This window comes from Streptomyces cadmiisoli, assembly GCF_003261055.1.
Classification (GTDB): domain Bacteria; phylum Actinomycetota; class Actinomycetes; order Streptomycetales; family Streptomycetaceae; genus Streptomyces; species Streptomyces cadmiisoli.
In genome coordinates, this window is record NZ_CP030073.1 from 5,902,978 (window position 1) to 5,959,085 (window position 56,108).

The window sequence follows — 56,108 nt, forward strand, 5'->3', positions numbered from 1 at the left end:
CGGCGGCATCATGCGCGGCAGCCAGATCGCCGCCGCCCTGGCCGCGGGCGCGAGCGCCGCCCAGCTCGGCACCGCCTTCCTGGTCACGCCCGAGTCCGGCGCGCCCGCCGTGCACAAGGAGGCGCTGACCAACCCGCTGTTCGTCCGCACGGGGCTGACCCGCGCGTTCACCGGCCGGCCCGCCCGCGGCCTGGTCAACCGGTTCATGCGCGAGCACGGACCGTACGCCCCCGCCGCCTACCCCGAGATCAACCACCTCACCTCGCCGCTGCGCAAGGCGGCCGCCAAGGCCGGGGACGCGCAGGGCATGGCGCTGTGGGCCGGGCAGGGTCACCGGATGGCGCGCGAGCTGCCGGCCGGGCAGCTGGTGGAACTGCTGGCCGCCGAACTCGGCGCGGCCGGGACGGCGCTGTCCGGCGGCGGTGCTGGATGACCGCCCCGGTCTTCGTGGTCGACCGCTTCGGCCCCGGTCGGGGCGGGCGCTTCGTCCTGGACGGCCCCGAAGGGCGGCACGCCGTGTCCGTCAAACGGCTGCGGACGGGGGAGGGTGTCGTCCTCACGGACGGCGCCGGGCACTGGGCCGAGGGCGAGGTGACCGGCACCGAGGGCAAGGACCGGCTGCTGCTGGACCTGCGCGAGGTGCGCGAGGAGCCCATGCCGACCCCCCGTATCACCGTGGTCCAGGCCCTGCCCAAGGGCGACCGCGGTGAGCTGGCCGTGGAGACCATGACCGAGGTCGGCGTCGACGCGATCGTGCCGTGGGCCGCCGCCCGCTGCATCACCCAGTGGAAGGGCGAGCGCGGCGCCCGGGCGCTGGCCAAGTGGCGGGCCACCGCCCGTGAGGCCGGCAAGCAGTCCCGCCGAGTGCGCTTCCCGGAGGTCGACGAGCCGGCGACGGGCAAGCGGGTCGCCGCCCTGCTCGCCGAGGCCGACTTCGCCGCCGTGCTGCACGAGAGCGGCATGGCCCCCCTGGCCGCCGCCGACCTGCCCGCCGAGGGCGAGATCGTGCTGGTCGTCGGGCCCGAAGGAGGCGTCTCCCCGGAGGAACTGGCACTCTTCGAGGAGGCCGGCGCGAAGCCCTACCGGCTCGGGCCGAGCGTGCTGCGCACCTCGACCGCGGGCACCGCCGCGGCCGCCCTGCTGCTGGGCCGCACCGGACGCTGGTCCTGACCCCGGCCGAGGGAGGACGTGATGGAGCTCGCCCAGGTGAGACTGCTGGTCGGTGACTTCGCCGCCTGCTACCGCTTCTACACCGACGTCCTCGGCCTCAAGCCGCAGTCGGGCGCGGCCGAGGGGCCGTACGAGAAGTTCAGTCCCACCGCCGGGGCGGCCGGTATCGCCCTCCAGGACCGGGCGGTGATGGCCGACGTCCTCGGGGAGCTGGGCGACACGGCGGCCGGGCACCGCTCGCTGGTCGTGCTGCGCGTCGAGCACCTGGACGCCTACTGCGAGCGGATCACGTCGCGGGGCGCGACCCTGCTGCACGGACCCGCCGCGATGACGGACCGCATGCGGGCCGCCCACCTCAAGGACCCGGAGGGGAACCTGGTGGAGCTGCAGGAGTGGCTGCTGCTGAGCGGCTGACCGCGCCCCCCGTGCACCGCTCCAACCCGGCCGCCCACGACGAGCCCGCACGGTCCGCTGTCGCGCCGCACCCGGGTCCGCCGGCGCGGCGAGGGCGCGCGCCGGGCGGCGCGGGGCAGTCGGGAATGTGACGGCCCTAGGGCGCGGGGCACGTCCCCGGCGACCGGTTCTCCGTGGGCAGCAGCTGGACGTCCTCGCGGCGGACGGCGAAGGCCTCCGGGCCGGGTTCGTGCCTGCGGGCCGGATCCCACAGCCAGATCCAGTCGCCGGACGCCCCGAAGGACACCACCGGGTGGCCGGTGGGCAGCGGCCCGTTCTCCACCGGCACGGGCTTGCCGGCCTCCACGGGGCGTACGCAGACCAGGTGGCCCTTCAGCCCGTAGTAGTCCGGTGGATCCGTGCCCCGCTGCGCGACGGCCCCGGCCGCGCTGCCCGCCGAGCGCCCGGCGTGCTCGGCGCCCAGGGCGACGGCGGTCAGGGCGTAGGCGACGGACAGCAGGGTGGTGAGGACCGCCGCGTAGAGCCGGAAGCCGCCGTCCCGCGCCAGGACGTGGAAGTGGCGCAGCCAGCCGACGACCGCGACGAAGGCCAGCACGCTGCCCAGGGCGAGGGCCATGGGCCGGCCGGCCGCCAGATACGCGCCCAGCGCGGGGGCGGGCACGGTGGCGGCGGGGATGTCGAAGCGGTCCAGGTACTCGTCGTGCATCTGGCCGCCCAGCCACCGCACCATAGACCAGACCACCGGCACCGACAGCGGTACCAGCCAGGTCGCGTGCCGGGTGAACAGCGTCCGGCGCACCGCGAGGACCACCCCGGTGCCGACGAAGGCCACCGCCCCCAGCAGCAGCATCCCCGCCCACAGGCGGGCCGGGGACACGTCCCGCCCGGCCAGCGCGCCGAACGCGGCCAGCGTGCTGGTCCCTGCGACCCCGGCGGCCCACTGCGCGAGCCGCCCCCGGTCCCGGGTCTCCTTGGCCATCCGGCCCAGCGGCAGCGCGCCCGCCGCGCTCAGCACCAGCGGCGGCAGCTTCCAGGCGCCCTCCGCCCGTACCGCGTACATGCCGCAGACGACCGCGAGGACGATGCCCGCGGCGCCCGCCGTCATCCAGGCCAGCCGGGTCCGCCGGGCCCGCGGCGTCTCGTCGCGCGGCGGGTTTGCGTCCGAGTGGCCCGGGACGCGCAGTGCGTGCCGGCCGGGGACGAAGTCCCGTCCGCCCAGCGGGCGCGCGGTCACTTCCGCCTCCGCCGCGTCCCGCGAGCCGGGGCCGGCTGGCACCGTCACCGCCCGCTGTTCGTCCAGGAAGCCCAGCCAGGTCCACATCCGCGACGGCCGCCCGCCCCCGCCCGCCGTGCGGTGCACGTGGTACGTCGTACGCGCCGGGCGCTCGTGCTCGACCAGCGCGGCGTCGCGCACCCACGCCCCCAGCTCGGCCTGCCCGACCAGCCGCTCCACCTCCGCCACGGCCGTGCGCACCGCCCCGAGGCGCGCCCCGTGCAGCCGCACCTCGACGACCAGCGCCGTCCGCTGCCCCCGGGCGGCCCGCGGCCGCTCGTCGGCCTCCGCGGGCCGCACGGACCAGCCGCGCTCCTCGAACAGGCCGGTGGCGTAGTCGACCTCGTCGGGACGGTCGACGACATCGACGAGCATCCGCACCCGCCGGCGCCCCGGCGGCGCCGGCGGACCGACCGCCGGATCCGTCACGCCCGGCGCGTCCGCCCCGCCGTCGGGCACGCGCGGCGCGGGCAGAGCGACGTTCCTGCGGACACGGACGCGAGGGGGCAACGTTCCTCCGGGGGACGGGTGTTCGGCGGCCGGCACGTGGTGACGTGCGAGGGTACCGAGTGGCGTGGCACCGGTGGCCGTATGCGCCCTACCGCGACGGCCGGGACGGTGGCAGGCTGCCGTCCATGGGGGCGATGCGGTGGATTCGGGGCCGTTCGCGCGGCCGTCGGGTGGCGGTGGCCGCCGGGGTCGTGGTGGTCGGGGCGGTCGGCGCCGTCGGCTGCGAGCCGGGCGCGCTGAGCTCCGCGACCGTGGCCTACACGACCGACGAGCTGGCCACCCGGGAACTGGAGCGGCGGGAGGCCGACGTCCAGTGGCTCAGCTGCACAGCCGACTTCGCGGGCGGCGACCGGCCGAGCCCCACGGCGAGCGAGCGCACCGTCGCGGACGTCGACTGCGAAGGGGAGACCCGGGACGGCCGGGAGATCACGGTCACGGGCCGGGTGACGCGCGCGGTGAACGGCGCCTGTGTGCGCGGCGACCTGACCGCGACGGTGGGCGGCAAGCAGTGGTTCCGGGTCACCGGGCTCGGCGACTGCGACGCCACCGGAGCCCCGCCCGCCGGCGACCGGCCCGGCGCCGGCCCCACCACCACGGTGACGGTCACCCGCACCGTGTGGTGCCAGGACGATCCGAACTGCTGGCCGCAGGGCAAGTGAGGCGAGGGCGAAAGGTGATCGAAACCGCTGTGCGCGGGCGCCGCCGCTGCATAGGGTGACCGGGTGACTGAGTCCGCAGCGCCCGCCACGTCGGCGTATCTCCGGTTCCCGCACCCGCACGGTGAGTTGGTCGCCTTCACCGCCGAGGACGACGTCTGGATCGCCCCGCTCGACGGCGGCCGGGCCTGGCGGGTCAGCGCCGACAACGTTCCCGTGACGATGCCGCGCATCTCTCCCGACGGCACCACCGTCGCCTGGACCTCGACCCGTGACGGCGCCCCCGAGGTGCACGTCGCGCCGGTCGACGGCGGCCCGGCGAAGCGCCTGACGCACTGGGGCAGCCTGAAGACCCAGGTCCGCGGCTGGACCGAGGACGGACGGGTCCTCGCCCTGACCACGCACGGCCAGGCCAGTCTGCGCCGCACCTGGGCGCACGCCGTCCCGCTGGACGGCGGCCCGGCGACCCGGCTGGAGTACGGGCCCGTCGGGGAGGTCGCCCAGGGCCCGCACACCGTGCTGCTGTCCGCGCCGATGGGGCGCGAGGCCGCCTGGTGGAAGCGGTACCGCGGCGGTACGGCGGGCAAGCTGTGGATCGACCGCGGGGGCGACGGCGAGTTCGTCCGGCTGCACGAGGAGCTGGACGGGAACGTCGAGCACCCCGTGTGGGTGGGGGAGCGGCTGGCGTTCCTGTCCGACCACGAGGGCACCGGCGCGGTGTACTCCTCCCTCGCCGACGGCTCCGACCTGCGCCGGCACACCCCCCTCGGCGGCTTCTACGCCCGCCACCTGGCCGGTGACGGCACCCGCCTGGTCCACATGAGCGCCGGTGAGCTGTGGCTGCTGGACGACCTGGACGGGGCCGAGCCGCGCCGGCTCGACCTGCGCCTCGGCGGACAGGGCACCGACCGCCAGCCGTACCCGCTGAAGGCCGCCCGCTGGTTCGGGTCCGCCTCGCCGGACCACAGCGCGCGCGGCAGCGCCGTCTCCGTGCGCGGCGCCGTGCACTGGGTCACCCACCGGTCCGGCCCGGCCCGCGCGCTGGCCGCCGAACCCGGCGTGCGGGCCCGGCTGCCGCGCACCTTCCGCGCCGAGGGCGAGGAGTGGGTGGTGTGGGTGACCGACGCCGAGGGCGAGGACGCCCTGGAGTTCGCGCCCGCCACCGGACTGATCCCGGGCTCCATTCCGCGCCGCCTGGCCGCCGGCCAGCTCGGCCGGGTGCTGTCGCTGGCCATGGCGCCCGACGGCAGCCGGGCCGCGGTCGCCTCGCACGACGGGCGGCTGCTGCTCGTCGAACGGGAGACCGGCGAGGTGCGCGAGGTCGACCGCAGCGACAACGGCGACGTGTCCGGGCTGGTCTTCTCGCCCGACTCGTCCTGGCTCGCCTGGTCCCACCCCGGCCCGCGCCCGCTGTGCCAGCTGCGGCTCGCCAACACCACCGATCTGTCGGTCACCGAGGCGACCCCGCTGCGCTTCCAGGACTACGCGCCCGCGTTCACCACGGACGGCAAGCACCTCGCCTTCCTGTCGAACCGGTCCTTCGACCCGGTCTACGACGAGCACGTCTTCGACCTGGCGTTCGTCGTCGGCGACCGGCCGCACCTGATCACGCTGGCCGCGACCACGCCGTCGCCGTTCGGCCCGCAGCGGCACGGCCGCCCCTTCGAGACCCACGACAAGGGCGAGACGCCCGACAGCGAGGGCACGCCGACGACCCGGATCGACCTCGAAGGCCTCGCCGACCGGATCGTGCCGTTCCCGGTCGAGGCCGGCCGCTACTCCAACCTGCGCGCCGCGAAGGACGGCGTGCTGTGGCTGCGGCACCCCGTGCAGGGGGTCCTCGGCTCGTCCCGGGCCACTCCGGACGACCCCGACCCCAAGACCGAGCTGGAGCGCTACGACCTCGGCCAGCACCGGCTGGAGCACCTGGCCGCCGACGCCGACCACTTCGAGGTCAGCGGGGACGGCAAGCGTGTCCTGCTGTGGACCGACAGCCGCCTGAAGGTCGTGCCCAGCGACCGGCGCGCCTCCAACGACGACGACAGCGAGACCAACGTCACCGTCGACCTGGGCCGGGTGCGGCAGACCGTCGACCCGGCGGCCGAGTGGCGGCAGATGTACGAGGAGACCGGCCGCATCATGCGGGACCACTTCTGGCGGCCCGACATGAACGGCGTCGACTGGGACGGTGTGCTCGACCGCTACCGGCCCGTCCTGCGGCGGATCGCCACCCATGACGACCTGGTGGACCTGCTCTGGGAGGTCCAGGGCGAGCTGGGCACCTCGCACGCGTACGTCCTCCCGCGCGGCGGCCACGGCCACGGGGCCCGGCAGGGGCTGCTCGGCGCCGACATCTCCCGGCACGCCGACGGCAGTTGGCGCATCGACCGGATCCTGCCCTCGGAGACCTCCGACCCCGACGCCCGTTCCCCGCTCGCGGCGCCCGGCGTCGCGGTGCGCCCCGGGGACGCGATCGTGGCGGTGGCCGGGCGGGCGGTCGATCCGGTGACCGGCCCGGGGCCGCTGCTGGTCGGCACGGCCGGCAAGCCCGTGGAGCTGACCGTCTCCCCGTCCGGCGGGGGCGAGGTGCGGCACGCGGTGGTCGTGCCGATCGCGGACGAGGAGCCGCTGCGCTACCACGCCTGGGTCGCCGACCGGCGGGCCCACGTCCACGAGAGGTCCGGAGGCCGGCTCGGCTACCTCCACGTGCCCGACATGCAGGCCCCGGGCTGGGCGCAGATCCACCGTGACCTGCGGGTGGAGGTGGCCCGGGAGGGGCTCGTGGTGGACGTCCGGGAGAACCGGGGCGGCCACACCTCCCAGTTGGTGATCGAGAAGCTGGCCCGGCGGATCGTCGGCTGGGCCGTGCCGCGCGGGATGCGCCCGTACAGCTATCCGCAGGACGCGCCGCGCGGGCCGGTGGTGGCCGTCGCCAACGAGTTCTCCGGCTCGGACGGCGACATCGTCAACGCCGCGATCAAGGCGCTCGGCCTGGGTCCGGTGGTCGGCACCCGCACCTGGGGCGGCGTCGTGGGCATCGACAGCCGCTACCGGCTGGTCGACGGCACGCTGATCACCCAGCCGAAGTACGCGTTCTGGCTGGAGGGTTACGAGTGGCGGGTGGAGAACCACGGCGTGGACCCGGACGTGGAGGTGGCGCAGCGGCCGCAGGACCACGTGGCGGGGCGGGACCCGCAGCTGGACGAGGCGGTGCGGCTGGCGCTGGCGGCACTGGAGGAACGCCCGGCGAAGACGCCCCCGGACCTGCCCGCCTGACGGGCCGCGGGGCGACGCCGCCCCGAACGTCCGCCCGCCACGGATCACCCGCGGTCGGCGGCGATACGATGCCCTTCGTACCCGGCCCGAACCCCGGAGGGAGCCCGCATGGCAGGGGAGCCGCAGGACGACTGCCTGTTCTGCAAGATCGTCGCGGGGCATGTCCCGGCGACGATCGTCCGAGAGACGGAGACCACCGTCGCCTTCCGGGACATCAATCCCCAGGCGCCCACGCACGTCCTGGTGATCCCCAGGGCCCACCACCGGGACGTCGCCACGCTCGCCGCCGAGGCGCCGGAGCTGGCCGCCGACGTGCTGCGCGAGACACGGGCGGTGGCCGAGGAGGACAAGCTGGAGAGCTACCGCGTCGTCTTCAACACCGGCGCCGGCGCCGGCCAGACCGTCTGGCACGCGCACGCCCACGTGCTGGGCGGTCGCGGCCTCGAATGGCCCCCCGGGTAAGTCGCGGTGTCCGTACGTGAACTGGTGGTGCTCGGCACCGCCAGCCAGGTCCCGACCCGGCACCGCAACCACAACGGCTATCTGCTGCGGTGGGACGGCCAGGGCATCCTGTTCGACCCCGGCGAGGGGACCCAGCGCCAGATGCTGCGGGCCGGGGTCGCGGCGCACGACATCGACCGGATCTGCGTCACCCACTTCCACGGGGACCACTCGCTGGGGCTGGCCGGGGTGATCCAGCGGATCAACCTCGACCAGGTCCCGCACCCGGTCACCGCCCACTACCCGCGCTCCGGGCAGCGCTTCTTCGACCGGCTGCGGTACGCCACCGCCTACCGGGAGACCGTGCCGCTGGCCGAAGCGCCGGTCGACCGCGACGGGGACCTCGCGGTGACGCCGTCGTACACGCTCCGGGCCCACCGGCTGTCCCACCCCGTGGAGTCCTTCGGCTACGGGCTCGTCGAGCCCGACGGCCGCCGCATGCTGCCGGAGCGGCTCGCCGCGCACGGCATCGGCGGGCCGGACGTGGGGCGGATCCAGCGGGAGGGCGCGCTCGGGGACGTCCGTCTGGAGGACGTCAGCGAGGTGCGGCGCGGGCAGCGGTTCGCGTTCGTCATGGACACCCGGCTGTGCGACGGGGTGTACGCGCTCGCCGAGGGCTGCGACCTGCTCGTCATCGAGTCGACGTTCCTCGACGAGGACGCCTCGCTCGCCGTGGAGCACGGCCACCTGACGGCCGGTCAGGCGGCCCGGGTCGCCGCGGAGAGCGGCGTACGGCACCTCGTCCTGACCCACTTCAGCCAGCGCTACGCCGAACCCGAGGAGTTCGAGCGGCAGGCGCGGGCGGCCGGGTTCGAGGGCGAGCTGAGCGTGGCGCACGACCTGCAGAGAGTGCCGGTTCCGAAGCGACGGTGAAACGCCCGTACGATGCTTTGATGCCCCTCCCGAAAGCCGAACTGCACCTCCACATCGAAGGCACCCTGGAGCCGGAGCTGGCCTTCGAGCTCGCCGAGCGCAACGGGGTGCGGCTGCCGTACGCCGACACCGAAGCGCTGCGCGGGGCCTACCGGTTCGACGACCTCCGGTCCTTTCTGGACCTGTACTACGGGCTGATGGCCGTGCTGCGCACCGAGCGGGACTTCGAGGACCTGGCGAACGCCTACCTCGCCCGTGCCGCCGCGCAGGGCGTGCGGCACGCGGAGATCTTCTTCGACCCGCAGGCGCACCTCTCCCGGGGTGTCGCGTTGGGCACGGTGGTCGAAGGGCTGTGGCGGGCGCTGGAGCGCAGCGAGGCCGTCCACGGTGTCTCCACCCAGTTGATCATGTGCTTCCTGCGGGACGAGTCCGCGGCGTCGGCGCTGGAGACGCTGGACGCGGCGAAGCCCTATCTGCACCGGATCACCGGTGTCGGGCTGGACTCCGCCGAGGTCGGGCATCCGCCGGTGAAGTTCCGCGAGGTGTACGAGGCGGCCGCCGCCCTCGGGCTGCGGCGGGTGGCGCACGCCGGTGAGGAGGGGCCGCCGGAGTACATCACCGAGGCGCTGGACGTGCTCGGTGCCGAGCGGATCGACCACGGTCTGCGCTGCATGGAGGATCCGGCCCTGGTCGCCCGGCTGGTCCGCGAGCGGGTCCCGCTGACGCTGTGCCCGCTGTCCAACGTCCGGTTGCGTGCCGTCGACGCCCTGGCGGAGCACCCGCTGCCGGCGATGCTCGACGCGGGCCTGCTGTGCACGGTCAACTCCGACGACCCGGCCTACTTCGGCGGTTACGCCGGCGACAACTTCGACGCCGTGCGGACGGCGCTGGGGCTGGACGAGGACCGGCTGCGGGAACTGGCCCGCAACTCCTTCACCGCGTCCTTCCTGGAGCACGACGAGGAGCGGCGGGCACGGTACCTCGCCGAGGTGGAGGCCTACGAGTTCGGCTGACCGCCGCACGCCCGGCGCCGCGCGCCGGGTCGCACCGTCCGGCGCGGCCCGGTGCGCCCGGTCACCGGGACGCGGCGCGGCCGGCCGACAGGGGTCCCGCCGCGTCGTAGGCGGAGCGCCGGGCGGACAGCGGCGGGGCGTCCACCGGGATCTCCAGGACCTCCACGGCGACCGGCGCACGCCGGGTGGCGCGCATCGCCACGGCCGTCATGGGGACGGCGATCACCAGCAGTCCGGCGGCCAGTACCGCGCCCATCGCGGGGAAGCCGGCCTGCGCCGCCAGGACGCTGCCGGTGAGCGGGCCCGCCGCGGTGCCGAGCGAGGACGCCGAGCCGACGAGCACCGCCCAGCGGCCGTGCGGGTCGAGTGAGGCGGCCAGGCCGATGACGTACGACAGGACGATCGGGTAGCAGGCGTTCCAGGCGATCTCGCCCACCGCGAAGCCGGCGAGGCCGGTCGCCGAGGCGCTGACGGCGATGCAGACCGCGATCAGGCCGGTGCCGGCCCCGATGGGCAGGGCGTGCCCGAGCCGTGGGCCGAGCGCCCCGGCGCCGACCACCCCGAGCAGTCCGGCGCCGAGCCCGACGGCGAAGACGACGCCCACGGTCGCCTCCGTCAGATGCGCCTGGCTCAGCCCGATCCGGCCGCTGACGCCCCACAGCGAGTTCTGGGCCATCGACCAGCAGGGCATGGCCGCGGCCAGGACCAGCCCGGAGCGCAGATGGGGCAGACGGGGCCGGGCGTGCTCGCGGCCGGGCCGCGGAGCAGCCGCCGCGGCGGTCGCGAGCCGGCCGGTGAGCGGCCAGACCGCGAGGGCGGTCAGGGCGATCGCGGCCAGCGGCAGGCCGTGCCCGGGGCCGAGGTGCGGGACCGTCAGATAGACGGCGCCCGCCAGTGCGGAGACGCCGAGCAGCCCGGCGGTGGTGGCGCGGTGGGGTTCGCGCCGGGCGGCGATACCGGTGGCGGCGACCGCGGTGGCCGTGCCCGAGCCGAAACCGCCGATCACCGCGCCGGTGACGACGGCCCAGACGGTGGTGGTGAGGGCCGCGCCGCCGTAGCCGAGGACGGCGAGGGCGAGGCCGGCGCGGGCCAGGGTGCGGGGCCCGATCCGGGCGACCCGCGCGGCCAGCAGGAATCCGGCGGCCGCCGAACTCAGCAGCAGCGCGCTGCCGATGGCGCCCGCCTCGGTGGCGCTGACGGGCAGTCCGGAGTCGAGGCGGCCGACGACCGTCGGCAGCAGGTAAGGGGCGAGGTACCCGGCCGTGAAAAGGGCGACGAGGGGCCAGGGCGTGGTGGAGCGGGGGGCGGACACGGGCGTTCCCAGGGCATGCGGAAGGAGCGGTTCAGGAAATGAACACGGGGGGAGTGGGCGACGACCGTCGATGGACAGGAACGCGCGGGCAATTTGTATCAAGCGGGGGGAGGGCGCCGGGAGGCCGGGTTGCGTGATGTGGGCCACATCGGTGTTTGGGGTCCGCGAGGCCGGGTAAACGCGCGCCCCACAGCGGATGTCCGGCCGCCGGCGGGGTTTCTGACGTCGTCTAACGCCAGTCCACCGAGCCGGCTCCGACCGGCACCACCGTCTCGATCTTCGTCCGGATCTCCCGCATGACGGCGACGATGCGCTCCTCGTGACCGGGAGTCAGCCTGGCCACCGGCACCGAGCAGCTGATCGCGTCCTGGGCGGGCGAGTCGTACCGCAGCGCGAAGCCGAAGCCGACGATGCCCAGTACGCCTTCCTCGCGGTCGATCGAGTGGCCGCGGGCCCGCACCCGCGCGAGGTCGGCGGCGAGCGCCTCCCGGGTGGTGCGGGTGTGGGGGGTGAGCGCCTCGTACGGGCCGTCCGGGAGGTCGTCGTCGGGGCGTTCGGCCAGCAGCGCCTTGCCGAGCGCGCCGACGTGCGCGGGCAGCCGGCGCCCCACCCGGCTGATGGTCCGCAGGTATTCGTGCGACTCCCGCGTCGCGAGGTAGGCGACGTCGCGGCCGTCCAGCCGCCCCATGTGGATCGTCTCGCCGAGCGCCTCGGACGCCTCGTCCAGGTACGGCCGCACGGTGCGCACCCGCGGGTCGGAGTCCAGGTAGCCGGTGCCGGTGAGCAGGGCCCGGATGCCGATGCCGTACAGGGAGCCCGTGACGTCGGAGCGGACCCAGCCGCGCGCGGCGAGGGTCTGGAGCAGCGCGTACATCGAACTGCGCGGCACGCCCAGCTCGTCCGCCAGTTCCTGGAGCCGGGCCGGGCGGTCGCCCCGCGCGGCCAGCAGCTCCAGCAACTCGACGGTCCGCGCCGCCGACTTCACCTCGCGCACGCCCGCTGTCTCCGACATGTGCCGATCGTAATCACCGGCGGCCGGCCCATTGACGTCCGCTGTTCGCCTACCTAATCTCCATCTTTATACGTGGACGACGTCTACATAGGGAGATGGCGGTGGATCTCGACACCGACGACGCGGCACCGGCGGGCGTGGCACGGCGGCTGCGCGCGGGCATGGCGAGCGGGGTGCTGTCCTTCCCGCTCACCCCCTTCCACGACGACGGCTCCCTCGACCTCGACGGCTTCCGCGCGTACCTCGCGGCACAGCTCGACGCCGGGCCCGGCGCGGTCTTCCCCGCCTGCGGCACCGGTGAGTTCTTCTCGCTGGACGAGGACGACTACCGGCAGGTCGTCACCGCCGCCGTGGCGGAGGCGGCGGGCCGGACGCCGGTCGTGGCCGGCGTCGGACACGGCTGGGCGCAGGCCGCGCGGTTCGCGCGGATCGCCGAACGGGCGGGCGCGGACGCGCTGCTCGTCCTGCCGCACTACCTGGTCGCGGCCCCGCAGGCCGGTCTGGTCGCCCAACTGGAGGAGATCGCCGCCCGCACCCGGCTGCCGCTGATCGCCTACCAGCGCGACCAGGTCGCCTACGGCATCGAGGCGTTTTGCCGCCTCACCCGGATCCCCGGCGTCATCGGCCTCAAGGACGGACACAGCGACCTCGACCGGCTCCAGCGCCTGACCCTCGCCGCCCCCGAGGACTTCCTGTTCTTCAACGGGGCCGCCACCGCCGAGATCCAGGCCCGTGCCTACGCCGCGGTCGGCGTCCCCGCCTACTCCTCCGCCGTGCACGCCTTCGCCCCCGAGATCGCCCGCGCCTTCTTCGGCGCGCTGCGCGACGGCGACCGGGGCACCGTCGACGGACTGCTGCGCGACTTCTACGTCCCGTTCGTCGAACTGCGCGACCGGGTCCCCGGGTACGCCGTGTCCCTGGTCAAGGCGGCCGCCCGGCTGCGCGGGCTGCCGGTGGGACCGGTGCGGGCCCCGCTCACCGATCCGTCGGCCGGTGACCTCGCGGACCTCAAGACCCTGCTCGCCACCGGACTCGACCTCGTAGGAGCCGCCCTGTGACCCGCGACCTGACCATCACCGACGTCCGGTTGACGCCGATCCTGGTCGCCGACCCGCCGCTGCTGAACACACAGGGCGTGCACCAGCCGTACACCCCCCGGCTGATCGTCGAGATCGTCACGGCGGACGGGGTGACCGGTGTCGGCGAGACGTACGGCGACACCAAGTACCTGGAGCTGGCCCGGCCCTTCGCCGAGCGGCTGAGGGGGCGCCGGGCGGACGACCTGAACGGTCTGTTCACGCTCGCCGACGAGGTCGCCGTGGACGCCTCCCGGGTCGAGAACGCGGTGGACGTCGGCGGGCTGCGCGGCGTCCAGACCGCCGACAAACTGCGGCTGTCGGTCGTCTCCGCGTTCGAGGTCGCCTGCCTGGACGCCCTCGGCAAGGCGCTCGGGCTGCCCGTGCACGCCCTGCTCGGCGGCAAGGTGCGCGACGCGGTGGAGTACAGCGCGTACCTGTTCTACAAGTGGGCCGACCACCCCGAGGGCGTCGAGCGCGAGCCCGACGACTGGGGCGCCGCGCTCGACCCGGCCGGCGTCGTCGCCCAGGCCGCGCAGTTCAAGGAGCGGTACGGCTTCACCTCGTTCAAGCTCAAGGGCGGTGTCTTCCCGCCCGAGCAGGAGATCGCCGCCGTCCGGGCGCTGGCCGAGGCGTTCCCCGGGCACCCGCTGCGGCTCGACCCCAACGGGGCCTGGTCCGTGCCCACCTCGCTGGCGGTCGCCGAGGAACTCGCCGACGTCCTCGAGTACCTGGAGGACCCCGCGCTCGGCACCGCCGCCATGGCCGAGGTCGCCGCCGGCACCGAGGTGCCGCTGGCCACCAACATGTGCGTCACCACGTTCGCCGAGATCGAGGAGGCGTTCACCCGGGGCGCCGTCCAGGTCGTCCTGTCCGACCACCACTACTGGGGCGGGCTGCGCAACACGCAGCAGCTCGCCGCCGTCTGCCGCACCTTCGGCGTCGCGGTGTCCATGCACTCCAACACCCACCTCGGGATCTCGCTCGCCGCGATGACCCATGTCGCGGCCACCGTCCCCGACCTGCACCACGCCTGCGACTCCCACTACCCCTGGCAGTCGGAGGACGTCCTGACCGAGCGCCTGACCTTCACCGGCGGCAAGGTCACCGTCCCGGACGCCCCGGGGCTCGGCGTCGAACTCGACCGCGACCGGCTGGCGTTCCTGCACCGGCGCTGGCTCGACGACGACGGCGCGCTCAAGGACCGCGACGACGCGGCCGCGATGCGTGTCGCGGACCCCGGCTGGGTCACTCCGTCCGTGCCCCGCTGGTAACTCCCCCTCCCTGCCCGACGGCCCGCCATGCGCAGGACGACAGGTGTCCACGGCGGGACGACGGCTCCTTCGGCGGACCGCGACGACGGCCACGCCCTCGCGATGCGGCCGCGCTGTCGGTGACGTGGTGCACACTGGCCAGATCAGCACCACGTCAGGGAGCGCACCGTGACCGCGTCCACCGGAGAGGGGCCGTCGCCCACCGCACACGAACCGAACCGCCACGCGCACGTGGACCCCCTCGCGGCCGTGCGCGCGCCGGGCGACCCGCCCTGGGACGTCTATCTCACCGGCACCGTCTTCCTGGACATCGTCTTCACCGGGCTCGACTCGGCGCCGGTGCGCGGGACCGAGTCCTGGGCGCGCGGGATGGGGTCGAGCCCCGGCGGCGTGGCCAACATGGCGACCGCGCTGGCCCGCCTCGGCCTGCGGACGTCCCTCGCCGCCGCCTTCGGCGACGACCACTACGGCGACTACTGCTGGGACGCCCTGGCCAAGGGCGAGGGCATCGACCTCAGCGCGTCACGCACGGAGACCGGCTGGCACTCCCCGGTCACCGTCTCGATGGCGTACGAGGGCGAACGCACCATGGTCTCCCACGGCCACGAACCGCCCCCCGAGGAGCCCGGCCCCGACTGCCCTCCGCGCGCGCGTGCCGCCGTCGCCTCGCTCACCCCCGGCAAACGGGCTCCGTGGGTCGCCCAGGCCGCGGGCAAGGGCACCCGCATCTTCGCCGACGTCGGCTGGGACGACAGCGGCGCCTGGGACCTGGCCGGCCTCGCCGACCTCGAACACTGCGAGGCGTTCCTGCCCAACGCCGCGGAGGCCATGCGCTACACCGGCACCGGCTGCCCCCGGGCCGCCGCGCACGCCCTCACCGAACACGTACCGCTCGTCGTCGTCACCCTCGGCGCGGAGGGCGCGTACGCGGTCGACCGGCGCACCGGGGAGAGCGCCGAGGTCCCGGCCATCGCGGTGGAGGCGCTGGACCCCACCGGCGCGGGGGACGTCTTCGTGGCGGGCTTCGTCACCGGCACCCTGGCGGGCTGGCCGCTGGCCGACCGCGTCGCCTTCGCCGGTCTGACGGCGGCGCTGTCGGTCCAGGAGTTCGGCGGGTCGCTGTCCGCGCCCGGCTGGTCCGAGATCGCCGCCTGGTGGCGCCGCGTGCAGTCCTACGAGGACCAGGACCCGGCGGCGCTGCGCCGGTACGCGTTCCTGGAGGAGCTGATCCCGGCCACCGCCCGGCCGTGGCCGCTGCGCCGCGCGGTCCCGACGATCGGCTTCGGCCGGTCGGCCTGATCACGGGTGCGGCACGGCCTGGGGAAAAGCCCTACGGCGATGTCAGTCCTCCGGCGTACTCTTGAAATCGCCAGGCCGCCCCAGTGGCAGGCGAGTCGACCACAGGAGGACGTGCAGGCCTTAAGCGCCGGCCCATGACTCAGACACCCACAGCTCGCACCCCCGCGCAGGAGCAGGCGAGAGCACAGTTCACCGTCCCCGCCCAGCACCCCATGGTCACCGTCCTGGGGTCCGGCGACTCCCTTCTGCGCGTGATCGAGAAGGCCTTCCCGGCGGCCGACATCCACGTCCGGGGCAACGAGATCAGCGCGGTCGGGCCGGCGCCGGAAGTGGCCCTCGTCCAGCGCCTGTTCGACGAGATGATGCTGGTGCTCCGCACCGGACAGCCGATGACGGAGGACGCAGTGGAACGCTCGATCGCCATGCTCAGGGCAAGTGAGAACGGGGAAGGGCCCCAGGAGACCCCGGCCGAGGTGCTCACCCAGAACATCCTGTCCTCGCGCGGCCGCACGATCCGCCCCAAGACGCTCAACCAGAAGCGGTACGTCGACGCGATCGACAAGCACACGATCGTCTTCGGCATCGGCCCCGCCGGCACCGGCAAGACCTACCTGGCCATGGCCAAGGCCGTGCAGGCCCTCCAGTCCAAGCAGGTCAACCGCATCATCCTGACCAGACCGGCGGTGGAGGCGGGCGAGCGCCTCGGCTTCCTGCCCGGCACGCTCTACGAGAAGATCGACCCCTATCTGCGCCCGCTGTACGACGCGCTGCACGACATGCTCGACCCGGACTCCATCCCCCGCCTGATGGCCGCCGGGACGATCGAGGTCGCGCCGCTGGCGTACATGCGCGGACGCACCCTCAACGACGCCTTCATCATCCTGGACGAGGCCCAGAACACGAGCCCCGAGCAGATGAAGATGTTCCTCACCCGCCTCGGCTTCGACTCGAAGATCGTGATCACCGGTGACGTGACCCAGGTCGACCTGCCCAACGGCACGAAGTCGGGTCTGCGGCAGGTGCAGGACATCCTGGAGGGCGTCGAGGACGTCCACTTCTCCAGGCTGTCGTCCCACGACGTCGTCCGGCACAAGCTGGTGGGCCGTATCGTCGACGCGTACGAGAACTACGACAGCAAGCACGGCACCGAGAACGGCTCGCACCAGGGCCGTGGCAAGCCCGGCGCCAGAGGCTCCAAGGGGAAGTAGACCAGCACGACCATGTCGATCGACGTCAACAACGAGTCCGGAACCGAGGTCGACGAGCAGGCGATCCTCGACATCGCCCGCTACGCGCTCGCGCGGATGCGCATCCACCCGCTCTCCGAGCTCTCGGTGATCGTCGTGGACGCCGACGCCATGGAGCAGTTGCACATCCAGTGGATGGACCTGCCGGGGCCCACCGACGTCATGTCCTTCCCGATGGACGAGCTGCGCCCGCCCTCCAAGGACGAGGACGAGCCCCCGCAGGGCCTCCTCGGCGACATCGTGCTGTGCCCCGAGGTCGCCGAGAAGCAGGGCAAGGAAGCACCGACGCAGCACTCCATGGACGAGGAACTCCAGTTGCTCACCGTGCACGGAGTGCTGCACCTGCTCGGCTACGACCACGAGGAGCCGGACGAGAAGGCGGAGATGTTCGGCCTCCAGGCCGCCATCGTGGACGGCTGGCGCGCTGAGAAGGGCCTGACCGGCCCGTCCCCCGCACCGACCGTGTCATGAGCCTTCCCCTCGTCGTCGGTGCGGTCGCCCTGGTCGTCGTCGCCTGGCTCGCCGCCTGCGCCGAGGCGGGCCTCGCGCGCGTCTCCAGCTTCCGTGCCGACGAGGCCGTGCGCTCCGGCCGGCGCGGCAGCGCCAAGCTCGCCCAGGTCGCCGCCGACCCCACCCGCTACCTCAACGTGGCGCTGCTGGTGCGCGTCGCCTGCGAGATGGCCGCCGCCGCCCTGGTCACCTACGCGTGCCTGAAGGAGTTCGACGGCACCGCCGAGGCCCTGCTGATCGCGATCGGCGTCATGGTCCTGGTGTCGTACGTGGCGGTCGGCGTCTCCCCGCGCACCATCGGCCGCCAGCACCCGCTGAACACGGCGACGGCCGCGGCGTACGTCCTGCTGCCGCTGGCCCGGATCATGGGGCCGATCCCGCCCCTGCTCATCCTCATCGGCAACGCGCTCACGCCCGGCAAGGGCTTCCGCCGCGGCCCGTTCGCCTCCGAGGCGGAGCTGCGCGCGCTGGTCGACCTCGCCGAGCAGGAGTCCCTCATCGAGGACGAGGAGCGCCGCATGGTGCACTCCGTCTTCGAACTGGGCGACACCCTGGTGCGGGAGGTCATGGTGCCGCGCACCGACCTGGTCGTCATCGAGCGCTACAAGACCATCCGCCAGGCGCTGACCCTGGCGCTCAGGTCCGGTTTCTCCCGCATCCCGGTCACCGGGGAGAGCGAGGACGACATCGTCGGGATCGTGTATCTGAAGGACCTGGTCCGCAAGACGCACATCAGCCGGGAGGCCGAGTCCGAGCTGGCGTCGAGCGCGATGCGCCCCGCCTTCTTCGTGCCGGACACCAAGAACGCCGGTGACCTGCTGCGCGAGATGCAGAAGGAGCGCAACCACGTCGCCGTCGTCATCGACGAGTACGGCGGCACGGCGGGCATCGTCACGATCGAGGACATCCTGGAGGAGATCGTCGGCGAGATCACCGACGAGTACGACCGTGAACTGCCGCCCGTGGAGCCCCTCGGCGACGACCGCTACCGGGTCACCGCCCGCCTCGACATCGGCGACCTGGGCGAGCTGTACGGGCTGGAGGCCTACGACGACGAGGACGTGGAGACCGTCGGCGGGCTGCTCGCCAAGGCGCTGGGCCGGGTGCCGATCGCGGGGGCGACGTCGGCGGTCGAGCTGCCGGACGGCCGGCGGCTGCGGTTGACCGCCGAGGCCGCCGCGGGCCGCCGCAACAAGATCGTGACCGTGCTGGTGGAGCCCGTGCCGCCGATGGACGCGCACCGGGTGGAGACGGAAGCGGGGTGACGCCCCGCGGCAAGGCGGCCGGTGCCGCCGTCCGTATGCTCGGTCCATGACCGACAGCAGCGCGCTCGACCCCGAGGACCGCAAGATCGTCACCCTGGCCCGTTCGGTGCGGGCCCGCAACGGCGTCCCCGAGGGGGCGGCCGTGCGGGACGAGACCGGGCGGACCTACGCCGCCGGGACCGTCGCCCTGGACTCGCTGAGGCTCAGCGCGTTGCAGACGGCGGTGGCGATGGCGGTGGCGTCGGGCGCGAAGTCGCTGGAGGCGGCGGCGGTGGTGACGGAGGCGGAGTCCGCGTCCGAACAGGACCGCGCCGCCGTACGGGACCTCGGCGGGCCGCGGACGCCGGTACTGGTCGCCGCACCGGACGGCACCGTCCGCCTGACCACCGAGGCCGGCTGACGACAGAGGTCGGCTGATGACAGAGACCGGCTGACGACCGAGCCGCCTGAACCGCCTGGTCACCGAGTCGCCTGGTCACCGAGCCGCCCGACCACCGAGGCGCGCGGATCACGCAGGCCGCCCGGCCGCCCCCGGCCCACCGGTCGAGGGGCGGCCGGAGAGTTAGGCCGGATTTCCACCTTGCCCCCGCTGCGCCCCTCGCGCATCAATGGAACCGACAGTTCCGACGGACCGTCAGATACACGTGTCCGAGCCCGCGCGGCGTGCCCGCACCCCGCCGCGCCGGTGGTCCGCCGGCCTGTCTCCCGTCCATCCCCACATGGCATCCCCCACACGGGAAGGGAGCCGAATTCCCATGACAGGCAAGCAGACAGTGACAGGTGCGGCACTGGCGGCCGGGGCCCTCGCGCTCACCGGCGTCGTCCTCGCCCCCGCGGCCGTGGCCGTCGTCCCGCAGTCGGCGACGATCACCGCGGACTGCGGCGGCTTCGGCGGCGGCGAGGCCACGCTCACCGCCACCCAGGACGGCACCGCCGCCACGTTGACCCTCACGTCCTCCGCGATCACGGCACCCATCGCGCTCGGCGAGGACTCGATCGCCTCCACGCTCACCCTGGTCAAGGGCGGCGGCGGCACGACCGCGTTCACCGGCACCGAGAACCCGGCGATGGCCGCCGGCGACAGCGTCACCGTCGGCCCGCTCAACGGCACCGTGGCCTCCGGCGACAGCCTGGAGGCGTTCGGCGGCTCGCTGCGCATGACCGTCTTCGGCATCACCATCACCTGCACGGCGACCGGACCGCAGTCACCGGGTCCGTTCGTCTTCGACTGATCAGGTCGGACTGAACAGGTCGGACGGAACAGGTCCGACCGAGCAGGTCCGACCGGGCAGGGCGCGCCGCGCGGCCCCGCCGCCCGTCACAGGGCGTCGGGGCCGCGTTCGCCGGTCCGCACCCGGACGACGGTGTCCACGGGCAGCGCCCACACCTTGCCGTCGCCGATCTTCCCGGTCCGCGCCGCCCGGACGAGCGCGTCGATCACGCCGTCGGCGTCCGCGTCCTCGACGAGGACCTCGATCCGGACCTTGGGCACCAGGTCGACCCGGTACTCGGCGCCGCGGTAGACCTCGGTGTGGCCGTGCTGCCGGCCGTGGCCGCGGGCCTCGGTCACGGTCAGCCCGTGCACACCGAGCTCCTGGAGGGCGGCCTTCACCTCGTCGAGGCGGTACGGCTTGACGATCGCGGTGATGAGCTTCATGGCCCGTGATCGTAGAAGGTTGGCAGGGGCATGGCGCGACCGTGTACGGCGGCGCGTCGGGGATCAGGGAGAATGGTCGCCATGAGTGTTCGTACCCCGTCATCCGAGCAGCCGTCCGAGACGGTCCACCGGGCGGGCTTCGCCTGCTTCGTGGGCCGCCCCAACGCGGGCAAGTCCACCCTCACGAACGCTCTGGTCGGGCAGAAGGTGGCGATCACCGCCAACCAGCCGCAGACCACCCGGCACACGGTGCGCGGCATCGTGCACCGGCCGGACGCCCAGCTGATCCTGGTGGACACCCCGGGGCTGCACAAGCCGCGCACACTGCTCGGCGAGCGCCTCAACGACGTCGTGCGCACGACGTGGGCCGAGGTGGACGTGATCGGCTTCTGCCTGCCCGCCAACGAGAAGATCGGACCCGGCGACCGGTACATCGCCAAGGAGCTGGCGTCGATCCGCAAGACGCCGAAGATCGCGATCGTCACCAAGACCGACCTCGTCGACAGCAAGACGCTCGCGGAGCAGCTCATCGCGATCGACCAGCTCGGCAAGGAGCTCGGTTTCGAGTGGGCGGAGATCGTGCCGGTGTCGGCGGTCGGCGACCAGCAGGTGGCCCTGCTGGCAGACCTGATCGTTCCGCTGCTGCCGGAGGGCCCGGCCCTGTATCCCGAGGGCGATCTGACGGACGAGCCCGAGCAGGTCATGATCGCGGAGCTGATCCGTGAGGCCGCGCTGGAGGGTGTGCGCGACGAGCTGCCGCACTCCATCGCCGTCGTGGTCGAGGAGATGCTGCCGCGCCCGGACCGCCCCGCCGACAAGCCGCTGCTGGACATCCACGCCAACCTCTACATCGAGCGCCCCAGCCAGAAGGGCATCATCATCGGCCCCAAGGGCAAGCGGCTGAAGGACGTCGGCATCAAGTCCCGCAAGCAGATCGAGGCGCTGCTGGGGACGCCGGTCTTCCTGGACCTCCATGTGAAGGTGGCCAAGGACTGGCAGCGCGACCCCAAGCAGCTGCGCAAGCTCGGCTTCTGAGGCACCCCGGGGCGCGCTGCCGAAGGCCCCGGCGACCTCATCGCTGCGCGCGCAGCACCTCCCGGAACCAGGCGTACGACGCCTTCGGTGTCCGCTTCAGGGTCTCGAAGTCGACATGGACCAGCCCGAAGCGGCGCGCGTACCCCTCCGCCCACTCGAAGTTGTCCAGCAGCGACCACACGAAGTAGCCGCGGACGTCCACACCGGCCGACGCCGCGGCGTGCAGCGCCCGCACATGACCGTCCAGATAGGCGATCCGGTCCTGGTCGTCGAGCCCCTCGTACGAGCAGCCGTTCTCGGTGATGACGATCGGCGGGAGGCGGTCGCCGTAGCGGTCGCGGAAGCCGGTGAGCAGTTCGGTCAGGGCCCGCGGGACGACCGGCCAGCCGAAGTCCGTCACGGGCACGCCCTCGATGTCCCGGACCGAGAAGGGCAGTTCGGCCGGCATCGTCAGGCCGCCGAACTCGATCTCGGCGCCCCGGGGCGCGCCCACCGAGGTCGGCGCGTAGTAGTTGATGCCGTACCAGTCGACCGGCTCGGAGATCACCTTCAGGTCCGCCTCGACGTCCCCCGGCATCAGCTCCCCGATCCCCGCCGGGTACTCGCCGAGCAGCACGGGGTCCGCGAACAGCCGGTTGAGCAGGACGTCGTAGAACTCCGCGGCCGCCACGTCGTCGGCGTCCGGCGAGGCCGGCCAGGTCGGACCGTGCGAGTTGGCGATCCCGATGTCGGCGGCCCCGGCCGCGCGCAGCGCCCGTACCGCCAGACCGTGGGCCAGGAGCTGGTGGTGGGCCACCGGGAGGGCGTCGAAGAGGAGCCGCCTGCCCGGCGCGTGCACCCCCAGGGCGTGGCCCAGCAGGGTGTGCTCGGCGGGCTCGTTGAGGGTGATCCACTTGGTCACCCGGTCGCCGAGGCGGTCCACCACCACCGACACGTACTCCGCGAAGCGCGCCGCGGTGTCCCGGTCCAGCCAGTCGAGTCCGGCCGGCAGGTCCCAGTGGAAGAGGGTCGGCACCGGCCGTACGCCCGCCGCGCACAGCTCGTCGACCAGCCGGTCGTAGAAGTCCAGACCGCGCCCGCCGCCGAAACGCACCCGGGGCCACGAGACGGAGAAGCGGTACGCGTCCACGCCGAGGCCCGCCAGCAGGGCCACGTCCTCGCGGTGGCGGTGGTAGTGGTCGCAGGCCACCGCCGCCGTCGAGCCGTCCTTCACCCGCCCCGGCTCGGCGGTGAAGGTGTCCCACACGGACGCCTCGCGCTCGTCCACCGCCCCCTCGATCTGATGCGCCGAGGTCGACACGCCCCACAGGAAACCGGCCGGGAACTGAGGTATCGGGTTCGTCGCCATGCGCCGGATCATCGCTACCGTCGGTGACGGAAGTCAACGGGCGGGCGGCAGCGGGCGGTTACGCGCCTTCCTTGAGCACTCTGCTGATCAGCCGGCGCTGTTCGTCCGTCAGCTGCGGGTCCGCGCAGTGGACGGTCCTGCCGTCCACGGTGATCCGGTAGCTGAAGCCGTCGGGCACCCCGGCCGACGGCGTGCCCCGGCCGGCGGCGACCGCGCGCTCGGCCAGGGCGTGCCACTCCTGGGCGTCGGGCCGCCCCGTGGTGTCCACCTCGGCGCTCCGCTCGATGCCCGCGAACCCGCCCGTGCGCCGTACCTGAATACGCATGGGGACCTGTCTAGTACGGAACTACAGCGTTTGCACCCCGACCTGTTCCCACGCCTTGAGCACGGCCCGCGCCTCCTCGCCGCCGTCGCCGTACCGGGCCTTCGCGGCGGCGACGGTCAGGCCGGCGAAGTCGGCGAAGTCCGCCTCCTCCTTGAGCTCGCCCCCGGTCAGCACGTCGTACCAGATCTGTCCCGCCCGCTCCCAGGCGTTGCCGCCGAGGGCGGTCGCGGTGAGGTGGAAGGCGCGGTTGGGGATGCCGGAGTTGATGTGGACGCCGCCGTTGTCCCGGCCGGTGTCGACGTAGTCGTCCATCGTGCCGGGCTGCGGGTCCTTGCCGAGCACGTCGTCGTCGTACGCGGTGCCCGGCTCCTTCATGGAGCGCAGCGCCACGCCGCTCACCCGCGGCGCGAGCAGGCCGGCGCCGATCAGCCAGTCGGCCTCGGCGGCGGTCTGGCCGAGCGTGTACTGCTTGATGAGGGAGCCGAAGACGTCCGACAGGGACTCGTTCAGGGCGCCCGACTGGCCGAAGTAGGTCAGGTTGGCCGTGTACTGGGTGACGCCGTGCACGAGTTCGTGGCCGATGACGTCGATCGGGATGGTGAAGTCGAGGAAGATCTCGCCGTCCCCGTCGCCGAACACCATCTGCTCGCCGTTCCAGAAGGCGTTGTTGTAGTTCTCGTCGTAGTGGACGGTGGCGTCCAGCGGCAGCCCCCGCCCGTCGATCGAGTTGCGGCCGTACGCGGTGAGCAGCAGCTCGAAGGTGGCGCCGAGGCCCGCGTAGGCGCGGTTGACGGTGGCGTCCTTGCCGGGCTCGTCGCCCTCGCCGCGCACCTTCCTGCCGGGCAGCTGGGTCCGGTGCCGGGCGTCGTACACGGTGCGGTGCGGCCGGTCGGCGGCCGTCGCCGCGGGCGGGGCGACGGCGGGGGCGCCCAGGACGGTGGTCAGCCGGCGCTGGGTGCGCTCGAAGGCGTCGCGTTGCAGGGTCCGGCGGGCCGGGCCGGCGAGCGCGGGGTCCTCGGCCCGCGCGAGCTTGTCGAGGACGTGCGGCGGAACGATGGTGCAGAAGACGGGCTCGAAGCCCCCGTTCGTCGTCATGACCGGAACCCTTGCACTGTGTTATGCCGCTGTCACCACCGGCAACCATGATTGGTGAAATGTGCCGACAAGGGATCCCGGCCGGGTTCGCGAGTGGTATGGCGCACGTTTTGCCCCATTTGTCCTCTCGGTCCCGCATACTGATACAGACCCGCGCATCCGGGAGCGGCTCGGATAACATGCGGAGCATCATGCGTTTCGGGCTGCTCCTCCTTAGCTGCCGCGGCGAGGGCCTGTAGTCGAGGCCGACTCCCTCCCCGCGGTGCTTGGCGTTGCGTCGTCGGCCGTCCTACGGACACCGGACTTTCGAGGAGCCCACGCCACCATGGCCAATCGCCAGCAGCCCAGTTCCATGCCGATCCACAAGTACGGCCGCTACGAGCAGGTCGACATCCCGGACCGCACCTGGCCGGGCAACCGGATCACCGCCGCCCCGCGCTGGCTCTCCACCGACCTGCGCGACGGCAACCAGGCCCTGATCGACCCCATGTCGCCGACCCGCAAGCGCGCGATGTTCGACCTGCTGGTCAAGATGGGCTACAAGGAGATCGAGGTCGGCTTCCCCGCCTCCGGGCAGACCGACTTCGACTTCGTGCGGTCGATCATCGAGGACGAGGACGCGATCCCGGACGACGTCACGATCTCCGTGCTGACCCAGGCCCGCGAGGACCTGATCGAGCGGACCGTGGAGTCCCTCAAGGGCGCCAGGCGCGCCACCGTGCACCTCTACAACGCCACCGCCCCGGTCTTCCGCCGGGTCGTCTTCCGCGGCTCCAAGGACGACATCAAGCAGATCGCCGTCGACGGCACCCGGCTGGTGATGGAGTACGCCGAGAAGCTGCTGGGCCCCGAGACCGAGTTCGGCTACCAGTACAGCCCCGAGATCTTCACCGACACCGAGCTGGACTTCGCGCTGGAGGTCTGCGAGGCGGTCATGGACGTCTGGCAGCCCGGCCCGGGCCGCGAGATCATCCTGAACCTGCCCGCCACGGTCGAGCGCTCCACGCCCTCCACCCACGCCGACCGCTTCGAGTGGATGGGCCGCCGGCTCTCCCGCCGCGAGCACGTCTGCCTGTCGATCCACCCCCACAACGACCGCGGCACGGCCGTGGCGGCGGCCGAGCTGGCGCTGATGGCCGGCGCCGACCGCGTCGAGGGCTGCCTGTTCGGACAGGGCGAGCGCACCGGCAACGTCGACCTGGTCACCCTGGGCATGAACCTCTTCTCCCAGGGCGTCGACCCGCAGATCGACTTCTCCGACATCGACGAGATCCGTCGTACGTGGGAGTACTGCAACCAGATGGAGGTCCACCCGCGCCACCCGTACGTGGGCGACCTGGTCTACACGTCCTTCTCCGGCTCCCACCAGGACGCCATCAAGAAGGGCTTCGACGCGATGGAGGCCGACGCGGCGGCCAGGGGCGTCACCGTCGACGACATCGAGTGGGCGGTGCCGTACCTGCCCATCGACCCCAAGGACGTCGGCCGTTCCTACGAGGCGGTCATCCGGGTCAACTCGCAGTCCGGCAAGGGCGGTGTGGCCTACGTGCTGAAGAACGAGCACAAGCTGGACCTGCCGCGCCGGATGCAGATCGAGTTCTCGAAGATCATCCAGGCCAAGACCGACGCCGGCGGCGGCGAGGTCACCCCGAAGGACATCTGGTCCGTCTTCGAGGACGAGTACCTGCCGAACCCGGAGAACCCCTGGGGCCGTATCCAGGTGCGGAACGGGCAGTCGACCACCGACACCGACGGCGTGGACACGCTCACCGTCGAGGCGACCGTGGACGGCGAGGACACCGTGCTGTCCGGCACCGGCAACGGTCCGATCTCGGCCTTCTTCGACGCCCTCCAGGGCGTCGGCTTCGACGTACGCCTGCTGGACTACCAGGAGCACACGATGAGCGAGGGCGCCTCGGCGCAGGCCGCCTCCTACATCGAATGCGCGATCGGCGACAAGGTGCTGTGGGGGATCGGCATCGACGCGAACACGACGCGTGCCTCGCTGAAGGCGGTCGTCTCGGCCGTCAACCGGGCGGCTCGCTGACCTGCACGATCCGTATTTCCGGGCCCCGTTCGCCGTTCTCCGGCGGACGGGGCCCCGTCGTTTACCGGCCAATCTCCTGTGCAGGTCACGGAGAGGTCTCGTCCAGGGTGCTGACTCCGCCTCACCGATGTGGCTAACATCACGCAAGCGCGGCGATGTTGCCGTGGGGTTACGGGAGGTGCGACGTGCTGCCAGGACGGGGACGAAACGGCCGGGCCGCCAGGCGGTCGCGCATGGTGGGCACCCGTACCGCGTGGACCGCGATCGGGGACGGCGAGTTCTTCTGCCCCGGCTGCGGCGGCGACCGCAACTTCCAGCGGCTGACCGGGCGCCGCCGCTTCACCCTGCTCGGACTGCCGGTGCTGCCGCGCGGCAGCACCGGTCCGGTGGTGGAGTGCGCGGCCTGCCGCCGCCACTTCGGCACCGACGCCCTCGACCATCCGACCACCACCCGCTTCTCGGCGATGCTCCGCGACGCCGTGCACACCGTCGCGCTCGCGGTGCTGGCCGCGGGCGGCACCGGCACCCGCACCTCGCTCACCGCGGCCGCCGGCACGGTGCGGGCGGCCGGTTTCGAGGACTGCACCGAGGAGCAACTCGGCGCCCTGGTGGAGGCGCTGGCCGCGGACACGGGACGGGTCCACGGGGCGCCCTGCGGACCGGGCCTGGCCATAGAGCTGCACGAGGCGCTCGACCCGCTCGCGCCCCATCTCGCCCCGGCCGGACGGGAGTCGATCCTTCTCCAGGGCGCCCGTATCGCGCTGGCCGACGGCCCCTACACCCCCGCCGAACGCGAGGTCCTGGCCACCGTGGGGGCCGCCCTCACCATCGCGTCGGACGACGTGAACCGATTGCTGGCGGCGGCCGGCACCCCGTCGTAGCCGCGCCGCACCGGGCCGGTGCGCTTCCACGGCGGGGACCCGCGGCGGCCCTATCCTGGGCCGGCCGACGCGACCGGGTTCGGTCGCGCACGTCCCCCTGACGGGACGTCACCGCCCGTTAAGGAAGAGGGATGACACGTCCCCGACGCGCTCTCCTGACCGCCGCCGCGCTGCTCGCCCCGCTCGCGCTCGGCTCGCTCACCGAGGCCCCGCAGGCCGTCGCCGCCGCCCGCTGCGCGTCCTCCGTGCCGTACGTCTCCGGGAAGGGCGGCTACGACACGTACCGCATCCCGGCCGCCGTCAGCACCCGGCACGGCACCGTCCTCGCCTTCGCGGAGGGCCGGCGCGGCGGTGCCGGTGACTCCGGCGACATCGACGTGGTGGTCCGGCGCTCCACCGACGGCGGCTGCACCTGGGGCCCGCTGAAGGTGGTCGCCGCCGGTCGGGGCGACACACGGGGCAACCCGGCGCCGGTCGTCGACCCCGACACCGGCGCGGTGGTGCTGCTGACGTCCTACAACAGCGGTGCGGTGACCGAGGCCCGGATCATGCGGGGCGAGGTGACGCCCGAGCAGAGCCGCCGGGTGTTCGTGCAGCGCAGCACGGACGACGGGCGCGGCTTCAGCGGCCCGCGCGAGATCACCGCGTCGGTGAAGCGGCCGGACTGGCGCTGGTACGCCACCGGCCCCGGCCATGCGGTCGCCCTCACCAGGGGCCCGTACAAGGGCCGGCTGGTGGTCCCCGCCAACCACTCCGCCGCCCCGCCCGCCGGCTCGTCGGACACCGGTCAGGAGCCCAAGTACTACGGCGCCCACGCCTTCTACAGCGACGACGGGGGCCGCACCTGGCGCCTGGGCTTCGTCGACGACTCCTACGACGGCCACGACAACGCCAACGAGAGCACGGCCGCCCAACTGCCCGACGGCAGCCTCTACTTCTCGGCCCGCGACCAGCACGGCACCGGCGCCGGCAACCGCCTGGACGGCCGCTCCGAGGACGGCGGGCGCACCCTCGTCCGGCCCTACGCCGCGCAGCCGACCCTCGGAGACGTGCCCGTCGTCCAGGGCGCCGTCCTCCAGCCCGGCCGTCCCGGCGCCCCGCTGCTGTTCTCCGGCCCGTCGGTGCCGACCGCCCGCCGGGAGATGGCCGTGTGGCGCAGCACCGACGCCGGAGCGAGCTTCACGAAGGCGCTGACCCTGTCCCGGCGGCCCGCGGCGTACTCCGATCTCGTCCAGGTCGGCACGGACACCGTCGGCGTCCTGTACGAGACCGGGGAGAAGGGCAGCTACGAGACGATCGAGTTCCGCCGGCTGCCGGTCGGCTCGCTGAACTGACCGGCAGCGGGATCACGCCGGACGGTTCGAACGGCTGCGCACGGTCCGCCCGGTGTCCACCTCACAGCAGGCCCGCCGCCGCGAGGATCTTGCCGACCCGCGCCACCTCGTCCGGCGACAGCGGCGTCTGCGGCTCGGCCGTGGCCGGGCAGTCGATGACGCCGCGCAGATGCAGGGCGGCCTTGAAGGCGCCCAGCGCCGACGCGCTGCCGCCCATCCGGGTGGTGCCGACGCCGACGATGTCGAACAGGGCGACGAGCCGCTCCTGTTCGGCGCGGGCCCGCTCCCGGTCCCCGGCCCGGCACAGCCGGTCCAGCCGGACGTAGCCGTGCGGGTCGACGTTGGCCAGGCCAGGCACGGCGCCGTCCGCGCCGAGCGAGAGCGCCGCGTCGACGACGGTCTCGGAGCCGGTCAGGACGCTGAAGCCGGTGAGGCCGGGGCGGGCGCGGACCCCGGTGACGACCTGGCGGAAGCCGGTCAGGTCGCCGCTGGAGTCCTTCAGGCCGGCCAGGACCTTGCCGGCGGCCAGCTCCAGGACCAGGTCGGCGGGGAGCTTGGTGTGGACGGCGGCCGGGATGTCGTAGGCGAACACGGGTACGGGGGAGGCGGCGGCGATCAGGCGGTAGTGGCGGGCGATCTCCGCCGGGTGCGTCCGGGTGTAGAAGGGCGCCGTGACGACCACCGCGTCCGCGCCCGCCGCGGTGACCGCCTCGACGTGGTCCAGCACCCGCGGCGTGGTCATGTCGATCGCCCCGGCCAGGAGCGGCAGCCGGCCCGCGAGGTGGTCGGCCACGGTCCGTACGACCAGGGAGCGCTGCCGGTCCGTCAGATAGGCCGCCTCCGAGGTCGACCCCAGGACGAACAGCCCCCGCACTCCGCCCGCCGCCAGGTGGTCGACCAGCCTGCGCAGTGAGCGGACGTCCACCTCGCGGTCCGGTGTCAGGGGCGTGCACACGGGCGGGACGACACCGGTGAGCGGGGCGGGGAGGGTCATACGGGCTCCTTGGGGTCGCGCGCCTGCCGGACCAGCTCACGGGTCGGCTGGTCCTCCTCCACCGGATGGTGACAGCGGAAGCGGTGCCCAAGAGTGTACGAAACGGAAAATTCGGGCATGGACTCCGCGCATGCCCCGTCCGCCTTCCAGCAGCGCGTGCGAAACGGGCACCCGCTCGGCGGACGGGTCGCCGACGGCACCGGGCCGACCAGCGGGATCGGGTCGACGGGGGCGAGCAGGCCGGGGGTCGCGGAGAACAGGGCGCGGGTGTACGGATGCCGGGAGCGGTCCGTGACACGGTCGGCGGGGGCCTCCTCCACGATGCGCCCGAGGTACATCGTGATCACGCGGTCGCTCATCCGGCGCACCGTCTGGATGTCGTGCGAGACGAACACCAGCGCGAGGCCCAGCCGCTCCTTGAGGTCCAGCAGCAGGTTGAGGATCTGCGCGCGCACCGAGACGTCCAGCGCGCTCGTCGGCTCGTCCGCCACCACCAGTCCGGGGTCGAGGGCCAGGGCGCGGGCGATGGCGACACGCTGACGCTGACCGCCCGAGAGCTGCCCGGGCAGCCCGTCCGCGAGCGCCCGCGGCAGGCCGACCAGCGCCATCAGCTCCCGCACCCGCTCCTCCCGCTGCGCGCAGGTGCCCCGGCGGTGCACGTCCAGCGGGTCGCGCACGATCTGCCGGACGGTCAGCCTCCGGTTCAGCGCGGTCGACGGGTCCTGGAAGATCATGCCGGTGTGGCTGCCGATCGCCGCGCGGCGCTCGGCCGGTGCCATGGCCCACAGGTCGCGGCCCCGGACGGACACCGTCCCGGACGTCGGTCGCTGCACCCCGACGAGCACCTTCGCCAGCGTCGACTTGCCGCAGCCGGACTCGCCGACCACGCCGATCGTCTCGCCCGCGGCGACGGTGAGGTCGGCGCCGGTCAGGGCGTACACCCTGTCCCGCGCGAACAGGCCGCCGCTGCGGGCCTTGTGCACCACATGGGTGCCGGCCAGTTCCACCAGTGCGGTCATGTCACGACCTCGCTCTCCGCGTCGTCCTCGGTCACGAGCACGACCGCCGGGTGGTGGCAGGCCGCCGAGTGGCCGACGGTGCCCAGCAGGTCCGGCGGCGTCGTACGGCAGGTCTCGCCCGCCATCGGACAGCGGTCGGCGAACCGGCAGCCGGCCGGGAAGTCCGCGGGCGAGGGGACGACGCCCTTGATCTGCGTCATCCGCTGCGCCGCCCCCTCCAGCGAGAGCACGCTGCCGAGCAGCCCGCGCGTGTAGTGGTGGGCCGGGGACTCCACCAGGTCGGCGGTCACGCCCGTCTCCACGATCTGCCCGCCGTACATCACCACCACCCGGTCGGTGACGTCCGCGACCAGGGCCAGGTCGTGGGAGACGAGGACCAGCGCGAAGCCCAGCTCCTCGCGCAGCCTCAGCAGCAGTTCCATGATCTGCGCCTGTACGGTCACGTCCAGCGCGGTGGTCGGTTCGTCGGCGACGATCAGCTTCGGGTCGCGGGACAGGGCCATGGCGATCAGGACCCGCTGGCGCTGGCCGCCGGAGAGTTCGTGCGGGTAGCTGCGCAGGGTGCGGTCCGGGTCCAGGCCGACCAGGGTGAGCAGCTCGGCCGGGGTGCGGCGCCCGCCGCGCCGCACGACCTGCTTGAGCTGGGCACGGACGGTCATCGCCGGGTTCAGGGACGACAGGGCGTCCTGGTAGACCATCGCCATCTCGTGGCCGAGCAGCCGGCGGCGCGCCCGCGCCGGCTCGGCGAGCAGGTCGCGCTGGTGGAAACGGATCTGGCCGCGCACCCGGGCGCCCTTGGGCTGCAGGCCCATCACGGTCAGCGCGGTCAGCGACTTGCCGCAGCCCGACTCGCCGACCAGGCCCAGCACCTCACCGGCGTGCACCTCGAAGCTGATGCCGTCGACGATGTCCACACCGCGGTGCCGGGTCTCGAAGCCGATGGCGAGGTTCTCGACCGCGAGCACCGGCTGCCCGCCGGGCAGCGGCCGGGCGCGGGAGCGCAGCCGCTGGGCGGCCCCGGCCAGTCCGGGCAGCGGCACGACCTCGCCGCTGCCGGGCTCGGGCCGCTCCATGTGGTCCGCGCGGGTGTCCACTTCCCGGGCCGCCGGCGCCGCCCAGGCGTCCGACACGCCCTCGGAGAGGATGTTCAGCGACAGCACCGTGACCAGCATCAGCAGCCCGGGGAAGACGGTGGCCCACCAGCCGCCGGTCAGCACCATGTTCTTGCCGTCCGCGATGACACTGCCCCACGACGGGTCGGGCGGCCGCACCCCGGCCCCGATGAAGGACAGCGACGCCTCGAAGACGACCGCCTCGGCGACCTGCACGGTGCAGAACACCAGCACCGGGGCCGCGCAGTTGACGGCGACGTGCCGGACGACGATGTGCGGGGTGCGGGCGCCGATGACACGTTCGGCGGTGACGTAGTCCTCGCCGTACTGGTCCAGGATGTTGGCCCGCACGACCCTGGCGACCGGCGGGGTGAACAGGAAGGCGATGGCACAGGTCAGCACGGTGATGCCGCCGCCGAACACGGCGACGAGCACCGCGGCGAGCGCGATGCCCGGGAAGGCCATCACGACGTCCAGAACGCGCATCAGCGTCTCGTCCACCGCCTTGCGGGAGGTGGCCGCGACCGCGCCGATCACCGAACCGGCCAGCAGCGCGAGCGCGGTGGCGCCCAGCCCGATGGCGAGGGACCAGCGGGCGCCGTACATCAGCCGGCTCAGGATGTCCCGGCCGAGGCTGTCCTGGCCCATCCAGTGCCCGGCCGACGGATGCCCGGTGCCGTCGACCGGCGGCAACTGCTCCAGCGGGTCGTAGGGCGCGAGCAGCGGCGCGCACACCGCCACCGTGACCACCAGCGCCAGGAAGCAGACGGCGAGCTTCGACAGCGGCGGTAGCCGGCGCAGGCCGCGCAGCCGGATGCCGGGGCGGGAGAGCGTCTCGGTCAGGCTCTTGCGCGTGAACATCAGGACGCATCCCTCAGTCGCGGGTTGACCAGCAGGTAGAGGATGTCGATGACGAGGTTGACGACGACGAAGCCGATCGCGGTGGTGAGTACGACTCCCTGGACGACGGCCGGGTCGCCGTTCTTCACGGCGTCGATCATCAGCTTGCCCATACCGGGCAGGGAGAAGATCGTCTCGATCACGACGGCGCCGCCGAGCAGATAGCCGACCCGCAGGCCGAGCACGGTCAGCGGGTTGATCAGGGCGTTGCGCAGCACGTTGCGGCCGACCACCACCCGCGGCGGCAGCCCGCTGCCGACGGCGGTGCGCACATAGTCCTTGTCCAGCTCCTCGACCACGGCCGTCCGCACGATCCGGGTGAGCTGCGCGGCGACGGGCAGCGACAGGGCGAGCGCGGGCAGGGTCATGGTCCACAGCCAGCCGGTGAGGGAGTCCGCCGGATTGATGTACCCGCCGGTCGGGAACCAGCCCCGGTCGACGGCCAGGTACTGGATCATCAGCAGCGCCAGCCAGAAGCCGGGCGCGGCGATCCCGGTGAGGGACACCACCCGGACGATCTGGTCGGGCAGCCGGCCGCGGTGGATCGCGGCGGTCACGCCGCCGATCAGCGCCAGCACCACCGCGATGCCCAGCCCCAGGAAGGTCAGCTGCACGGTGAGCGGCAGCGCGGTCATCACCTGGTCGACGACTTCGCCGCGGGTGAGCACGCTGGTGCCCATGTCGCCGTGGAGCAGATCGCCCAGGAAGTGGACGTAGCGCACCGGCAGCGGGTCGAGGAGGCCGTGCTCCGCACGGAAGTCGTGCAGTTGCTCGGGCGTCGGGTTGGCGCCCTGGAAGAAGGCGGACGCCGGGTCGACGTCCGAGAACCGCATCACCAGGAACACGAACAGCACGATGCCGAGCATCAGCGGCACGAGCAGGGCGATACGGCGAGCCAGAATCCTGACGATGGCGACCACGGGGCGGCTCCCGGACGATTAGGCCCACTTGGCCTGGAGGACGTTGATCCCGGGGTACGGCTGCGCCCTTATGCCGGCGAGCTCGCCCGGGTCCCAGGCCGTCATGAGTTCGTTGTGGACGACCGGGTAGAGCACGGCCTGCTCGGCGACGACGTCGATGCAGTCCTGGATCATCGCCCGCTTGCGCGCGGGGTCCGGCTCGCGGGTCGCTCGGTCCATGTCCCGGAACAGCTGCCGGGCGACCGGGTCGCCGGCCCAGCGGGCGTATCCCATCCACAGGTTCTCGGGCCCGTGGTTGTAACGCATGATCAGGTCGGCGTCCAGGCCGAACTGGTTGGGGTTCGAGGCGGCGGCGACCACCTGGTAGTCCCGCTTCTGGTCCATCTTGGTGAAGACGGCCGTGGTCTCCTGCGGCGACAGGGTGGTGCGCACCCCGATCGCGTCCCAGGACGCCTTGACGGTGGGCAGGCAGTCGACGATCCAGCTGACGTTCACCGCGAGGATGTCGATCTCCAGCCCGCTGACCCCGGCCCGCTTCAGCAGGCTCCGCGCCCGGTCGGGGTCGTGGCCGTAGACGGTTCCCGCGCGCCGGTGGGCCGGGTTGCTCTCGTCGAGGAACGACGTCGCGGGCCTGCCGTGCCCCTTGAGCGCCACCTCCACCATCTTCTCGGTGTCGATGGCGTAGTGCAGCGCCTGCCGGACCCGCACGTCGTCGAAGGGCGCGCGGCCGGTGTTGAACATCAGGAACAGATTGTTCATCCCGTGCCCGCCGGCCACCGTCAGCCCGCCGCTCTCCAGATGGGCGATGTCGGCGTAGGGGATGTTGTCCGCGAGCTGCGCGCCCGCGGCGGCGCCGGAGATCCTCGCGACCCGCGGCGCGGCGTCGACGATGGTCAGCCAGTTCATCTTCCTGAAGGCGGGCGGGCGCGGTCCGTTGTAGCCGTCGAAGGCCTCGAACGTGGTGTTCGACTTCGGATGGTGCGCGCTCAGCCGGTACGGCCCCGAACCGACCGCCAGCCCCTTGATCGCCTCGTCCCAGGCGCCCGGCCGGGAGTAGACGTGCTCGGGCATGACCTTCGCGAGGGTGAGCCGGGCCAGGCCCTCCGGGAAGGGGAACTTCAGCACCAGCTCGACGGTGCGCGCGTCGATCCTGTCGACCTGCTTCAGCCAGGGCGCGAAGAAGCCCTTGGCGAGGGTCTGGGTGTCCGGGTCGAGGATCCGGTCGAAGACGAACACCACGTCGTCGGCGGTGACCGGCCTGCCGTCGTGGAACGTGGCCCCCGGCCGCAGGGTGAACCGCCACGTGGTGCTGTTCGGGTCCGCCGGCACCCTGGTGGCGAGGGCCGCGTACGGCTCGCGGGAGACGGGGTCGGTGTCGAGCAGCCCCTCGTAGAGGTGGTTGTTGCCCGCCATGCAGAAGGCCGACGCGGTCTGCGTGGGGTCCCAGTTGCCGTCGTTGCCGTAGCCGATGACCGCCGTGAGCGTCCGGTTCGGCCCCTGCCTGCCGCCGCCGATGTCGATGGTGGACTCCGGACCGGCCGAGCAGGCGGACAGGGACGCGGAGACCGCGGCGGCCGCGCCGAGGGCGCCGGTGTGCTTCAGGAACGAGCGGCGGTGCAGCGTCGGAACGTCGTCGGTCGCGTCGCGCACGGATCCTCCAGCGGTGGGGTCGTCCGGAAGGGAAGAGGCGGTGGGGCGGCGGCGGGGGAGGCGTGGGGGAAGGCGTGCGGGACAATAAGGAGATACGACGTCCTACGTCCGATGGGTCAGCGCGACCATAGGAGGGGTCGTGGGGGCGGTCAAGGGATCGCACACGAATGGCGTATCCGCCGGTGGTCCGCCGACGACGGCCCGCGGCGGCGGGAGTTGACGCGGGCCGTCGCAGGAGAGCGGACGCGGGACGTCCGCTCGCGTGCTCCGTGTCCGCCGCCATCGCGACATCATCGCCGCCCCGCGCGCCCGGGACGTGGAGGGCGCGCAGCGGGCGGCGGCGATTCACTTCCGTGCCGCACGGAGGACGGTACCCGTGCGGCGCCGACCCCTGTGCGGCGCCGCACAGGTACCCGCTAGAGGGTCTTCTGGTAGCCCTGGTCGTGGTCGGAGTCGTAGACCAGTTTGCCGTCGGCGTCGTATCCCTTGACGCGCGGAGCGGCGCCCGTCTGCACGTTCAGGACACCGGAGGCGACGAACCAGCCGTGGTCCAGGTCGGCCTCGCCGGTCTCGCCGCCGTAGGAGACGGTCACCCGGGTCACCGAGGGTTCGACGGTCCCGATGGCCCCCCAGCGGAAGGGGAGTTTCCAGGCGCCGTCGTCGAGCACCGACTGCCGGTGGAGCCGGCCGCCGTTGCTGTCCGGCACGACCGGCCCGGCGTCCGGCCCGCCGTCCGCGCCGACGCTGGTGTTGATGCCCTCCGCCCGGCCGTTCCGGAGGGTGCAGATCAGACGGGTGAGCTGGGGTCGCTCCTTCACCGCGACGACGTACATGCCGTCGCCGGGCGAGTTGGAGTCCCCCGTCTTGTCCAGCGCCAGGATGATCCGGTAGCCGTCCGCCGGGCCCAGCCCGGTGCCGCCCGGCCGGAATCCGCTCCGGTCGTACGCGAGGCACTTCTCCAGCCCGTCGGCGGCCTCCTCGAACGTGATGCCGTCGAGCAACTGGCCCGTTGAGGCCGGGCGCGCCGGACCCGACGGGGAGGCGGAGGGCGTCGGCGAGGCGGTCCGCGACGGCGTGGCCGTGGCGGAGTGGCCCGGGGCCGCCGTCTGCGCTCTCCCGTCCGCGCCGGCCAGCGTGTACGCGCCCACGGGCGCCGCCGCCAGCGTCACCAGCGCCGCCCCGGCCACCGCGCCCCGGCGCCGCCGGAGTCCGGCGATCCCGCGGCGCCGGATCGCCGGGTACGGGACCGGTGACGGCTCGATGGCGTACGCGTCCTCGGCGAGCAGCTCGCGCAGCCGCTCCTCGGTCTCCCGCTCGCCACGCGCCTCGTGCGTGTCCTGCCCGTCGGTCATCGGACTCCCCCCTGCCCGCTCGGCGTGCGGCCGCGGGCAGGCGCGTCCATCACCTGCGCGAGCCCCGGATACGTACGCAACTTCGCCAGCCCCTTCGCCGCCTGGCTCTTGACCGTCCCCGGCGAGCAGCCGAGCACCTCGGCCACCTCCGCCTCGGACAGGTCCTCCCAGTAGCGCATGACCACCACCGCCCGCTGCTTGGGCGGCAGTCCGGCCAGCGCGGTGAGCAGGGCGCCCCGCTCGTCCGCCCGCGACACCGCGTCGTCGCTCCCGGCCCGCTCCGGCGGTGTCGGCGTCAGCGACTCGGCGACCCGCCGCTTGCGGAAGCGGTCGCTGTTGCAGGTGACGAGCATGCGGCGGAGGTAGGCCTCCGGGCTGTCGCTGCGCGCGACGCGCCGCCAGGAGCGGTACGCCTTGGCCAGCGCCGTCTGGGTCAGGTCCTCGGCGTGGTGGGCGTCGCCGGTCAGCAGATACGCGGTCCGCACGAGGTGCGACCACCGTGCCCTGACGAATTCCTGGAACTGGGCCTCTTGTTCGGCCTGCATCAAGCACCCCCTCGCACTCCAGACCACCGATCCACCGGATTCGGTTGCCCGGGTCGGCGGGCCGGGTTCAAATGCCCTGACCGACACAGGAGGAGCGCATGGGTGAGAGCTGGGACGAGGGGACGCCGGGTGTGCTGCGCCTGCCGTCCGGACGGCTGGTGCGGGGGCGGGGGCTGCGCCGGCCCCTGGAACCGGGCGCGCCCGCGGCCTCGTACGGCCTCTACCTGCTCGGCCGGCGGCCTCCGGCCGTCGCCTGGGAGTCGCGCTGGGTGCGCTGGCCCGACTTCCGCCTCCCGGCGGACCGCGCCGACGCCCGCGCCGCGCTCGCGGACGCCTGGGAGCGCGCGGCGCGCGAGCGGGTCGAGATCGCCTGCGGCGGCGGGCGCGGCCGGACCGGCACCGCCCTCGCCTGCCTCGCCGTCCTGGACGGCGTACCGGCCGGTCAGGCGGTGGCGTACGTCCGCGCGCACTACGACCGGCGGGCGGTGGAGACCTGGTGGCAGCGGCGTTACGTACGGGACTTCGGCACGGTCTGAGCCGGTGCCGGCCGGCATGGGCGGCGCGCCGCCGCCCGGACGCCGTACGCCCCGTGAGACCTCGGGGCGTACGGCCACGGTCACCCGGGTGCGTGCCGCGGGTCAGTCGACGATCAGGACACCGTGTCCCGCCGTGCCGGTCCGCCCGGCGGCCGTACCGCCGAAGTCCGCCTCGACCTCGGCCTTCTCCGCGGAGTTCGGATACGGGTTGGTGCACGACGTGCCCGCGCTGGAGCCCGACATCAGGCTGGAGCAGGGGCCGGGCTTGCGGTCCGGCAGCCCCAGGATGTGGCCCAGTTCGTGGGACGAGATGCGTACCGTGTCATAGCCCTGGTCGACGGCCTGGCGCCCCATGTAGACCGTGCCTTTGCCCAGCGACGTCACCAGCGCCCGGGGCCAGCCGTTGTCCGCCACGATCCGGACGTCGGGGCGCTGCCCGGACGCCACGGGACGGAGTTCGACGGCGTCGACGCTCTCGTTCCAGATCGCCGCGCCGCGGTCGACCGCGGACCTGAACTCCGCCGCGCCGCTCGCGTCGTAGGTGACGACACGTGCCGCCCAGGCGCGTTCCGGGGCGGGATTGCCGGCGGCCACGGCCTGACCGCCGGCCAGGGGCAGGGTCGCCGCCAGTAACGCGGCGAAGCCGATGGCCAAGGGACGAGCACTCATGTGCGACCTCCTCGTGGGGGAAGGGTAGTCGTGCACATGACACTCCCGTATCCCCGCCCCGCCGGGCAAGAAGGCGGCACGTGTTCTCTCGCGGAGTTCTCTCGCGTAGCCCGCCCGGCGGCGGCCTCAGCCGCGCCCGCCGACGGCCTCAGCCGCGCCCGGCGGCGGGCGGGCTACGCGCAGCGGACGTCCATGTCGGGGCGCCGGCCGGACGTCAGGAAGTCGGTGACCGTACGGTCGCCACACGCGTTGCCGTTGGCGAGGTAGGCGTCGTGCCCGGTGGCGTCGACCGTCACCATGACCGCCCGTCGGCCGAGCGCCTGACGCATCCTCAGGGCGCCGCTGAGCGGGGTGGCCACGTCGCGCTCGTTCTGCACGAGCAGGACGTTGGAGGGTCCGTCGCCGGTGATCCGCACCGCCTGTTGCCGCGGCCGGTACGGCCAGGCTGCGCACAGCATCGCGTTCCGGGGCATGCCGGCGGTCAGCGGGTACGCGGCGCGGCTGTCGGTGACGTCCCTCTGGTAGACCTCGGCGGACCTCGGCCAGGCGGCGTCGTTGCAGATGGTCCCGGCACCGACCGCGGTGGCGTTCTGCAGCAGTTCCTCGGGCGGGGACGGAGGCGCGGGCAGCGCGGTGCCCCGCTCCGCGGCGCGCATCAGCCGCGCCAGGTCGGCGAAGCCGTCCGGGTCGTACAGGGCGCTCAGCATGGCCTGGCGCAGCTCGTTGCCGTCCAGCACGGGCGGGTTGGCGCCGGGCCGGGGCAGCGGTGCGCGGTCCAGCCGGGCGGCCAGGCTCAGGAACCGTGACCGCACCTGTGCCGCGGTGCGGGCGACCCGGTCCGGATTGCCGGGCGCCGACGCCCAGGCCGCGAACTCGGGGAAGACGTCCTCGACACCCCGCTCGAACCCGGCGAGCCAGGCGCGCTGGACCCTGACGGGATCGGGGTCGCCGTTGCTGTCCAGCACGATCCGGTCGGTGCGGTGCGGATACAACTGGCCGTACACCGCCCCGACATACGTGCCGTACGAGACACCCCACGCCGACAGTCTCGGTTCGCCCAGCGCGGCACGGACGCGGTCGATGTCGCGGGCCACGTTGGCCGTGCCGATGTGCCGGATCAGCTCGCCGCCGTTGCTCGCGCAGGCGTCGGACATGCGTCGCGCGCTGAGCATGTTGTCCGCGACCGAGCCGTCCGGGGCCGGCCAGGGCCGCAGCCGGGACGTGGCGAGGTCGGCGTACTGAAGCCCGCAGCCGACGGCGGTGGACGGTGTGTTCCCGCGCGGGGCGAAACCGATCAGGTCGTACGCCTCCCGCACCGCCCGGGGCAGCCGCTGCCCCTTCTCGGAGGGGGCGTCGACACTGGTGCCGCCCGGTCCGCCCGGGATCATGAGCAGGGCGCCGCGGCGGGCGGCGGGGTTCTCGCTGGGGATGCGGGAGACGACGATGCCGATGCGCGGGCCGGCCGGGTCGGCGTAGTCCATGGGGACCTCGACGGTGGCGCACCGCTGACGGGGATCGAGATCCGGGCCGGCGCACCTGCCCCATTCCAGGGGCCGGACGGCCGGAGCGGCGGAGGCGGCCGGCGGCGAGGACGGTCCGGCCAGGACCGCGGCGGCCGTGGCGACCAGCGCTGTGTTGCGAGTGATCTGCTTCATGCCCTCGAGCCTCGCGGATCTTGACGCTCTGTCACATCCGGGCAGCGGCCCTGCTCGCCCGGGGGTCTGCCCCAGGTCGCGCCCTCGGGCTCACCCGCGGGGACCGTCCGCACGACCCGGGCCCGTGACGGACGCGGTCCTCAGCAGATCGTATGCCGATTACGCGCGCTTCACATCCGCCGAGCGATGTCACGGCCGTGGCTTTCGCATTCTCCGCGCGAAATGACCGACACGATTCCGTCATGTTTTCGCCGTGATTTCGCCAAGATTCCGGCCGAAGAACTCCCGCACCGCCCGTGCCGCCCGCGGCGAACCGTTGGCCATGGCCAAGCCCCTGGTCCTGGCCGGGGCCGGGGACGCACAGAATCCCGCCCAGTCTAGGGGGACCCGGTCATCGAATGGTCGCAAAGCGTGAACTCGGCGGTGCCGGGGAACCACGTGGAGGCACGGTACGGGGCGCTGTACGCCGAAAGAGGCGGAGGAACATCTTGAACGAATTCCGGGCGGTAATCGAAAAGACGGCAACGGCCCTGCCGGTCCCGCCACTCGGCCTCGCGGGTCCCGCCCGCCGGCCCGCGGCGGTGACCCGGTGAGTCCCGCGGTCGGTTCGTACGTCGTGGACACCCGCACCGGGCGGCTCGGAGTCGTCATGGGCCACGAGGGGCCGTACGTGCAGTTGCGGCCGTACGGCGGCGGGCGCGAGTGGGACGTCGAGCCGGCCGCCGTACGGCGCGCCACCGACGCCGAGCGGCTCTCCGCGGCCACCGCCCATGCCGTCGCACGCGGCCGCGGTGAGGTCCCTTGAGTCAGGGGCGGCCCGCGTAGGGCCCGACCCGCGTAGGAGACAATGAGCGCATGAGTCTGTTCCGCGACGACGGCATCGTGCTGCGCACCCAGAAGCTGGGTGAGGCGGACCGGATCATCACGCTGCTCACACGCGGTCACGGCCGGGTACGGGCCGTGGCCCGGGGCGTGCGCCGTACGAAGTCCAAGTTCGGGGCGCGCCTCGAACCCTTCTCGCACGTCGACGTGCAGTTCTTCGCCCGCGGCGGTGAGCTGATCGGCCGGGGGCTCCCGCTGTGCACGCAGAGCGAGACCATCGCTCCGTACGGCGGCGGGATCGTGACCGACTACGCCCGGTACACGGCCGGGACGGCCATGCTGGAGACCGCGGAGCGGTTCACGGACCACGAGGGCGAGCCGGCCGTGCAGCAGTACCTGCTGCTCGTCGGCGCCCTGCGCACCCTCGCCCGCGGCGAGCACGCCCCGCACCTCGTCCTGGACGCCTTCCTGCTGCGCTCCCTCGCCGTGAACGGGTACGCGCCGAGCTTCGGCGACTGCGCGCGCTGCGGTCTGCCCGGACCGAACCGGTTCTTCTCGGTGGCGTCCGGCGGCTGCGTCTGCGTGGACTGCCGGGTCCCCGGCAGCGTCGTGCCCTCACCGCAGACCCTGGAACTGCTCGGCGCACTGCTTACGGGAGACTGGGAGACCGCGGACGCCTGCGAGCCGCGGCATGTGCGGGAGGGCAGCGGACTGGTCTCCGCCTACCTGCACTGGCATCTGGAGCGGGGGCTGCGGTCCCTGCGGTACGTAGAGAAGTAAGCGACAGCACGCACGTCGGGCAAGAGGAGACGAGACCACATGGCCGTACGCGGGTTCCTGGGGCGCCAGCGCCGCGAGTACAAGACGCCGGAGCCGCACCCGTCCGGCGCCCGCGCACCGAAGCTGCCGGGCGAACTGATCCCCGGCCATGTGGCGATCGTCATGGACGGCAACGGACGCTGGGCCAAGGAGCGCGGACTGCCGCGCACCGAGGGCCACAAGGTGGGCGCCGAGTGCGTGCTGGACGTGCTCCAGGGCGCGATCGAGATGGGCGTGGGGGCGATCTCGCTGTACGCCTTCTCCACCGAGAACTGGAAGCGGTCGCCGGACGAGGTGCGCTTCCTGATGAACTTCAACCGCGACTTCATCCGCAAGACCCGCGACCAGCTCGACGGACTCGGTGTCCGGGTGCGCTGGGTGGGCAGGATGCCGAAGCTGTGGAAGTCGGTGGCCACCGAACTCCAGATCGCCCAGGAGCAGACCAAGGGCAACGACCGCCTGACCCTGTACTTCTGCATGAACTACGGCGGTCGCGCCGAGATCGCCGACGCGGCCAAGGCGCTGGCGGAGGATGTGCGGGCCGGCCGCCTCGACCCGTCGAAGGTGACCGAGAAGACCTTCGCGAAGTACCTCTACTACCCGGACATGCCGGACGTCGACCTGTTCCTGCGCCCCAGCGGCGAGCAGCGCACCTCCAACTACCTGCTCTGGCAGAGCGCCTACGCGGAGATGGTCTTCCAGGACGTCCTGTGGCCGGACTTCGACCGCCGCGACCTGTGGCGGGCCTGCGTGGAGTACGCCTCCCGCGACCGGCGTTTCGGCGGCGCCATCCCGAACGAGGAACTGCTGGCGATGGAGGGCAGGCAGGACTGACGCCCGCGCGGTGAGCGGCGTTTCCCGCCGCTCACCGGCTCAGTCGTCGTCGGCCGTGCAGTTCGCGCAGTCCGCGCAGGTGCCGAAGATCTCCACGGTGTGGGCCACGTTGACGTAGCCGTGCTCGGCGGCGATGGCCTCCGCCCAGCTCTCGACGGCCGGGCCCTCGACCTCGACCGCCTTGCCGCAGGTGCGGCAGACGAGGTGGTGGTGGTGCTCGCCGGTGGAGCAGCGGCGGTAGACCGACTCACCGTCGGAGGTGCGCAGGACGTCCACCTCGCCGGCCTCGGCGAGGGACTGGAGGGTGCGGTAGACGGTGGTGAGCCCGACCGAGTCGCCCTTGTGCTTCAGCATGTCGTGCAGGTCCTGCGCACTGCGGAACTCGTCGACCTCTCCCAGGCATGCCGCCACCGCGGCGCGCTGCCGGGTGGCGCGACCCTTGACGGGCGGTCCAGCGGTCGTCACCGGTTGCCTCCTTGCGTTGCGTCTGCCGGGCCATTGTGCCAGCCCGGGGTGCGCGCGGTCAGACGCCGACTTCGTCGGTGGCCCCACGCGTGGCCGGAATTGCGCACTCCGCCGGGTCCCCGGGAGGATGCGCGGCGGCGTGTGCCCGCGCCCGGCGCCGGGCCAGTGGAGCGGCCAGCGCGGTCAGGACGACGAACGCGCCGATCGTCAGCAGCACGATGGTCGCGCCGGGCGGCACGTCCTGGTAGTACGACGTGATCGTGCCGCCGAGGGCCACGCCGACGCCGATGGCGACGGCGATCGCGAAGGTGGCCGCGAAACTGCGGCTGAGCTGCTGCGCGGCGGCCACCGGGACCACCATCAGCGCCGAGACCAGCAGCAGACCGACCACGCGCATCGCCACGGTGACCGTGACCGCCGCGGTGACCGCGGTGAGCAGGTTCAGCGCCCGCACCGGCAGGCCCGTCACCCGGGCGAACTCCTCGTCCTGGCTGACCGCGAACAGCTGCCGGCGCAGACCGACGGTGACCAGGACGACGAACGCGGCCAGCACACAGATCGCCGTGACGTCGGAATCGCTCACCGTCGAGAGCGATCCGAAGAGGTACGAGGTGAGGTTCGCGTTGGAGCCCGTCGGCGCGAGGTTGATGAACATGACGCCGCCGGCCATGCCGCCGTAGAAGAGCATCGCGAGGGCGATGTCGCCGCGGGTCCTGCCGTACCAGCGGATCAGCTCCATGAGGACGGCGCCGACGACGGCGACCAGCGTCGCCATCCAGATCGGCGACCAGGACAGCAGGAAGCCCAGGCCGACGCCGGTCATCGCGACATGGCCGATGCCGTCGCCCATCAGGGCCTGGCGGCGCTGCACCAGGTAGATGCCGATGGCGGGGGCGGTGATGCCGACGAGGACGGCGGCGAGCAGGGCCCGCTGCATGAAGGCGTAGTTCAGGAGTTCCATCAGCTGAGCAGTCCCGTGCGGATCGGTTCGGCGCCCGCCGGTGCGTGCGGGTGGACGTGGTCGTGACCGGGCAGCGCGTGCTGGCCGACCGCCTCGGGGGGCGGTCCGTCGTGCAGGACGCAGCCGTCGCGCAGTACCACCGCGCGGTCGATCAAGGGCTCCAGCGGGCCCAGTTCGTGCAGGACGAGCAGCACCGTCGCGCCGGCCGCCACCTGCTCGCGCAGGGTGTGCGCCAGCACCTCCTGGCTCGCCAGGTCGACGCCCGCCATCGGCTCGTCCATGATCAGCAGTTCGGGTTCGGAGGCCAGGGCGCGGGCGATCAGTACCCGCTGGTGCTGGCCGCCGGACAGGGCACTCACGGAGTCCTTCGCCCGGTCCGCCATCCCGACCAGTTCCAGGGCGCGGCGCACCGCCGCGTGGTCCGCCCTGCGCAGCAGGCCGAAGCGGGCCCGGGACAGCCGGCCGGAGGAGACGACCTCGGTCACCGTGGCGGGCACACCGCTCGCCGCCGTGGTGCGCTGCGGGACGTAGCCCACCCGCGACCAGTCGGTGAACCGGCGCAGCGGGGTGCCGAAGACCTCGACATCTCCCGCGCTGACCTGCACCTGGCCGATGACGCTGCGCACGGCCGTCGACTTGCCGGAGCCGTTCGCGCCGAGCAGCGCGACGACCTCGCCGCGGCGCACGGTCAGGTCGATGCCGCGCAGCACGGGCCGCGAGCCCAGCTCGGCGCGGATGCCGCGCATCGATATGACGGGTTCTCCCGTGGCGCCCATGGCGTCCTCCGTAACGGTCACTTCGCACCCAGGGCGGTCTGCAGGGCCTTGAGGTTGGCTTGCATGACCTGGATGTAGTCGTCGCCGCGGGACTTGTCGGTGATGCCCTCGATCGGGTCGAGGACGTCCGTCCGCAGGTTCGCGTCCCGGGCGATGGTCTTCGCGGTCTTGTCGCTGACCAGTGTCTCGTAGAAGACGGTGGTCACTTTGTCGGCCTCGGCGATGCCGTCGAGCTCCTTGACCCGGGCGGCGCTGGGCTCGGACTGCGGGTCCAGACCGCTGATGGCCTCCTCGGTGAGGCCGTAGCGCTCGGCGAGGTAGCCGAAGGCGGAGTGCGTGGTGATGAAGACCTTCGAGTCGGTGTTGCGCAGCCCGTCGGTGAACTCGGTGTCGAGGGCGCCGAGCTTCTTCACCAGGGCCGCGGTGTTCTTCCGGTAGTCGGCGGCGTGGTCGGGGTCGGCCTTCTCGAAGGCCTTGCCGACCCCCTCGGCGATCTCCGCGTACTTCACCGGGTCCAGCCAGACGTGCGGGTCGAGGCCGCCCTCCTCGTGGCCGTGCCCGTCGTCCTCGGAGTGCTCCTCGGCGTGCTCGTCCGCGTGGCCGCCGGCCTCGGTGCCGTGCTCCCGCAGCGAGGTGAGGCCGGCCGCGTCGACCTTGGTGGCCACCTCGGACTGGGCGACGGCCTCGTCGACGGTGGGCTGGAGGTTCTTCAGGTAGACGATCGCGTCCGCCTCCTGGAGCTGCGCGGTCTGGCGGGCGCTGATCTCCAGGTCGTGCGGTTCCTGGCCGGGCTGGGTGAGGGTGGTGACGTTCACATGGCCCCCGCCGATCTGCTCGGCGAGGAACTGCATCGGGTAGAACGAGGTGACGACGTCGAACCTGTCCGTGTTGCCGATGTCGCCGGTGTTCGCGGCGTCGGCGGAACAGGCGGTCAGGGCAGCGAGACCGAGGGCGGTCACCGCTGCGGTGGGTATGAGGCGTCGTCGTACGTTCATGAGAGTCATTTTCAACTAAACTGGAAACCGTTGTCAACAACGGGCCGATTTGGTTCAGGGGGAGTCCCCGCCGGTAACCTGAAGCATTCGCTGGAAGCATCTCGCTTCGTCGCCCGTCGTCGTAATGAAGAGAGCACCGTGGCCGCCGACAAGATCGACACCATCGTCAGCCTGAGCAAGCGCCGTGGCTTCGTTTTCCCGTGCAGTGAGATCTACGGCGGCCAGCGTGCCGCCTGGGACTACGGGCCGCTGGGTGTCGAGCTCAAGGAGAACCTCAAGCGCCAGTGGTGGCGCTACATGGTGACCTCGCGCGAGGACGTCGTCGGTATCGACTCGTCCGTGATCCTGGCCCCCGAGGTCTGGGTCGCCTCCGGTCACGTCGCCACCTTCACCGACCCGCTCACCGAGTGCACCTCCTGCCACAAGCGGTTCCGCGCGGACCACCTGGAGGAGGCCTACGAGGCCAAGCACGGCCGCCTGCCGGAGAACGGCCTGGCGGACGTGAACTGCCCGAACTGCGGGAACAAGGGCCAGTTCACCGAGCCCAAGCAGTTCTCGGGCCTGCTGTCCACGCACCTCGGCCCCACGCAGGACTCCGGCTCCGTCGCCTACCTGCGCCCCGAGACCGCGCAGGGCATCTTCACCAACTTCTCCCAGGTGCAGACCACCTCGCGCCGCAAGCCGCCGTTCGGCATCGCCCAGATGGGCAAGTCCTTCCGCAACGAGATCACGCCCGGCAACTTCATCTTCCGCACCCGCGAGTTCGAGCAGATGGAGATGGAGTTCTTCGTCAAGCCGGGCGAGGACGAGAAGTGGCAGGAGTACTGGATGGAGCAGCGCTGGAACTGGTACACCGGCCTGGGCCTGCGCGAGGAGAACATGCGGTGGTACGAGCACCCCAAGGAGAAGCTCTCCCACTACTCCAAGCGCACCGCTGACATCGAGTACCGCTTCCAGTTCGGCGGCAACGAGTGGGGCGAGCTGGAGGGTGTCGCCAACCGCACCGACTACGACCTCGGTGCCCACTCCAAGGCCTCCGGCCAGGATCTGTCGTACTTCGACCAGGAGGCCGGCGAGCGCTGGACGCCGTACGTCATCGAGCCCGCGGCCGGTGTCGGTCGCGCGATGCTGGCCTTCCTGCTCGACGCCTACATCGAGGACGAGGCCCCGAACGCCAAGGGCAAGATGGAGAAGCGCACCGTGCTGCGCCTCGACCACCGGCTCGCCCCGGTGAAGGTCGCGGTGCTGCCGCTGTCCCGGAACCCGGAGCTGTCCCCGAAGGCCAAGGGCCTCGCCCAGGCGCTGCGCCAGAACTGGAACATCGACTTCGACGACGCGGGCGCCATCGGCCGCCGCTACCGCCGTCAGGACGAGATCGGCACGCCGTACTGCGTGACGGTCGACTTCGACACCCTCGACGACAACGCGGTGACCGTGCGTGAGCGCGACACGATGAAGCAGGAGCGCGTGTCGCTCGACCAGATCGAGGGCTACCTCGCCGGCCGCCTGATCGGCGCCTAGGCGACACCGCCCGCGCGTCCGGCATCCCGGTCCCGTCAGCCCGACAGGCCTGACGGGGCCGGGATTTCGTCTGTCCGGGGCCGGGGCCGGCCTCAACGCCCTTGCAGTGACCTGACGTTGTCGCCGAAGGTCCAGTTCTTCGAGCCGTCCCAGTTGATCGACCAGGTCATCAGGCCCTTGAGCGCCGAGCCGTAGTGCCGCCAGGCCTGTGCGACCAGGCCCGGCGCCATGTGCCCGCCGCCCGCGCCGGGCTGCGCGGGCAGGCCCGGCACCTGCTTGTCGTACGGCACCCGGACGGTTGTTCCCTGCACCACCAGACCGCGGTCGAGGCAGTCGGTCTGGGCGACGAAGCCCTGGACGGTGCCGGCGGCGTAGGAGTCGCCGGAGCAGCCGTACATGCTGCCGTTGTAGTACTGCATGTTGAGCCACCACAGACGGCCGTTGTCCGCGTACTTCTTGACGATCGGCAGATACGCGCCCCAGATCGACCCGTAGGCCACGCTGCCGCCCGTGACGTAGGCGGTCTCCGGAGCCATGGTCAGGCCGAAGCCGGCGGGCATCCGGGCCAGGACCCCGTCGATGATGCGGACCAGGTTGGCCTGCGACGTGGAGAGCCGGCCGATGTCGCCGCTGCCGACCAGGCCCGTTTCGATGTCGATGTCGATGCCGTCGAAGTTGTACGTCCGCAGGATCGGGACGATGGTCTCGACGAAGCGGTCCGCGACGGCCGTGGAGTTGAGGTCGATGCCCGCCGTGGCCCCGCCGATGGAGAGCAGGATCGTCTGCCCGGCGGCCTTGGCCGCGCACATCTGCGCCGGTGTCGCCACCTTCACGCCGGTGTCCATGCCGTCCTCCCACAGCACGGTGCCGTCGGAGCGGATCACCGGGAACGCCGCGTTGATCACGTTGTAGCCGTGGGCGGCGATCCGGGAGTCGGTGATCGGGGTCCAGCCGAAGGGCGGGTGCACGCCGTTGGCCGCGCCGTCCCAGTTCTCCCAGTAGCCCTGGAGGACCTTGCCGGCGGGCCGGGACTTCAGGGCGCAGGTGTCGGCGGCGGAGGCGGTGGGGGCGAGGGCGCCCGAGAGCGGGACGAGGGTCGCGGCGGCCAGGGCGGCGGCGAGCAGGCGCAGTCTGCGGCGGATCATGCGAGGCCTCCCGGTGGGGGGTGCGGTGAGGTGTCGTAGGCATGACAGTGGCGCGGTCCAGACCTCTCGTCAATAGGTCTGGACCATTCGCCCCCTGGCCTCGCGTGCGGCGTGTGATGCTCGATGACGAGTTACAGATGACAGATATTGAAATCTGTCAGTTGATATGTGAGGCTGGAGGCATCCCGAACGCGCTCAAGGAGCTTTCATGCGAACCCACCCCCTCGGAACGACCGGTCTTCAGGTCTCCGCCCTCGGCCTCGGCTGCATGGGCATGTCCGCGCTGTACGGCGAGGCGGACCGGGCCGAGTCCGTCGCCACCGTGCACGCCGCCCTGGAGGCCGGTGTGACACTGCTCGACACCGGCGACTTCTACGGCATGGGGCACAACGAGATGCTGATCGGAGAAGCCCTGCGCACCGCCCCCGCCGCGTCCCGCGAACGGGCGCTGACCAGCGTGAAGTTCGGCGCGCTGCGCGACCCGGACGGCGGCTGGTCGGGATTCGACGGCCGTCCGGCCGCCGTGCGCAACTTCGCCGCCTACTCCCTCCAGCGCCTGGGCGTCGACCACATCGACGTCTACCGGATCGCCCGGGTCGACCCGGCCGTACCGATCGAGGAGACCGTCGGGGCCATCGCCGAACTCGTCGAGAAGGGCCACGTACGGCACATCGGTCTGAGCGAGGCCGGCGCGGACACCGTTCGCCGGGCCGCCGCCACCGCCCCGATCGCCGACCTCCAGATCGAGTACTCGCTGATCTCCCGCGGCATCGAGGCCGAGATCCTGCCGGCCGTCCGGGAACTGGGCATCGGCGTCACGGCCTACGGCGTGCTGTCCCGCGGTCTGATCTCCGGCCACTTCACCGCCGACCGGCAGCTCGCGGCGAACGACTTCCGGGCCATGTCGCCTCGCTTCCAGGGCGAGAACCTGCGGCACAACCTGGACCTCGTGGAGGCGCTGCGCAAGATCGCCGAGCAGAAGGGCGTGACCGTCGCCCAGATCGCCATCGCCTGGGTGCTCGCCCAGCGCGCGTCGCACGGCGCGGACATCGTGCCGCTGATCGGCGCCCGGCGCCGGGACCGGCTGGCGGAGGCGCTGGGCGCGCTGGACGTCACGCTGGACGCCGCCGACCTGCGGGCGATCGAGGAGGCCGTACCGGCGGACGCGGCGGCCGGCGAGCGCTACCCCGCCCAGCAGATGGCCCACCTCGACAGCGAACGCTGATCCGGCCACGAGGTACCGTCACCTCATGTCCCCGACCAGCGAGATCCTGACCGCCGAGCGCATCCTCGAAGTGACCGAGGAGGTGCTGCGCCGCCACGGACCGGCCAAGGCCACCGTGGTGGACGTGGCGCGGGCGCTCGGTGTCAGCCACGGCAGCGTCTACCGGCACTTCCGCACCAAGGCGGAGCTGCGGGGAGCGGTCACCAAGCGCTGGCTGGACCGCACCTCCGAGGCGCTGGCCGGGATCGCGGCCGCGGAGCGGGACCCTCAGGCGCGGCTGCGCGACTGGCTGGCGTCGCTGTTCGACGCCAAGCGCCGCAAGTCGGGCGACGATCCCGAGCTGTTCGCCACGTACATGGTGCTGACGGCCGAGGCCGGCGAGGTGGTCGGGGAGCACATAGCCGATCTGACGGCCCAGCTCACCCGGATCATCCGGGACGGGGTCGCCGCGGGTGTCTTCGCGAGCCCCGACCCGGCGGCCGGGGCCCGCGCGGTCTTCCAGGCCACGGGGCACTTCCACGACCCCGGCTACGCGCCGGAGTGGACCCGGCCGGGGATCGAGGAGGAGTTCGCGGCGCTGGTGGACCTGGTGGTGCGCGGACTGCGGGCCTGACGGGGTGTTCCCGGCGGGGTCAGGAGCCCGCCGGGTCCACCGTCGCCTGATGCGCCTCGGCCAGGTGCTCCTGCGCCTTCAGCCAGGGCAGGAACTGCGCCCCCCGCCGCCATCCGCAGGTGTCGCATCTGATCGTGCGCTGCACACCGGTGCGCCGGACGTGCACGACGTGCTCCCGTCCGTGCTGGTCCCATCGGCTGACCTTGCTCGTGTCGATCCGCGGCACGGCGCCTCCTGCGTCCCCGTCCGGCTGTCTCTTCGGGCAGCTGGTGCCGCGACGGAGCGAATGGTGCCGGCCGCGGCACTAGGAGTGTGCAGCAGGATCAACATCAACAGGGGGCCCTTCACCGCGAGTTGTCCAAGCTGTGGCCGAGCGCGGTGTCAGGCCGAGATCCCGGCCGCCTCCCGCACCTCCGCCGACTTCAGCCGCTCGGCGGTCCGCTCGGCCGTGGCGCGGGCCCACCGTCCGCTGGTCAGGACGCCGACCAGCAGTACCACCACACCGAACACGGTGAGGATCCACCAGCCCGGCCGGGCCGCCGCGACGAACGCCTCCTGGTACGGGGCCGCGCCGATCCCCGACACCAGCACGGCCCCCACCATCGCGACACCCAGCGTCTGTCCCAGCTGACGGCTCGTGGAGGCCACCGCCGCCGCCACCCCGGCCTGCGTACGGGGCATCCCGGACACGGCCGTGTTGGTGATCGGCGCGTTCACGAACCCGAACCCGACACCGAACAGCGCGTAGCCGAGGAAACGCGTCATGTCCGACGTCTCCGCCTCGAAGACGGCGAACATCAGCGCGCTCGCGGTCATCGCGCACCCCGCGATCAGCAGCGGCAGCCGCGGCCCCACGGAGGCCAGCAGGCGCCCGGCCAGCGGCGCGCACAGAAACGTCGGCACGGCCATCGGCAGCATCCACAGGCCCGCGTGCAGGGCGTCCAGGCCGCGGACGTTCTGGAGGTAGAGCGTCGACAGGAACAGGAAGCCGCCCATCGCCGCGAACGCGCAGACGGCGATCACGGTGGCCCCGCTGAACGGCGCCGACCGGAAGAAGCGCAGATCGATCAGCGGCTCCGCCCGGCGCGGCTCGTACCAGAGGAGGCCGAGCAGCGCGCCGACGGCGATCACGGCGAACGGCACCACCACGGCGAGGCCCGCGTTCGGCGCCTCGATGATCGCGTACGTCAGCGAGCCGAACAGGGCGATCACCAGGATCTGGCCGACCGGGTCGGGGCGGCGGGCCTTGGGCGCGCGGGACTCGGGGACATGGCGGAGGGTGAGCAGCAGCGCCGCGAGACCCACCGGGAGGTTGACCCAGAAGATCGCGCGCCAGTTCACCGCCTCCACCAGCAGACCGCCGATCAGCGGTCCCGCGGCCATGGAGATGCCGACGACGGCGCCCCACGCGCCGATCGCACGGGCGCGCTCACGCGGGTCGGTGAAGGTGTTGGTGATGATCGACATGGCGACCGGGTTGAGCATCGAGCCGCCCACCGCCTGGACCATGCGGAAGGCGACCAGGGCCTCCAGGTTGGGTGCCACGGAGCAGAGCGCCGAGCCGATCGTGAAGACGACCAGGCCGGCCATGAAGACCCGTTTGCGGCCGATCCGGTCGGCCGTGGAGCCCGCGAGCATCAGCAGGGACGCCAGGACCAGCGTGTACGCGTCGATCGTCCACTGGAGCCCCGACGTGTCGGCGTGCAGATCCTTCTGGATCGAGGGCAGCGCTACGTTCAGGATGGTGTTGTCGAGACTCACGATCAGCAGGCTCATACAGCAGATCGCGAGGACCAGCAGACGACGGCGTGGGCTGAGCTCGGTCATGGGGACCATGGTACGCCGATTTCAATAGTGCGACTAACTAATGAAATGCGGCGGACTGATCGCACGGCACAATGGAGGAATGTCCACGCCCCTGACGATCGGTCCGCACACCGTCCAGCCGCCCGTGGTCCTCGCCCCCATGGCCGGGATCACCAACGCGCCCTTCCGCACCCTGTGCCGGGAGTTCAGCGGCGGCAAGGGCCTGTTCGTGAGCGAGATGATCACCACCAGGGCGCTGGTGGAGCGCAACGAGAAGACCATGCAGCTGATCAGGTTCGACGAGAGCGAGAAGCCCCGCTCCATTCAGCTGTACGGCGTCGACCCGGCCACCGTCGGCAAGGCCGTCCGCATGATCGCGGAGGAGGACCTCGCCGACCACATCGACCTGAACTTCGGCTGCCCGGTGCCCAAGGTGACCCGCAAGGGCGGCGGCTCCGCGCTGCCGTACAAGCGGCATCTGCTGCGGGCGATCCTGCGGGAGGCGGTCAGCGGGGCGGGCGACCTGCCCGTGACGATGAAGATGCGCAAGGGCATCGACGACGACCACATCACCTACCTGGACGCCGGCCGCATCGCCGTCGAGGAGGGCGTCACCGCCATCGCCCTGCACGGCCGCACCGCCGCCCAGCACTACGGCGGCACCGCCGACTGGGACGCCATCGCCCGGCTGAAGGAGCACGTGCCGGAGATCCCCGTGCTCGGCAACGGCGACATCTGGTCCGCCGACGACGCGGTCCGCATGGTCCGCGAGACCGGGTGCGACGGAGTCGTGGTCGGGCGCGGCTGCCTCGGGCGGCCCTGGCTGTTCGCCGATCTGGTGGCCGCCTTCGAAGGACGCGAGCAGGACGTCGCGCGGCCCGCGCTGCGTGAGGTCGCGGACAGCATGGTCCGGCACGCCGCGCTGCTCGGCGAGTGGATCGGCGACGAGTCCCGCGGTGTCATCGACTTCCGCAAGCACGTCGCCTGGTACCTCAAGGGCTTCTCCGTCGGCTCGGAGATGCGCAAGCGCCTCGCCGTCACGTCCTCGCTGGAGGAGCTGCGCTCCGGGCTGGACGAGCTGGACCTCGACCAGCCCTGGCCGATCGGCGCCGCCGACGGCCCCCGCGGGCGCACCTCCGGCAACAACCGGGTGGTGCTACCGGACGGCTGGCTGAAGGACCCGTACGACTGCGCGGGGATCGGCGAGGACGCCGAGCTGGACACCTCCGGCGGCTGATCAGCCCTTCGGCTGTCCCGGCGTCGAGCCGTACGCGGTCAGGAAGCGGTCCCGGAAGGCGCTCATCCGCCACACCGGCGCGTCCCCGGCGGGCCGCAGGCCGTCCGTCCAGCCCCAGTCGGAGATCTTGTCCAGGACCTTCGGGTCCTTGGCGAGGATCGTGACGGGCACGTCCCGGCTGGCGCGCTCCCCGCTGACCCGGGCGATGGGCTGGTGGTCGCCGAGGAGGACCATGACGGTGTCGTCGGTGCCGTACCGCTGGAGCCATTCGGTGACGCTGGTGAGCGAGTACTGGACCGACCTGCCGTACTCCTGCTTCGACAGGTCCGAGTCGGCGACCACCCTGGAGGGGTCGGTGCCCGCCTTCTCGACGGCCTCGAAGACCGAGCCGTCGCCCAGTTCGTCCCAGCCGACCATCTTCGGGATCGGCGACCAGGGCTGGTGGCTGGAGGTCAGGATGATCTCCGCCATCAGCGGCCGGTCGCGCTTCTTGCCGTGCTCCAGGCGCTGGAAGGCCTCCAGCGCGTACTGGTCCGGCATCGTCGACCAGCTGAACTTCGGGCCCTCGTAGCCCAGGTGGAAGGCGTCGTAGACGTTGTCGAGGCCGTAGAACTCGGCCTCCGGCCAGGCCTTCTGCACCCCCGGCACGACACCGACCGTCCGCCAGTCGCCGGTCTTCTGGAACGCCTTGGTCAGGGTCAGGTGGTCGCCGGAGGTGACGGTGCGGTAGCGCTGCTGGCTGCTGATCCACAGGCCGGACAGGAACGTGGAGTGCCCGAGCCAGCTGCTGCCGCCGTACGTCGCCGAGGTCAGCCAGCCGCTCCTGGCGCCGAATCCGGCCTCGGCCAGGGCCTCGGTGCCGGAGTCGAGGGTCCGGGTGACGCCGGGGGCGATCCGCGGGTCCTCGACGGCGCTGCGGCCGTAGCTCTCGATGAAGGTGAACAGGACGTCCTTGCCGCGCAGGTCCGGCACCAGCCGGTCGGCGGGTGTGTCGCCGAAGACGTCCACCTTCGCCTCCTCGGCGAACGCCGCCTCGTCCCGCAGCGTCGTCTGCACCCGCCGTGCCTGGATCTCCACGAGCGCCGCCGCATGGTCGGCGGCGATCGGCAGACCGGCGAACTGCACACCCAGCGCGAAGGTCAGGGTCCACACCACGGCGGCGGCGAGCGTGGCGCGGACGGCGACCGTGCGGTGCCGGGCCAGCAGATTGCTCAGCCGGACCGTCGCCAGCACCATGACCGTGAACAGCAGGACCGCGAGGGCGATGGCGGCGATCGCCAGCCCCGTAGCGCCCGCCCCGCCCATGGTGTCCTCCATGTACGACTGGGCGTCGTCGAGCAGCCCCCAGTCGAGGACCAGGTTGAAGCCACGGCCCAGGTACTCGTTGAACCCGATGTCGAGCAGGTTGAGCACGGTCAGCGCGCCGAGCGCGACCCCCACGACGACGGCCACCGCCAGCCGCGGGCGGCGGGGCAGCACGAGCAGGACGGCGGCCCCGATGATCGCCTCCACCGGGATCCGCGCGAACTTGGTCCACGTGAAGGCCCCGACGCGGGTCGGCATCAGCAGCGCGAACACGAGCAGGGCCACCGAGAGCGCGGTCGCGGTCCAGCGCAGGCCGCGGGCGGCTGACGGGTGGGCCGCGCGCCAGCGGGCGAGACGGCCCCCGGCAGGGGCGGCTTCCTCGGTGTCCGGGGCGTCGTCGTTCGTGGTCGGCGGTTGACGCGTGAAGACAGCCACCCGGGGGTCCCTCCGTACGAAAGCAGTGTGAAGCGGCGGACCCGGCGTGGGGGTTCGGGCCCGCCGTCCTCTCGTACGGCCCGGCGGCCGACCGCGTTCAGCCCGTCCCGCGGAAAGCCGTGGAAAAGATGCGTAAAAGCCGTGGAAAGCGGCCGGGCGGGTCGGTCAGGCGCCCCCGACCGCCGTCAGCAGCGCCAGGGGAGCCGCCGCCGAGCGGGACTCCCGGACGCAGGCGTGCGGATAGGGCACCGGCTCGGCATGGGTGTCCCGGCCGTACCCGGCCAGCACCTCCGGCAGCCGGTGCCCGGCCGCCGTCGCCGCGTCGACCAGGGCGTGCGCCACCGTGCGGGCCTCGTCGTGCAGACCGTAGCGGGCCAGACCGAGGGTGATCAGCGCGTTGTCGTGCGGCCAGACCGAACCGCGGTGGTACGACAGCGGGTGGTACGCCGGCTGCCCGGACGCCAGGGTGCGCACACCCCAGCCGGAGAAGAAGTCCGGGTCCAGCAGGCGCCTGCCGACCAGCTCGCCGTACTCCTTGTCCAGCAGCCCGGACCAGAGCAGATGCCCGGCGTCCGAGGCCAGCGCGTCCACCTGCCGGCCCTCGCCGTCGAGCGCGAGCGCCGGGAAGGAGTGCCGAGGCATCCAGAAGTCCCGCTGGAAGCGGTCCCGCAGATCGGCGGCCGCCTGCTCCAGCAGCGCGGCGTACTTCTCGTCCCCCCACACCGTGCGGGACAGATGGGCGGTGCGGCGCAGCGCGTCGTAGGCGTAGCCCTGCGCGCCCGCGGCCATCACCGGACCCGTGGGCCGGGTGCCGTCCGCGCCGCAGATCGCGCCGGGGGAGTCCTTCCAGTTCTGGTTGGCGAGGCCGCCCTGATCGGCGCGGTAGACGAGGTAGCCGCGCGAGGTCAGTCCGCCGTGGTCCAGCATCCAGCCGACCGCCGCGCGGGCGTGCGGTTCCAGCCGGCGGGCCGGCCCGGTGTCCCCGGTCTGCTCGACGTACGCCCCGAGCAGGACGAGGAACAGGGGGGTCGCGTCCACCGAGCCGTAGTACCGCCCGTACGGCACCTGCCCGAAGTGGGCCAGCTCGCCGCTGCGTACCTCGTGCACGATCTTGCCGGGCTGGGCGACCGACTCCGCGCGCGTCGCGGTGGCCTGCGTCGCGGCGAGCGCGGGCAGCGTCGCGGCGGCCAGCTGAGGCCGGTACGGAAGGGCGAACAGGGAGGTGAGCAGGGCGTCGCGGGCCAGCAGGGTCAGGAACCACGGCGCCCCGGCGGCCGGCACCCGCAGCTCCTCGCCGTCCGGGCCGGCGGCCGGCACCTGGAGCGCCGCCAGGTCGGCGAGTCCCCGGGCGCAGGCCGCGGCCAGCTCCGGCCAGCCGGTCGGGAAGGCGACCC

The 56,108-nt window shown here is 72.7% G+C and carries 53 protein-coding genes and 1 pseudogene (2 of these 54 only partly in view); 29 read left to right on the plus strand and 25 right to left on the minus strand.

The window, feature by feature from the left end:
• The 3 genes in view from DN051_RS25750 to DN051_RS25760 are tightly spaced (at most 21 nt apart) and all read left to right on the plus strand, a layout consistent with a single transcriptional unit that may run on beyond the window.
• Positions 1-433, plus strand: partial view of a nitronate monooxygenase gene (locus DN051_RS25750; RefSeq protein ID WP_112439591.1) — the 3' portion only. The gene continues 686 nt to the left of window position 1, outside the view; 433 of the gene's 1,119 nt are visible here — the last part of the coding sequence; the start codon falls outside the window, past its left edge; its stop codon occupies positions 431-433.
• Positions 430-1,170 (plus strand): 16S rRNA (uracil(1498)-N(3))-methyltransferase, encoded by a 741-nt coding sequence (locus DN051_RS25755; protein ID WP_053758200.1) that lies wholly within the window; start codon positions 430-432, stop codon positions 1,168-1,170. Before DN051_RS25750 ends, DN051_RS25755 begins: the two co-directional genes overlap by 4 nt.
• 21 nt (positions 1,171-1,191) lie before the next feature.
• The gene (locus DN051_RS25760; protein ID WP_053758201.1) at positions 1,192-1,584 is read left to right on the plus strand and encodes a VOC family protein; all 393 of its coding nucleotides are present in this window, start codon (positions 1,192-1,194) and stop codon (positions 1,582-1,584) included.
• A 136-nt stretch (positions 1,585-1,720) separates the two neighbouring features.
• Here DN051_RS25760 and DN051_RS25765 read toward each other — a convergent pair whose 3' ends face one another.
• The gene (locus tag DN051_RS25765; RefSeq protein WP_162624984.1) at positions 1,721-3,367 is read right to left on the minus strand and encodes a hypothetical protein; all 1,647 of its coding nucleotides are present in this window, start codon (positions 3,365-3,367) and stop codon (positions 1,721-1,723) included.
• A gap of 125 nt (positions 3,368-3,492) precedes the next feature.
• On the opposite strand from DN051_RS25765, the gene DN051_RS25770 reads away from it, so the two are divergent.
• From DN051_RS25770 to DN051_RS25790, 5 genes are all read left to right on the plus strand, one after another.
• Positions 3,493-4,026 (plus strand): hypothetical protein, encoded by a 534-nt coding sequence (locus tag DN051_RS25770; protein WP_112442441.1) that lies wholly within the window; start codon positions 3,493-3,495, stop codon positions 4,024-4,026.
• A 63-nt stretch (positions 4,027-4,089) separates the two neighbouring features.
• Positions 4,090-7,299, plus strand: coding sequence for a S41 family peptidase (locus DN051_RS25775; RefSeq protein WP_053758203.1), 3,210 nt, complete (start codon positions 4,090-4,092; stop codon positions 7,297-7,299).
• 108 nt (positions 7,300-7,407) lie between these two features.
• On the plus strand, positions 7,408-7,761 hold the full coding sequence (locus tag DN051_RS25780; RefSeq protein WP_053758204.1) for a histidine triad nucleotide-binding protein: 354 nt from the start codon (positions 7,408-7,410) through the stop codon (positions 7,759-7,761).
• Between the two features lie 6 nt (positions 7,762-7,767).
• Positions 7,768-8,673 (plus strand): ribonuclease Z, encoded by a 906-nt coding sequence (locus DN051_RS25785; RefSeq protein WP_053758205.1) that lies wholly within the window; start codon positions 7,768-7,770, stop codon positions 8,671-8,673.
• A 20-nt stretch (positions 8,674-8,693) separates the two neighbouring features.
• Positions 8,694-9,686: an adenosine deaminase gene (locus DN051_RS25790; protein WP_053758206.1), complete on the plus strand. Its 993-nt coding sequence runs from the start codon at positions 8,694-8,696 to the stop codon at positions 9,684-9,686.
• 61 nt (positions 9,687-9,747) lie between these two features.
• Here the strand turns inward: DN051_RS25790 and DN051_RS25795 are convergent, their stop codons facing one another.
• Complete coding sequence (locus tag DN051_RS25795; RefSeq protein ID WP_112439593.1) at positions 9,748-10,998, minus strand: MFS transporter; 1,251 nt, start codon at positions 10,996-10,998, stop codon at positions 9,748-9,750.
• Between the two features lie 229 nt (positions 10,999-11,227).
• A complete protein-coding gene (locus tag DN051_RS25800) occupies positions 11,228-12,010 on the minus strand; it encodes an IclR family transcriptional regulator (RefSeq protein WP_053758208.1) in 783 nt (260 codons plus the stop codon).
• A gap of 95 nt (positions 12,011-12,105) precedes the next feature.
• On the opposite strand from DN051_RS25800, the gene DN051_RS25805 reads away from it, so the two are divergent.
• From DN051_RS25805 to DN051_RS25840, 8 genes are all read left to right on the plus strand, one after another.
• On the plus strand, positions 12,106-13,068 hold the full coding sequence (locus tag DN051_RS25805) for a 5-dehydro-4-deoxyglucarate dehydratase (RefSeq protein WP_053758209.1): 963 nt from the start codon (positions 12,106-12,108) through the stop codon (positions 13,066-13,068).
• Positions 13,065-14,360, plus strand: coding sequence for a glucarate dehydratase family protein (locus DN051_RS25810; RefSeq protein ID WP_112439594.1), 1,296 nt, complete (start codon positions 13,065-13,067; stop codon positions 14,358-14,360). The genes DN051_RS25805 and DN051_RS25810 overlap by 4 nt, the downstream gene beginning before the upstream one ends.
• 168 nt (positions 14,361-14,528) lie before the next feature.
• Positions 14,529-15,659, plus strand: a complete 1,131-nt coding sequence (locus tag DN051_RS25815; protein WP_053758211.1) for a carbohydrate kinase family protein — start codon at positions 14,529-14,531, stop codon at positions 15,657-15,659.
• A gap of 134 nt (positions 15,660-15,793) precedes the next feature.
• A complete protein-coding gene (locus DN051_RS25820; protein ID WP_079000711.1) occupies positions 15,794-16,867 on the plus strand; it encodes a PhoH family protein in 1,074 nt (357 codons plus the stop codon).
• 12 nt (positions 16,868-16,879) lie between these two features.
• Entirely contained in the window at positions 16,880-17,377 is a 498-nt protein-coding gene (gene ybeY, locus DN051_RS25825; RefSeq protein ID WP_053758213.1) for an rRNA maturation RNase YbeY, read from the plus strand.
• Positions 17,374-18,681, plus strand: coding sequence for a hemolysin family protein (locus DN051_RS25830; protein ID WP_053758214.1), 1,308 nt, complete (start codon positions 17,374-17,376; stop codon positions 18,679-18,681). Before ybeY ends, DN051_RS25830 begins: the two co-directional genes overlap by 4 nt.
• A 46-nt stretch (positions 18,682-18,727) precedes the next feature.
• Positions 18,728-19,081, plus strand: coding sequence for a cytidine deaminase (locus DN051_RS25835; protein ID WP_053758215.1), 354 nt, complete (start codon positions 18,728-18,730; stop codon positions 19,079-19,081).
• A gap of 355 nt (positions 19,082-19,436) precedes the next feature.
• Entirely contained in the window at positions 19,437-19,913 is a 477-nt protein-coding gene (locus DN051_RS25840) for a hypothetical protein (protein ID WP_053758216.1), read from the plus strand.
• A gap of 86 nt (positions 19,914-19,999) precedes the next feature.
• Here DN051_RS25840 and DN051_RS25845 read toward each other — a convergent pair whose 3' ends face one another.
• A complete protein-coding gene (locus tag DN051_RS25845; RefSeq protein ID WP_053758217.1) occupies positions 20,000-20,338 on the minus strand; it encodes a P-II family nitrogen regulator in 339 nt (112 codons plus the stop codon).
• An 81-nt stretch (positions 20,339-20,419) separates the two neighbouring features.
• Between DN051_RS25845 and era the strand changes: the two genes are divergently transcribed.
• Positions 20,420-21,373: a GTPase Era gene (gene era, locus DN051_RS25850; RefSeq protein ID WP_053758218.1), complete on the plus strand. Its 954-nt coding sequence runs from the start codon at positions 20,420-20,422 to the stop codon at positions 21,371-21,373.
• A gap of 37 nt (positions 21,374-21,410) precedes the next feature.
• Here the strand turns inward: era and DN051_RS25855 are convergent, their stop codons facing one another.
• From DN051_RS25855 to DN051_RS25865, 3 genes are read right to left on the minus strand one after another with little or no spacing between them, the layout of a single operon-like run.
• Entirely contained in the window at positions 21,411-22,733 is a 1,323-nt protein-coding gene (locus tag DN051_RS25855) for a GH1 family beta-glucosidase (RefSeq protein WP_112439595.1), read from the minus strand.
• A gap of 46 nt (positions 22,734-22,779) precedes the next feature.
• Positions 22,780-23,046, minus strand: coding sequence for a protealysin inhibitor emfourin (locus tag DN051_RS25860; RefSeq protein WP_053758220.1), 267 nt, complete (start codon positions 23,044-23,046; stop codon positions 22,780-22,782).
• Positions 23,047-23,067: 21 nt separating this feature from the next.
• A complete protein-coding gene (locus DN051_RS25865; protein ID WP_053758221.1) occupies positions 23,068-24,141 on the minus strand; it encodes a M4 family metallopeptidase in 1,074 nt (357 codons plus the stop codon).
• A gap of 325 nt (positions 24,142-24,466) precedes the next feature.
• Here DN051_RS25865 and leuA point away from each other — a divergent pair, with 325 nt between their 5' ends.
• The 3 genes from leuA (at position 24,467) to DN051_RS25885 (ending at position 28,403) form a co-directional block, all read left to right on the plus strand.
• Positions 24,467-26,188 carry a 2-isopropylmalate synthase gene (gene leuA, locus DN051_RS25875; protein WP_112439596.1) on the plus strand — a complete coding sequence of 574 codons (1,722 nt, stop codon included), beginning with the start codon at positions 24,467-24,469 and terminating at the stop codon, positions 26,186-26,188.
• A gap of 185 nt (positions 26,189-26,373) precedes the next feature.
• Positions 26,374-27,069, plus strand: a complete 696-nt coding sequence (locus DN051_RS25880; RefSeq protein ID WP_112439597.1) for a tellurite resistance TerB family protein — start codon at positions 26,374-26,376, stop codon at positions 27,067-27,069.
• Positions 27,070-27,200: 131 nt separating this feature from the next.
• Positions 27,201-28,403, plus strand: a complete 1,203-nt coding sequence (locus DN051_RS25885; RefSeq protein WP_053758225.1) for a sialidase family protein — start codon at positions 27,201-27,203, stop codon at positions 28,401-28,403.
• 61 nt (positions 28,404-28,464) lie between these two features.
• Here the strand turns inward: DN051_RS25885 and DN051_RS25890 are convergent, their stop codons facing one another.
• Genes DN051_RS25890 through DN051_RS25910 form a run of 5 tightly spaced genes read right to left on the minus strand, consistent with a single transcriptional unit; the run spans position 28,465 to position 34,998 of the window.
• Positions 28,465-29,397 carry a dihydrodipicolinate synthase family protein gene (locus DN051_RS25890; RefSeq protein ID WP_112439598.1) on the minus strand — a complete coding sequence of 311 codons (933 nt, stop codon included), beginning with the start codon at positions 29,395-29,397 and terminating at the stop codon, positions 28,465-28,467.
• The gene (locus tag DN051_RS25895; protein WP_112439599.1) at positions 29,394-30,416 is read right to left on the minus strand and encodes an oligopeptide/dipeptide ABC transporter ATP-binding protein; all 1,023 of its coding nucleotides are present in this window, start codon (positions 30,414-30,416) and stop codon (positions 29,394-29,396) included. The genes DN051_RS25890 and DN051_RS25895 overlap by 4 nt, the downstream gene beginning before the upstream one ends.
• On the minus strand, positions 30,413-32,389 hold the full coding sequence (locus tag DN051_RS25900) for a dipeptide/oligopeptide/nickel ABC transporter permease/ATP-binding protein (RefSeq protein ID WP_112439600.1): 1,977 nt from the start codon (positions 32,387-32,389) through the stop codon (positions 30,413-30,415). The genes DN051_RS25895 and DN051_RS25900 overlap by 4 nt, the downstream gene beginning before the upstream one ends.
• Positions 32,389-33,348, minus strand: coding sequence for an ABC transporter permease (locus DN051_RS25905; protein ID WP_112439601.1), 960 nt, complete (start codon positions 33,346-33,348; stop codon positions 32,389-32,391). The genes DN051_RS25900 and DN051_RS25905 overlap by 1 nt, the downstream gene beginning before the upstream one ends.
• Positions 33,349-33,366: 18 nt before the next feature.
• Positions 33,367-34,998 (minus strand): ABC transporter substrate-binding protein, encoded by a 1,632-nt coding sequence (locus tag DN051_RS25910; RefSeq protein ID WP_053758230.1) that lies wholly within the window; start codon positions 34,996-34,998, stop codon positions 33,367-33,369.
• Between the two features lie 265 nt (positions 34,999-35,263).
• Here DN051_RS25910 and DN051_RS46615 point away from each other — a divergent pair.
• Positions 35,264-35,353 (plus strand): annotated as a pseudogene (locus tag DN051_RS46615) (GntR family transcriptional regulator); the annotation flags it as partial.
• Positions 35,354-35,414: 61 nt separating this feature from the next.
• Here the strand turns inward: DN051_RS46615 and DN051_RS25920 are convergent.
• Positions 35,415-36,350: a hypothetical protein gene (locus tag DN051_RS25920; RefSeq protein ID WP_053758231.1), complete on the minus strand. Its 936-nt coding sequence runs from the start codon at positions 36,348-36,350 to the stop codon at positions 35,415-35,417.
• Positions 36,347-36,895 (minus strand): SigE family RNA polymerase sigma factor, encoded by a 549-nt coding sequence (locus tag DN051_RS25925; protein ID WP_053758232.1) that lies wholly within the window; start codon positions 36,893-36,895, stop codon positions 36,347-36,349. Before DN051_RS25925 ends, DN051_RS25920 begins: the two co-directional genes overlap by 4 nt.
• 98 nt (positions 36,896-36,993) lie before the next feature.
• Between DN051_RS25925 and DN051_RS25930 the strand changes: the two genes are divergently transcribed.
• The gene (locus DN051_RS25930; protein ID WP_053758233.1) at positions 36,994-37,431 is read left to right on the plus strand and encodes a phosphatase domain-containing protein; all 438 of its coding nucleotides are present in this window, start codon (positions 36,994-36,996) and stop codon (positions 37,429-37,431) included.
• 102 nt (positions 37,432-37,533) lie between these two features.
• Here DN051_RS25930 and DN051_RS25935 read toward each other — a convergent pair whose 3' ends face one another.
• Positions 37,534-38,100, minus strand: coding sequence for a snapalysin family zinc-dependent metalloprotease (locus DN051_RS25935; protein WP_053758234.1), 567 nt, complete (start codon positions 38,098-38,100; stop codon positions 37,534-37,536).
• 173 nt (positions 38,101-38,273) lie between these two features.
• A complete protein-coding gene (locus DN051_RS25940; protein ID WP_112439602.1) occupies positions 38,274-39,755 on the minus strand; it encodes an alpha/beta hydrolase in 1,482 nt (493 codons plus the stop codon).
• A gap of 589 nt (positions 39,756-40,344) precedes the next feature.
• Between DN051_RS25940 and DN051_RS25945 the strand changes: the two genes are divergently transcribed.
• Genes DN051_RS25945 through DN051_RS25955 form a run of 3 tightly spaced genes read left to right on the plus strand, consistent with a single transcriptional unit; the run spans position 40,345 to position 42,230 of the window.
• A complete protein-coding gene (locus DN051_RS25945; protein WP_053758236.1) occupies positions 40,345-40,560 on the plus strand; it encodes a hypothetical protein in 216 nt (71 codons plus the stop codon).
• A gap of 50 nt (positions 40,561-40,610) precedes the next feature.
• Positions 40,611-41,357, plus strand: a complete 747-nt coding sequence (gene recO, locus DN051_RS25950; RefSeq protein WP_053758237.1) for a DNA repair protein RecO — start codon at positions 40,611-40,613, stop codon at positions 41,355-41,357.
• A gap of 39 nt (positions 41,358-41,396) precedes the next feature.
• Positions 41,397-42,230, plus strand: coding sequence for an isoprenyl transferase (locus DN051_RS25955; RefSeq protein ID WP_053758238.1), 834 nt, complete (start codon positions 41,397-41,399; stop codon positions 42,228-42,230).
• Positions 42,231-42,269: 39 nt separating this feature from the next.
• Here DN051_RS25955 and DN051_RS25960 read toward each other — a convergent pair whose 3' ends face one another.
• Genes DN051_RS25960 through DN051_RS25975 form a run of 4 tightly spaced genes read right to left on the minus strand, consistent with a single transcriptional unit; the run spans position 42,270 to position 45,427 of the window.
• Positions 42,270-42,695, minus strand: a complete 426-nt coding sequence (locus DN051_RS25960; protein ID WP_053758239.1) for a Fur family transcriptional regulator — start codon at positions 42,693-42,695, stop codon at positions 42,270-42,272.
• A 58-nt stretch (positions 42,696-42,753) separates the two neighbouring features.
• Positions 42,754-43,656 (minus strand): metal ABC transporter permease, encoded by a 903-nt coding sequence (locus tag DN051_RS25965; protein WP_053758240.1) that lies wholly within the window; start codon positions 43,654-43,656, stop codon positions 42,754-42,756.
• Positions 43,656-44,432, minus strand: coding sequence for a metal ABC transporter ATP-binding protein (locus DN051_RS25970; RefSeq protein ID WP_053758241.1), 777 nt, complete (start codon positions 44,430-44,432; stop codon positions 43,656-43,658). The genes DN051_RS25965 and DN051_RS25970 overlap by 1 nt, the downstream gene beginning before the upstream one ends.
• Before the next feature lie 17 nt (positions 44,433-44,449).
• Positions 44,450-45,427, minus strand: coding sequence for a zinc ABC transporter substrate-binding protein (locus DN051_RS25975; RefSeq protein ID WP_112439603.1), 978 nt, complete (start codon positions 45,425-45,427; stop codon positions 44,450-44,452).
• A 138-nt stretch (positions 45,428-45,565) separates the two neighbouring features.
• Between DN051_RS25975 and DN051_RS25980 the strand changes: the two genes are divergently transcribed.
• Complete coding sequence (locus DN051_RS25980; protein ID WP_053758243.1) at positions 45,566-46,948, plus strand: glycine--tRNA ligase; 1,383 nt, start codon at positions 45,566-45,568, stop codon at positions 46,946-46,948.
• Positions 46,949-47,040: 92 nt separating this feature from the next.
• Here DN051_RS25980 and DN051_RS25985 read toward each other — a convergent pair whose 3' ends face one another.
• On the minus strand, positions 47,041-48,093 hold the full coding sequence (locus DN051_RS25985) for a chitinase (protein ID WP_053758244.1): 1,053 nt from the start codon (positions 48,091-48,093) through the stop codon (positions 47,041-47,043).
• Positions 48,094-48,301: 208 nt separating this feature from the next.
• On the opposite strand from DN051_RS25985, the gene DN051_RS25990 reads away from it, so the two are divergent.
• Both DN051_RS25990 and DN051_RS25995 read left to right on the plus strand, forming a co-directional pair.
• A complete protein-coding gene (locus tag DN051_RS25990; RefSeq protein WP_053758245.1) occupies positions 48,302-49,318 on the plus strand; it encodes an aldo/keto reductase in 1,017 nt (338 codons plus the stop codon).
• A gap of 25 nt (positions 49,319-49,343) precedes the next feature.
• On the plus strand, positions 49,344-49,931 hold the full coding sequence (locus DN051_RS25995) for a TetR/AcrR family transcriptional regulator (protein WP_053758246.1): 588 nt from the start codon (positions 49,344-49,346) through the stop codon (positions 49,929-49,931).
• A gap of 19 nt (positions 49,932-49,950) precedes the next feature.
• On the opposite strand, the gene DN051_RS26000 is transcribed toward DN051_RS25995, so the two are convergent.
• Together DN051_RS26000 and DN051_RS26005 are read right to left on the minus strand one after the other, a co-directional pair.
• Positions 49,951-50,157 carry a hypothetical protein gene (locus DN051_RS26000; RefSeq protein ID WP_112439604.1) on the minus strand — a complete coding sequence of 69 codons (207 nt, stop codon included), beginning with the start codon at positions 50,155-50,157 and terminating at the stop codon, positions 49,951-49,953.
• 155 nt (positions 50,158-50,312) lie between these two features.
• Positions 50,313-51,758: an MFS transporter gene (locus tag DN051_RS26005; protein WP_053758308.1), complete on the minus strand. Its 1,446-nt coding sequence runs from the start codon at positions 51,756-51,758 to the stop codon at positions 50,313-50,315.
• A gap of 79 nt (positions 51,759-51,837) precedes the next feature.
• Here DN051_RS26005 and dusB point away from each other — a divergent pair, with 79 nt between their 5' ends.
• A complete protein-coding gene (gene dusB, locus DN051_RS26010; protein WP_053758248.1) occupies positions 51,838-52,974 on the plus strand; it encodes a tRNA dihydrouridine synthase DusB in 1,137 nt (378 codons plus the stop codon).
• Here the strand turns inward: dusB and DN051_RS26015 are convergent, their stop codons facing one another.
• Positions 52,975-54,714: an LTA synthase family protein gene (locus DN051_RS26015; RefSeq protein ID WP_112439605.1), complete on the minus strand. Its 1,740-nt coding sequence runs from the start codon at positions 54,712-54,714 to the stop codon at positions 52,975-52,977.
• A gap of 165 nt (positions 54,715-54,879) precedes the next feature.
• Positions 54,880-56,108 carry the 3' portion of an amylo-alpha-1,6-glucosidase gene (locus DN051_RS26020; RefSeq protein ID WP_112439606.1) on the minus strand. Its footprint extends 709 nt past the window's final position, so 1,229 of the gene's 1,938 nt are visible here — the last part of the coding sequence; the start codon falls outside the window, past its right edge; the stop codon is at positions 54,880-54,882.

Coding starts and splice junctions, on each gene's coding strand:
- recO (WP_053758237.1), top strand. CDS start 40,611: ATGAGTCTGTTCCGCGACGACGGCATCGTGCTGCGCACCCAGAAGCTG.
- DN051_RS25790 (WP_053758206.1), top strand. CDS start 8,694: ATGCCCCTCCCGAAAGCCGAACTGCACCTCCACATCGAAGGCACCCTG.
- DN051_RS25770 (WP_112442441.1), top strand. CDS start 3,493: ATGGGGGCGATGCGGTGGATTCGGGGCCGTTCGCGCGGCCGTCGGGTG.
- DN051_RS25760 (WP_053758201.1), top strand. CDS start 1,192: ATGGAGCTCGCCCAGGTGAGACTGCTGGTCGGTGACTTCGCCGCCTGC.
- DN051_RS25990 (WP_053758245.1), top strand. CDS start 48,302: ATGCGAACCCACCCCCTCGGAACGACCGGTCTTCAGGTCTCCGCCCTC.
- DN051_RS26005 (WP_053758308.1), bottom strand. CDS start 51,758: ATGACCGAGCTCAGCCCACGCCGTCGTCTGCTGGTCCTCGCGATCTGC.
- DN051_RS25800 (WP_053758208.1), bottom strand. CDS start 12,010: ATGTCGGAGACAGCGGGCGTGCGCGAGGTGAAGTCGGCGGCGCGGACC.
- DN051_RS25835 (WP_053758215.1), top strand. CDS start 18,728: ATGACCGACAGCAGCGCGCTCGACCCCGAGGACCGCAAGATCGTCACC.
- DN051_RS25920 (WP_053758231.1), bottom strand. CDS start 36,350: ATGACCGACGGGCAGGACACGCACGAGGCGCGTGGCGAGCGGGAGACC.
- DN051_RS25845 (WP_053758217.1), bottom strand. CDS start 20,338: ATGAAGCTCATCACCGCGATCGTCAAGCCGTACCGCCTCGACGAGGTG.
- DN051_RS25975 (WP_112439603.1), bottom strand. CDS start 45,427: ATGAACGTACGACGACGCCTCATACCCACCGCAGCGGTGACCGCCCTC.
- DN051_RS25985 (WP_053758244.1), bottom strand. CDS start 48,093: ATGATCCGCCGCAGACTGCGCCTGCTCGCCGCCGCCCTGGCCGCCGCG.
- leuA (WP_112439596.1), top strand. CDS start 24,467: ATGGCCAATCGCCAGCAGCCCAGTTCCATGCCGATCCACAAGTACGGC.
- DN051_RS25970 (WP_053758241.1), bottom strand. CDS start 44,432: ATGGGCGCCACGGGAGAACCCGTCATATCGATGCGCGGCATCCGCGCC.
- DN051_RS25865 (WP_053758221.1), bottom strand. CDS start 24,141: ATGACGACGAACGGGGGCTTCGAGCCCGTCTTCTGCACCATCGTTCCG.
- DN051_RS25965 (WP_053758240.1), bottom strand. CDS start 43,656: ATGGAACTCCTGAACTACGCCTTCATGCAGCGGGCCCTGCTCGCCGCC.
- DN051_RS25935 (WP_053758234.1), bottom strand. CDS start 38,100: ATGAGTGCTCGTCCCTTGGCCATCGGCTTCGCCGCGTTACTGGCGGCG.
- DN051_RS25840 (WP_053758216.1), top strand. CDS start 19,437: ATGACAGGCAAGCAGACAGTGACAGGTGCGGCACTGGCGGCCGGGGCC.
- DN051_RS25895 (WP_112439599.1), bottom strand. CDS start 30,416: ATGACCGCACTGGTGGAACTGGCCGGCACCCATGTGGTGCACAAGGCC.
- DN051_RS25940 (WP_112439602.1), bottom strand. CDS start 39,755: ATGAAGCAGATCACTCGCAACACAGCGCTGGTCGCCACGGCCGCCGCG.
- DN051_RS25780 (WP_053758204.1), top strand. CDS start 7,408: ATGGCAGGGGAGCCGCAGGACGACTGCCTGTTCTGCAAGATCGTCGCG.
- ybeY (WP_053758213.1), top strand. CDS start 16,880: ATGTCGATCGACGTCAACAACGAGTCCGGAACCGAGGTCGACGAGCAG.
- era (WP_053758218.1), top strand. CDS start 20,420: ATGAGTGTTCGTACCCCGTCATCCGAGCAGCCGTCCGAGACGGTCCAC.
- DN051_RS25930 (WP_053758233.1), top strand. CDS start 36,994: ATGGGTGAGAGCTGGGACGAGGGGACGCCGGGTGTGCTGCGCCTGCCG.
- dusB (WP_053758248.1), top strand. CDS start 51,838: ATGTCCACGCCCCTGACGATCGGTCCGCACACCGTCCAGCCGCCCGTG.
- DN051_RS25995 (WP_053758246.1), top strand. CDS start 49,344: ATGTCCCCGACCAGCGAGATCCTGACCGCCGAGCGCATCCTCGAAGTG.
- DN051_RS25860 (WP_053758220.1), bottom strand. CDS start 23,046: ATGCGTATTCAGGTACGGCGCACGGGCGGGTTCGCGGGCATCGAGCGG.
- DN051_RS25830 (WP_053758214.1), top strand. CDS start 17,374: ATGAGCCTTCCCCTCGTCGTCGGTGCGGTCGCCCTGGTCGTCGTCGCC.
- DN051_RS25925 (WP_053758232.1), bottom strand. CDS start 36,895: ATGCAGGCCGAACAAGAGGCCCAGTTCCAGGAATTCGTCAGGGCACGG.
- DN051_RS25955 (WP_053758238.1), top strand. CDS start 41,397: ATGGCCGTACGCGGGTTCCTGGGGCGCCAGCGCCGCGAGTACAAGACG.
- DN051_RS25805 (WP_053758209.1), top strand. CDS start 12,106: ATGGCGGTGGATCTCGACACCGACGACGCGGCACCGGCGGGCGTGGCA.
- DN051_RS25900 (WP_112439600.1), bottom strand. CDS start 32,389: ATGTTCACGCGCAAGAGCCTGACCGAGACGCTCTCCCGCCCCGGCATC.
- DN051_RS25755 (WP_053758200.1), top strand. CDS start 430: ATGACCGCCCCGGTCTTCGTGGTCGACCGCTTCGGCCCCGGTCGGGGC.
- DN051_RS25855 (WP_112439595.1), bottom strand. CDS start 22,733: ATGATCCGGCGCATGGCGACGAACCCGATACCTCAGTTCCCGGCCGGT.
- DN051_RS25820 (WP_079000711.1), top strand. CDS start 15,794: ATGACTCAGACACCCACAGCTCGCACCCCCGCGCAGGAGCAGGCGAGA.
- DN051_RS25890 (WP_112439598.1), bottom strand. CDS start 29,397: ATGACCCTCCCCGCCCCGCTCACCGGTGTCGTCCCGCCCGTGTGCACG.
- DN051_RS25885 (WP_053758225.1), top strand. CDS start 27,201: ATGACACGTCCCCGACGCGCTCTCCTGACCGCCGCCGCGCTGCTCGCC.